Source organism: Streptomyces sp. Ac-502 (genome assembly GCF_045222935.1).
GTDB classification, from domain to species: domain Bacteria; phylum Actinomycetota; class Actinomycetes; order Streptomycetales; family Streptomycetaceae; genus Streptomyces; species Streptomyces monomycini.
Genome location: NZ_JBHFFO010000001.1, coordinates 6820053 through 6877723, shown reverse-complemented (window position 1 = coordinate 6877723; position 57671 = coordinate 6820053). Strand labels below are relative to the sequence as shown.

General features: G+C 73.2%; 39 protein-coding genes, 2 tRNA genes and 7 pseudogenes (2 of these 48 cut by a window edge). 13 read left to right on the top strand and 35 right to left on the bottom strand.

The window, feature by feature from the left end; translation table 11 throughout:
• Nucleotides 1-354, top strand: the 3' portion of a protein-coding gene (locus tag ACEXOX_RS31465) for a Fur family transcriptional regulator (RefSeq protein ID WP_406524414.1). 66 nt of this gene lie to the left of the window's left edge; only the last 354 of its 420 coding nucleotides appear in the window; the start codon falls outside the window, past its left edge; the stop codon is at nt 352-354.
• A 169-nt stretch (nt 355-523) separates the two neighbouring features.
• The gene (locus tag ACEXOX_RS31460) at nt 524-691 is read left to right on the top strand and encodes a hypothetical protein (RefSeq protein ID WP_406524413.1); all 168 of its coding nucleotides are present in this window, start codon (nt 524-526) and stop codon (nt 689-691) included.
• Nucleotides 692-783: 92 nt separating this feature from the next.
• On the opposite strand, the gene ACEXOX_RS31455 is transcribed toward ACEXOX_RS31460, so the two are convergent.
• From ACEXOX_RS31455 to ACEXOX_RS31440, 4 genes are all read right to left on the bottom strand, one after another.
• Nucleotides 784-857, bottom strand: a tRNA-Met gene (locus tag ACEXOX_RS31455).
• A gap of 156 nt (nt 858-1013) precedes the next feature.
• Nucleotides 1014-2876 (bottom strand): sel1 repeat family protein, encoded by a 1863-nt coding sequence (locus ACEXOX_RS31450; protein ID WP_406524412.1) that lies wholly within the window; start codon nt 2874-2876, stop codon nt 1014-1016.
• A gap of 208 nt (nt 2877-3084) precedes the next feature.
• Nucleotides 3085-3158: transfer RNA gene (locus ACEXOX_RS31445), tRNA-Met, on the bottom strand.
• A gap of 76 nt (nt 3159-3234) precedes the next feature.
• Nucleotides 3235-6159 carry a UPF0182 family protein gene (locus ACEXOX_RS31440; protein ID WP_406526528.1) on the bottom strand — a complete coding sequence of 975 codons (2925 nt, stop codon included), beginning with the start codon at nt 6157-6159 and terminating at the stop codon, nt 3235-3237.
• A gap of 129 nt (nt 6160-6288) precedes the next feature.
• On the opposite strand from ACEXOX_RS31440, the gene ACEXOX_RS31435 reads away from it, so the two are divergent.
• Nucleotides 6289-6849, top strand: coding sequence for a PPA1309 family protein (locus tag ACEXOX_RS31435; RefSeq protein WP_406526527.1), 561 nt, complete (start codon nt 6289-6291; stop codon nt 6847-6849).
• A 163-nt stretch (nt 6850-7012) separates the two neighbouring features.
• On the opposite strand, the gene ACEXOX_RS31430 is transcribed toward ACEXOX_RS31435, so the two are convergent.
• The 4 genes from ACEXOX_RS31430 to ACEXOX_RS31415 all read right to left on the bottom strand — a co-directional run bounded on the left by ACEXOX_RS31430 (nt 7013) and on the right by ACEXOX_RS31415 (nt 10568).
• Nucleotides 7013-8104: a PDZ domain-containing protein gene (locus tag ACEXOX_RS31430; RefSeq protein ID WP_406524411.1), complete on the bottom strand. Its 1092-nt coding sequence runs from the start codon at nt 8102-8104 to the stop codon at nt 7013-7015.
• Between the two features lie 209 nt (nt 8105-8313).
• A complete protein-coding gene (locus ACEXOX_RS31425) occupies nt 8314-8499 on the bottom strand; it encodes a hypothetical protein (RefSeq protein ID WP_030022103.1) in 186 nt (61 codons plus the stop codon).
• Between the two features lie 160 nt (nt 8500-8659).
• Entirely contained in the window at nt 8660-9121 is a 462-nt protein-coding gene (locus ACEXOX_RS31420) for a molybdenum cofactor biosynthesis protein MoaE (protein WP_030022102.1), read from the bottom strand.
• 295 nt (nt 9122-9416) lie between these two features.
• Nucleotides 9417-10568: an SDR family oxidoreductase gene (locus ACEXOX_RS31415; protein ID WP_406524410.1), complete on the bottom strand. Its 1152-nt coding sequence runs from the start codon at nt 10566-10568 to the stop codon at nt 9417-9419.
• Nucleotides 10569-10761: 193 nt separating this feature from the next.
• Here ACEXOX_RS31415 and ACEXOX_RS31410 point away from each other — a divergent pair, with 193 nt between their 5' ends.
• Together ACEXOX_RS31410 and ACEXOX_RS31405 are read left to right on the top strand one after the other, a co-directional pair.
• A complete protein-coding gene (locus ACEXOX_RS31410; RefSeq protein ID WP_406524409.1) occupies nt 10762-12234 on the top strand; it encodes a zinc-dependent metalloprotease in 1473 nt (490 codons plus the stop codon).
• Nucleotides 12231-12758 (top strand): NUDIX hydrolase, encoded by a 528-nt coding sequence (locus tag ACEXOX_RS31405; RefSeq protein WP_406524408.1) that lies wholly within the window; start codon nt 12231-12233, stop codon nt 12756-12758. The genes ACEXOX_RS31410 and ACEXOX_RS31405 overlap by 4 nt, the downstream gene beginning before the upstream one ends.
• 57 nt (nt 12759-12815) lie before the next feature.
• Here ACEXOX_RS31405 and ACEXOX_RS31400 read toward each other — a convergent pair whose 3' ends face one another.
• From ACEXOX_RS31400 to ACEXOX_RS31385, 4 genes are all read right to left on the bottom strand, one after another.
• Entirely contained in the window at nt 12816-13574 is a 759-nt protein-coding gene (locus ACEXOX_RS31400) for an AIM24 family protein (protein ID WP_406524407.1), read from the bottom strand.
• Nucleotides 13575-13594: 20 nt separating this feature from the next.
• Entirely contained in the window at nt 13595-14278 is a 684-nt protein-coding gene (locus ACEXOX_RS31395) for an AIM24 family protein (RefSeq protein ID WP_406524406.1), read from the bottom strand.
• 11 nt (nt 14279-14289) lie between these two features.
• Entirely contained in the window at nt 14290-16014 is a 1725-nt protein-coding gene (locus ACEXOX_RS31390; RefSeq protein ID WP_406524405.1) for a TerD family protein, read from the bottom strand.
• Between the two features lie 114 nt (nt 16015-16128).
• The gene (locus ACEXOX_RS31385; protein WP_406524404.1) at nt 16129-16728 is read right to left on the bottom strand and encodes a M48 family metallopeptidase; all 600 of its coding nucleotides are present in this window, start codon (nt 16726-16728) and stop codon (nt 16129-16131) included.
• A 189-nt stretch (nt 16729-16917) separates the two neighbouring features.
• Here ACEXOX_RS31385 and ACEXOX_RS31380 point away from each other — a divergent pair, with 189 nt between their 5' ends.
• Nucleotides 16918-18063, top strand: a complete 1146-nt coding sequence (locus tag ACEXOX_RS31380) for a TOMM precursor leader peptide-binding protein (protein WP_406526526.1) — start codon at nt 16918-16920, stop codon at nt 18061-18063.
• 34 nt (nt 18064-18097) lie between these two features.
• Nucleotides 18098-19512, top strand: a pseudogene (locus ACEXOX_RS31375) (ABC1 kinase family protein).
• Nucleotides 19513-19615: 103 nt separating this feature from the next.
• Here ACEXOX_RS31375 and ACEXOX_RS31370 read toward each other — a convergent pair.
• The 5 genes and pseudogenes from ACEXOX_RS31370 to ACEXOX_RS31350 form a co-directional block, all read right to left on the bottom strand.
• A complete protein-coding gene (locus tag ACEXOX_RS31370) occupies nt 19616-19816 on the bottom strand; it encodes a hypothetical protein (RefSeq protein ID WP_406524403.1) in 201 nt (66 codons plus the stop codon).
• Between the two features lie 162 nt (nt 19817-19978).
• Nucleotides 19979-20308 carry a hypothetical protein gene (locus ACEXOX_RS31365; protein WP_406524402.1) on the bottom strand — a complete coding sequence of 110 codons (330 nt, stop codon included), beginning with the start codon at nt 20306-20308 and terminating at the stop codon, nt 19979-19981.
• Nucleotides 20305-20658 (bottom strand): WhiB family transcriptional regulator, encoded by a 354-nt coding sequence (locus tag ACEXOX_RS31360; protein ID WP_030022089.1) that lies wholly within the window; start codon nt 20656-20658, stop codon nt 20305-20307. Before ACEXOX_RS31360 ends, ACEXOX_RS31365 begins: the two co-directional genes overlap by 4 nt.
• A 120-nt stretch (nt 20659-20778) precedes the next feature.
• Nucleotides 20779-21111, bottom strand: coding sequence for a hypothetical protein (locus ACEXOX_RS31355; protein ID WP_406524401.1), 333 nt, complete (start codon nt 21109-21111; stop codon nt 20779-20781).
• 142 nt (nt 21112-21253) lie between these two features.
• Nucleotides 21254-23528, bottom strand: a pseudogene (locus ACEXOX_RS31350) (ATP-dependent DNA helicase UvrD2).
• A gap of 196 nt (nt 23529-23724) precedes the next feature.
• Here ACEXOX_RS31350 and ACEXOX_RS31345 point away from each other — a divergent pair.
• On the top strand, nt 23725-23967 hold the full coding sequence (locus ACEXOX_RS31345; protein ID WP_406524400.1) for a mycoredoxin: 243 nt from the start codon (nt 23725-23727) through the stop codon (nt 23965-23967).
• Between the two features lie 189 nt (nt 23968-24156).
• Here the strand turns inward: ACEXOX_RS31345 and ACEXOX_RS31340 are convergent, their stop codons facing one another.
• Nucleotides 24157-24966 carry a helix-turn-helix domain-containing protein gene (locus tag ACEXOX_RS31340; protein WP_406524399.1) on the bottom strand — a complete coding sequence of 270 codons (810 nt, stop codon included), beginning with the start codon at nt 24964-24966 and terminating at the stop codon, nt 24157-24159.
• 130 nt (nt 24967-25096) lie between these two features.
• Between ACEXOX_RS31340 and ACEXOX_RS31335 the strand changes: the two genes are divergently transcribed.
• Nucleotides 25097-25270, top strand: coding sequence for a hypothetical protein (locus ACEXOX_RS31335; RefSeq protein ID WP_406524398.1), 174 nt, complete (start codon nt 25097-25099; stop codon nt 25268-25270).
• Between the two features lie 144 nt (nt 25271-25414).
• Here the strand turns inward: ACEXOX_RS31335 and nudC are convergent, their stop codons facing one another.
• The 5 genes and pseudogenes from nudC to ACEXOX_RS31310 all read right to left on the bottom strand — a co-directional run bounded on the left by nudC (nt 25415) and on the right by ACEXOX_RS31310 (nt 36452).
• Nucleotides 25415-26350, bottom strand: a complete 936-nt coding sequence (gene nudC, locus ACEXOX_RS31330) for an NAD(+) diphosphatase (protein WP_030022083.1) — start codon at nt 26348-26350, stop codon at nt 25415-25417.
• A gap of 225 nt (nt 26351-26575) precedes the next feature.
• The gene (locus ACEXOX_RS31325) at nt 26576-27976 is read right to left on the bottom strand and encodes a dipeptidase (protein WP_406524397.1); all 1401 of its coding nucleotides are present in this window, start codon (nt 27974-27976) and stop codon (nt 26576-26578) included.
• A gap of 104 nt (nt 27977-28080) precedes the next feature.
• Nucleotides 28081-31954, bottom strand: a pseudogene (locus ACEXOX_RS31320) (ATP-dependent DNA helicase).
• Between the two features lie 77 nt (nt 31955-32031).
• Nucleotides 32032-35345 (bottom strand): annotated as a pseudogene (locus tag ACEXOX_RS31315) (ATP-dependent helicase).
• Between the two features lie 669 nt (nt 35346-36014).
• On the bottom strand, nt 36015-36452 hold the full coding sequence (locus ACEXOX_RS31310; protein WP_406524396.1) for an MGMT family protein: 438 nt from the start codon (nt 36450-36452) through the stop codon (nt 36015-36017).
• A gap of 760 nt (nt 36453-37212) precedes the next feature.
• Here ACEXOX_RS31310 and ACEXOX_RS31305 point away from each other — a divergent pair.
• The gene (locus ACEXOX_RS31305) at nt 37213-39747 is read left to right on the top strand and encodes a YbhN family protein (protein WP_406526525.1); all 2535 of its coding nucleotides are present in this window, start codon (nt 37213-37215) and stop codon (nt 39745-39747) included.
• Nucleotides 39748-39853: 106 nt separating this feature from the next.
• On the opposite strand, the gene moeZ is transcribed toward ACEXOX_RS31305, so the two are convergent.
• From moeZ to ACEXOX_RS31245, 12 genes and pseudogenes are all read right to left on the bottom strand, one after another.
• The gene (moeZ, locus tag ACEXOX_RS31300; RefSeq protein ID WP_030022076.1) at nt 39854-41032 is read right to left on the bottom strand and encodes an adenylyltransferase/sulfurtransferase MoeZ; all 1179 of its coding nucleotides are present in this window, start codon (nt 41030-41032) and stop codon (nt 39854-39856) included.
• A 98-nt stretch (nt 41033-41130) separates the two neighbouring features.
• A complete protein-coding gene (locus ACEXOX_RS31295) occupies nt 41131-41937 on the bottom strand; it encodes a spherulation-specific family 4 protein (protein ID WP_406524395.1) in 807 nt (268 codons plus the stop codon).
• Nucleotides 41925-42902 (bottom strand): NAD-dependent epimerase/dehydratase family protein, encoded by a 978-nt coding sequence (locus tag ACEXOX_RS31290; protein ID WP_406524394.1) that lies wholly within the window; start codon nt 42900-42902, stop codon nt 41925-41927. The genes ACEXOX_RS31295 and ACEXOX_RS31290 overlap by 13 nt, the downstream gene beginning before the upstream one ends.
• Before the next feature lie 371 nt (nt 42903-43273).
• Nucleotides 43274-44443 carry a hypothetical protein gene (locus ACEXOX_RS31285; protein ID WP_406524393.1) on the bottom strand — a complete coding sequence of 390 codons (1170 nt, stop codon included), beginning with the start codon at nt 44441-44443 and terminating at the stop codon, nt 43274-43276.
• Nucleotides 44444-44660: 217 nt separating this feature from the next.
• Nucleotides 44661-46720, bottom strand: a pseudogene (locus ACEXOX_RS31280) (glycosyltransferase).
• 185 nt (nt 46721-46905) lie between these two features.
• Nucleotides 46906-48614: pseudogene (locus ACEXOX_RS31275) on the bottom strand (dipeptide ABC transporter ATP-binding protein).
• Nucleotides 48615-48718: 104 nt separating this feature from the next.
• Nucleotides 48719-49708, bottom strand: coding sequence for an ABC transporter permease (locus ACEXOX_RS31270; protein ID WP_406524392.1), 990 nt, complete (start codon nt 49706-49708; stop codon nt 48719-48721).
• Nucleotides 49705-50726, bottom strand: a pseudogene (locus tag ACEXOX_RS31265) (ABC transporter permease). Before ACEXOX_RS31265 ends, ACEXOX_RS31270 begins: the two are co-directional and overlap by 4 nt.
• Before the next feature lie 11 nt (nt 50727-50737).
• Complete coding sequence (locus tag ACEXOX_RS31260; RefSeq protein WP_406524391.1) at nt 50738-52474, bottom strand: ABC transporter substrate-binding protein; 1737 nt, start codon at nt 52472-52474, stop codon at nt 50738-50740.
• A 211-nt stretch (nt 52475-52685) separates the two neighbouring features.
• Complete coding sequence (locus ACEXOX_RS31255; RefSeq protein WP_341865892.1) at nt 52686-52781, bottom strand: Ms4533A family Cys-rich leader peptide; 96 nt, start codon at nt 52779-52781, stop codon at nt 52686-52688.
• A gap of 198 nt (nt 52782-52979) precedes the next feature.
• The gene (locus tag ACEXOX_RS31250; protein ID WP_406526524.1) at nt 52980-54374 is read right to left on the bottom strand and encodes a DUF3152 domain-containing protein; all 1395 of its coding nucleotides are present in this window, start codon (nt 54372-54374) and stop codon (nt 52980-52982) included.
• Between the two features lie 538 nt (nt 54375-54912).
• On the bottom strand, nt 54913-55986 hold the full coding sequence (locus ACEXOX_RS31245) for an alpha/beta fold hydrolase (RefSeq protein ID WP_406524390.1): 1074 nt from the start codon (nt 55984-55986) through the stop codon (nt 54913-54915).
• Nucleotides 55987-56160: 174 nt separating this feature from the next.
• Between ACEXOX_RS31245 and ACEXOX_RS31240 the strand changes: the two genes are divergently transcribed.
• The 3 genes from ACEXOX_RS31240 to ACEXOX_RS31230 all read left to right on the top strand — a co-directional run.
• The gene (locus ACEXOX_RS31240) at nt 56161-56379 is read left to right on the top strand and encodes a hypothetical protein (protein WP_406524389.1); all 219 of its coding nucleotides are present in this window, start codon (nt 56161-56163) and stop codon (nt 56377-56379) included.
• A gap of 148 nt (nt 56380-56527) precedes the next feature.
• Entirely contained in the window at nt 56528-57169 is a 642-nt protein-coding gene (locus ACEXOX_RS31235; RefSeq protein WP_030024619.1) for a TetR/AcrR family transcriptional regulator, read from the top strand.
• A 379-nt stretch (nt 57170-57548) separates the two neighbouring features.
• Nucleotides 57549-57671: the 5' portion of a DUF3107 domain-containing protein gene (locus tag ACEXOX_RS31230; RefSeq protein WP_030024620.1), read on the top strand. Its footprint extends 105 nt past the window's final position; the window shows 123 of its 228 coding nt (coding positions 1-123); the start codon lies at nt 57549-57551; the stop codon falls past the right edge of the window.

Genomic DNA, 57671 nt, shown 5'->3' with positions numbered 1-57671 from the left:
GCCGAGGTCCTCGACGGGGACCACGTCCACTACACCGCTGACGAAGTGCACGCCCGGGCGACCGAGCGCCTGCCGGAGATCTCGCGCGCGACCGTGTACAACACGCTCGGCGAGCTGGTCTCGCTCGGCGAGGTGCTGGAGGTCAGCACGGACGGCCGCGCCAAGCGGTACGACCCCAACGCCCACCACGACCACCAGCACCTGGTGTGCTCGCGGTGCGGGACGATAAGGGACGTACACCTGGACAGTGACCCGCTCGCCGCCCTGCCGGTGCCGGAACGGTTCGGCTTCCAGGTCTCCGAGGTCTCGGTGACGTACCGGGGCATCTGCCCGAACTGCCACTCCCACAACTGACCCGGGCGACGGCCGCGCCACCGACGCCGGCCCGCCCACGGAGAGAGCCCGCGCCGGCCGGTGCGGGCTCTTCGGCTTATCCACCCCGCCCACGATGCCTGCGGTACATCCCGGTAAAGGCGTTTTCGCCCGATCCGCCGGGGCACCCAGGGCCCAGGAGGTGGTCACTGTGCCCGAGCCCGGCAGCAAGGACTACGACAAGCGCCGCGCCCGGCTCCGCAAGGACGCCGAGAACAGCGGTATCAACGATCAGCAGGCCAACGAGGAGGGCCGGCGCAGCCGGGGCCCGCGCACCGAGCGCGGCCGGGGCCCGAAGGGCGAACGCAGCGGCGGATGACGCGCCGACGCCTCGTGCGCCCGTACGGCAAAGCCCCGCGCGCCCATACGACGAAGGCCCGGATTCCTGAGAATCCGGGCCTTCGTCTTCAGTAGCGGGGACAGGATTTGAACCTGCGACCTCTGGGTTATGAGCCCAGCGAGCTACCGAGCTGCTCCACCCCGCGCCGTTGTGTGTCTACTGTAACCGCACCGCGACGACCAGCGCAAATCACGTTCCGTCGAGCTGGGGCCAGCGGCATCCGGGGCACCGGGGCGCGGGTGGACAACGCCGTACGGAGCAGCCCGGCCCCGTACGGCGCGCCCGCCATCCAGCACGCGTCCTACGCGCTCAGCTCTTCCTGGAGCGCCTCGCGCAGCCGCGCCGCGCGCTCCGCGACCTCCGGCGGCCCCAGTTCCACGGCCCGCCGGCACCACTGGTGCCCTTCGGCGAGGGCGCCGCGCCGGGCGGCGAGCAGGGCCAGCCGCAGGGCGGCGCGCCCGTGCCCGTCCTCGGCGGCGCGGGTCCACCACAGGGCGGCCTCGGGCAGGCTGCCCTCCCGGGCCAGCAGCAGGCCGAGGTTGAAGGCGCCGTTGCGGCTGCCCGCCTCGGCCGCGGCGCGGTACCAGCGCGCGGCCTCGACCACATCGCCCCGCGCCGCCGCGAACATGCCAACCCGGACCTGGGCGCGCCGGTGCCCCTGCCGTGCGGCGTGCTCGTACCACCGGGTGCACTCGTCGTCCTGCCGCCGCTCGACCGCGCCACCGTCGCGGCGGTCCAGCAGGTCGGCGAGGCGGAACGCCGCCTCGGCACTGCCGCCGTCCGCCGCGCAGCGCAGGTGCCGCTCGGCGGCCTCCGTGTCACCGTCGCGCAGGTGGACGATGGCGACCTGGAGGGCCGCCTCGGTGTGCCCGGCCGCGGCGGCGCGCTCGTACCACTCGTGCGCCATCCGCTCAGCGCCGCGTTCCGCGTACAGGATGCCGAGGTTGAAGGCGGCGTCCACGCTGCCCGCCTCGGCGGCCTTGGAGAACCACGGCTCGGCGCCTGCCGAGTCGCCGCGCTGGAGCAGCATGATGGCGAGCGCGTTGGCGGCCTCGCGGTGTCCGGCGTAGGCGGCGCGGCGGTACCACTGCTCGCCGCGGCCCTCCCGGCCCTGTTCGGCGCAGAGCAGGCCGATGTTGTACGCGCCGTTCACATCGCCCGCGTCCAGTGCGGCGCGGTACCAGCGTTCGGCGGTCTGCGTCTCGCCGCGGTCGGCGTGCAGCGCGCCCAGCGCGTTGGCGGCGTTGCCGTCACCGTCCTGGGCGGCGCGGCGCCACCACTCGGCGGCGCTCTCCTCGTCGCCCGCGTCGCGCAGCAGGAAGCCGAGGGCGCAGGCGGCCCGCGCCTCGCCGCCCTTGGCCGCGGTCAGGTACCAGCGGCCCGCTTCCTGGGTCTCCCCGCGCTCCTCCAGGAGCGTGCCCAGGTGCAGTGCGGCGCGACGGTGCCCGCGCGCGGCGGCCTGGCGGTACCACTGCTCGGCCTCGGCGTCCGGGGTGCCGTCGCCGCCCAGGGCGTTGGCGCGGTCGTCCAGCAGGCGGGCGAGGCGGTACGCGGCTTCGCGGTGCCCGCGCTCGGCGGCGGCGCGGAACCAGCGCTCGGCGCCCACGTCGCCGCGGTGCTCCAGGAGGTCGGCGAGGGCGTACGCGCCGAGGCAGTGTCCCGACTCGGCGGACTGGCGCAGCCAGTACTCGGCCGCGGGCTCGTCGCCGCGCTCCCGGTAGAAGCGGCCGAGGGCGTGGGCGGCCGCGGCGGATCCGGCGACGGCGGCGATACGCCACCAGCCCGCCGCCTCGTCCGCGTACCCGCGCTGGTGCAGCAGGACGCCCAGGTTGTTGGCGGCCGCGCGGTCGCCCGCCGCGGTGGCGGAGCGCAGGTACGGTTCGGCGCCGTCCAGGTCGCCGCGGCGCAGCAGCATCGCGCCCAGCACGCTCATGGCGGCGGTGTCGCCGGCTTCGGCGGCCCGGCGGTGGTGGGCTTCGGTCACGGCTTCGGACGCCTCCGCGGCGGCGTCGGCCTCGATCACGTCCAGCGGCATGTCGGCATCACGCTGGTCCGGAAGCACGGTGTCCCGTCCGCCCGGTGTCCCGGATTCGCGCCCGTCGTCGGGCGCGTGCACAAACCGGCCTGTCTCCAACAACCTTGCCTTGTCCCCCATGAGGGCCATCGTCGCACCACCCGCAACCCGCGTACACCTGGTATACCGCAGCCAGTGAGGTCACTACAGCGTTTTGTCGACTTCCCGATACAGAGACATGCCAAACTCCGTTCTCCTCCACTGTCGTTCACATCTGGGAAAGGCGCGCCCGTCCGGGCGTGTCGCGCCACACATGACGAAGGCCCGGATCCCAAGGATCCGGGCCTTCGTTCTTCAGTAGCGGGGACAGGATTTGAACCTGCGACCTCTGGGTTATGAGCCCAGCGAGCTACCGAGCTGCTCCACCCCGCGCCGTTGTGTATCCAAGGTACCACGGCGCGGAGGGGTGCCCGGCCCGCCGGTCGCTCCCGGGGGCCGGGCCGCGGAATCAGTCTCCGCCGGTGCCGCCGTTCTTGCCGGCGTCACCCTTCTGTGCGGACTTCTTCTCCGCCTCGGCCGCCCGGTCCAGGGCCGCCTTCAGCTTCTTCTGCGCCTCGCCGTAACCGGCCCAGTCGCCTTCCTTGCGGGCCTTCTCGCCCCCCTCGTACGCCTTCACGGCGTCGTCGAGGGCCTGTTGCACCGTCTGGTCGGCGGGCGGCTGCTTGCCCGTGTCACCGCCGTCGGACGGCGGCTGCTCCGTCCCGGAGCCCGGCGGCTTCTTGCCGAACACGACATCGAGCGCCTCGGCCAGGTTGTTGCCCAGCACGGGGTCGTTCTCGCCGTAGCTGACCAGCACCTTCTTCAGCAGCGGGTAGTTGGTGCCCGCGCCGCGCAGGTAGACCGGCTCCACGTACAGCAGGCCGCCGTTCATCGGGACCGTCAGCAGGTTGCCGTACTCGATCTCGGAGTCGCCGAGTTTCTTCAGGATGTTCAGCTCGTTGGCGATCTTCGGATCGGAGTTGAACTTCGACTGGACCTGCTGGGGCCCCGGCACCGGTGTCTGGGACGGCAGTTTCAGCACTCTGATCTTGCCGTAGTCACCACTGGTGGCATTGGCGTCGACCGCCATGAACGCCCCCAGGTTGTCCCGCTTGTTGGGGGTGAACGTCGTGGTGAGCGCGAAGGTCTGGGCCTTCTGGTCCGGCATCTTCAGGCTCTGGTAGTACGGCGGCACCGAGTTGCCCGACTTGTTCGTCGGGTCGTTCGGGACCTGCCAGCGCTCGCTGCCCGTGTAGAAGGTGTTCGGGTCGGTGACGTGGTACGTCGTCAGCAGCTGGCGCTGCACCTTGAAGAGGTCCTGCGGGTAGCGCATGTGTTCCATCAGGGACTTGCTGATGGAACTCTTCTTCTCGACCGTCCCGGGGAACGACTTCATCCAGGTCTTGAGGACCGGGTCCTTGGTGTCCCACTCGTAGAGCTTGACCGAACCGTCGTAGGCGTCGACCGTGGCCTTGACCGAGTTGCGGATGTAGTTGACCTGGTTCTGCTGGGCGACGACCGCCCGCTGACCGTCGGTGAGCGAGTCGGCGGTGGTGTCACCGAGCGTGGTGCGCGAGGCGTACGGATAGCCGTTGCTCGTCGTGTAGGCGTCGACGATCCACTTGATCCGGCCGTCGATGACCGCCGGGTAGGCGTCGCCGTCGATGGTCAGCCAGGGGGCGACCGCCTCCACGCGCTCCTTGGGCGTGCGGTTGTACAGGATCCGCGAGTCCTTGCCGATGGCGCCCGAGTAGAGGATCTGCGGCTCGCCGAACGCGACCGCGTAGGCGGCGCGGTTGACCGGGTTGGCGAGGTTGACCCCGCTCTTGCCGGTGTAGCTGTAACTCTTCTCGCCGCTCTTGTCGGAGGAGTAGTCCAGCTCCTTCTGCGGCCCGCCCACGATCGAGTACTGGGTGGTCTTCTCGCCGTAGTACACCCGCTGCTCGTACGGGCCGAACTGACCCTTCGAGGGCAGCTCGCTCTCGGTGTAAGCCGGCTCGCCGCCCTCGGCGAACGTGGTGCCCTTGGCCGCCACGGCGCCGAACCCGTGGGTGTACTTGAAGTGGTCGTTGATCCAGTTGCGCTCGGAGACGCCGTTGAGGTTCAGCTCACGCAGGCCGATGACGGTGTCCTGGTCCTTGCCGTCCTTGTCCTTGTACCGGTCCACGTCGAGCGTCGACGGGAACTGGTAGTAGCTGCGGACCTGCTGGCGCTGCTGGAAGGACGGGGAGACCACGTTCGGGTCGAGCAGCCGCACGCTCGCCGTGGTGTCGGCGGCGTCGCGCAGCTTCTCCCGTTCCGTGTCGTTCTTCGGCTTGTAGTTGCCGTCGTACCCCTGCACGTCGACACTCTTGATGTCGTACGCGTCGCGGGTCGCCTCGATGTTCTGCTTGATGTACGGCGCTTCCTTGGCCTGCTCGTTCGGCTGGACCTGGAACTTCTGCACGATGGCCGGATACAGGCCGCCGATGAGGACCGCGGAGAGCACCATCAGGCCGAAGCCGATGACCGGCAGCTGCCAGGTACGGCGCCACAGCGTCGCGAAGAAGAGCACCGCGCAGATCGCCGCGATGAAGAACAGGATCGTCTTGGCGGGCAGGTAGGCGTTGGCGTCCACATAGCGCAGACCGGTCCAGCCGTCGGCGGACTTCAGCCCGCTGGACTTCACCGCCAGGCCGTACCGGTCGAGCCAGTACGCGATGGCCTTGAGCGACACGAAGACGCCCAGCACCACGGAGAGGTGGCCGGTGGCGGCGGCCGTCGCGCGCGAGCCGGGGCTCGTGACGCGCAGCCCGCCGTACAGGTAGTGGGTGAGCGCCGCGGCGATCAGGCACAGCACCGCGCACGCGAAGCCGAAGCTGAGCAGGAAGCGGTACCAGGGCAGGTCGAAGGCGTAGAACGCGACGTCCTTGCCGAACTGCGGGTCCTTCTGGCCGAACGGCACACCGTTCACCCACTGGAGCCACGTACGCCACTGGCCGGAGGCCGAGGCACCGGCGATCAGGCCCACCACCGCGGTGACCGCGAGCAGCGCCCACTTCTTGTACGGGGCGAGGCCCATCCGGTAGCGGTCCAGGCTCTGCTGCTCCATGGACATCGCGCTCAGCGGCGGCCGCAGCCGGTGCGCCAGCCAGATGTTGATGCCGACCGCGGCGGCCATCAGGGCGCCGAAGGCGAGAAAAAGTCCGATCTTCGTCAACAGGGTGGTGGTGAAGACCGAGGAATAGTGGACCGACCGGAACCAGAGCCAGTCGGTCCAGAACCCGGAGAACATGACGAAGAGCATGGCCAGCACGGCCAGCACGCCCAGTGTCATGAGCAGGGTCCGGATCCGCCGGGACGGTCGGCCGACTCTGATCCGTGGCCCTGTCGGGCCTCCGCCACGGTCCGGCATCTGGAAAGCCAAGGTGCGCACCTCGAAGTTCGCTGTCGTGTTGAGCAGGCCCGGCGATAGTAGGACCCACTGTTGCAACTTACTAAGGCTTTACCCGGTTCCCGTTTTCCGGGGTCAGCAGGGCACGATATTGAGCATGAACAACCTTCCCGTCGACGGCACCCCCTCGCCGCCAGCCCGCTGACCCGTGCCGTACTCGAAATCGACGAGTACGCCGCCGGACTCGGCTGGGACCAGCCCGCCCGCCTCTTCGCCCTCGTGGACACCGCCCAGCTGCGTGAGCAGGAACCCTCGCTCGCCGAGCAGCTCGGTATCGACGACTCCACCACCGCCTCGCTGACCCCGGTCGAGCAGGACGAGATCCCGGCCGGCGCCCCGCTGGACGAGTTCCTGGCCACCATCGGCTGGCCGGACGCGGTGGCCGGCTGCGCGATGACCGTCGAGCGGCTGATGCTGCCGCCGTCCGCGGAGGACTCCGTTCCGAAGGGCATGGACGACGCGCAGATCGCCGAGTGGGTCGCCGGTCACCCGGACCGCCAGGAGGTGCGGATGACGGTGGCGGTGCTGCGGGACGGCACGCGCGAGTCGGCGCTGCGGCTGCGGGAGAAGGACTCCACGTCCGAGGTGCTGACCGGCTCGCAGCTCGTGCCGGGGCTGGCGGACGCGCTGTCCGCCACCTTCGAGAGCTGACGCCGCGGCCCGTCCGGGGCCGGGGCGGGTGCCCCGGTCCGGCCGCCGTGGCGCGGGGCCGGCGGGCCTCCTACGGGTCCTCCACGGCCCCCGCGGGCCCACGGGCGCGGCAGCGGCTGCCGGGCCCGACGCCGGAACGGCTGCCCGGCCCGGAGCGGGCCGCCTACTTGTTCGCGGGGCAGCTCGGCAGGTCGGCCGTGTCCCCCTTGCGGATCTTCTCCAGGGACTTCAGCGCGTCCTGGATGGTGTCCACCTTGACCAGGCGCAGGCCGTCCGGGTGGTCGTCGACGACGGACGCGCAGTTGTCCTTGGGGGTGAGGAAGTACTCGGCGCCCTTGTTGCGCGCGCCGACCACCTTCATCGCGATACCGCCGATCGGGCCGACCTTGCCGTCGGCGTCGATCGTGCCCGTACCGGCGACGAACTTTCCGCCGGTCATGTCCTCGGGCGTGAGCTTGTCGATGATCCCGAGGGCGAACATCAGCCCGGCGCTGGGGCCGCTGACGTCGGCCAGCTTGATGTCGACGTTGAACGGGAACGTGTAGTCGATGCCGGCCTGGATGCCCACGACCGGCCGGCCGCCCTCCGCCTTCGCGGTCGTGACGGCGACGTCCTTGGTGGGTCCTTCGGGGCGCTTGCCCTTCTTCTGGGCCGCGGCCGCCTCCTTGGCGGGAATGACCGTGAAGACGGCCTGTTCGCCCGGCTTGTGCCGGGTGACCAGCTTCGCCACGTCCGTGTTGGCCTTGACCGCCGTACCGTCCACGGCCTTGATCACGTCACCGGCGTGCAGCTTGCCGTCCGCGGGGGCGTCCTTGACGACGGATGCCACGACCGTCTGGGAGCCCACCGGGATGTTCAGCTGCTTGAACGCGGCGACCTTGGCGCTCTCCAGGGACTGGGTGAACTCCTCGGCGTTCTGCTGGTCGGACTGCTCCGCCGTCTGGCCCTCCGGGTAGAGCGTCTTGTGCGGCACCACGAGGCTGTCGTGCTTGAGCCAGCCGACGACCGCGGCGAAGAGGTTCATGCGGTACTCGGCGCCGGTGACCCGGACGGTGACCATGTTCAGATGGCCGGAGGTCGGATACGTCTTGTGGCCGGATATCTGCAGCACCGGCTCACCCTCGTGCTCGCCCAGGGTGTTGGTCGTGGGCCCCGGATACATCTCGGAATACGGAACGGGAATCACCATCCCGGCGCAGATCAGCGCAATCAGCATCACGAGAGAGGCGAGCAGCGTCGCGGTGCGGCGTGGCATGGAACGACAGTACGGGACGCCTCCGGCACCCGGCCTCGGGGGCCGTCCGTCCGGGGGCGGACGGGACGGGGTGCGGAGCGGGTCACGGGACGCGGTGCCCCGGAACCGCCGCGGACGCGGGGCGAGGGCGGCGGGGAACCGGAACCATGGCGGCCGCTTGCGTCCGCGTACGACGGCCACGGCCCCGGTCATGGCCCCGGCTCAGCCCGTCAGGCTCGCGCCGCGTCCGAACCGGAATGCGCCTTCTCCGGTTTCTCCATCGCCTCCCGGAACCGCGCATAGCCCGCCAGTTCCGCGACGTCCCCGGTCCTGCGGTTGCGTGATGCCCAACTGCTCCACACGACGGCGGCGATGACGGCGAGAACCGGAATCAGCAACCAGAGGAGCGCTCCCATAGCGGCCTCCCGACCCCTTGTAACAACCGCAACGACGAATAAGCAGATTAACCATCTGCCAGGTCAACGCTCACGCCAGGGGGCGGGTTACGCAACTGGAGCGCGCGTAAAGGCTTTACCGACGCCGCCCGGAACCGCCGCCACCGCCGGAAACCGGCCGTCAGCAGGCGCCGACCCACTCCTGGGTACCGTCCGAAAAACGCTGGTTCTTCCAGATCGGCACCTCGTGCTTGAGGTCGTCGATCAGCCGCCGGCAGGCCGCGAACGCCTCCGCGCGGTGCGGGCAGGAGACCGCCACCACGACCGCCAGGTCGCCGACGGCCAGCTCGCCCACGCGGTGCACCGCGGCCATCGCGCGTACGGGGAAGTCGGCGGCCACCTTCTCGGCGACGCGGCGCAGTTCGGCCTCGGCGCTCGGGTGCGCCGAGTAACCGAGGGCGTCGACGTCGGCGCCGCCGTCGTGGGAACGGACCGTACCGACGAACAGGGCCGTGCCGCCGGCGGCGGGATCGCCGACGGCCGCGAAGACCTCGTCCAAGGACAGCGGGGTGTCACGGACCGCGAGGAGGCGGATCGCGTCGGCCGCGCCCTGCTCGCCCGGGTGGTCATACGTGCCTGGCATGGCTCCATCGTGCCGTACGGGGCGGCGGCACGGGGCATGGGCTTTCCGCCGGTCCTGTGACGGGGCGTGTTGGAGGCTCCTACAGGCGCGGGGCGGGCGGGGCGGCGCGGGGCCTCGGCACGGCCGTACGGGGGCCGCTGCGTGGCCGTACAGGCGCTGCTCCGGGGCCGTACGGGCCGTCGTGGCCCGTACGGAGTCGGCGCGGCGGAACGGGCCCGACGCGGCCGTACGGAGCCGCCGTCCCCGTACGAGCCCTCCCCCACGGCGGGGACGCAGCGCACCCGCCCCCGGATCCTCAGATGCGCCGGCGCGCCTTACGGGCGCGGCGGACCAGGGCGGCGGTGCCCAGGAGGGCGACCGTCGCGCCGGCCGCTCCGGCCGCGGTGGCGTCCTTGCGGCCCAGGCGGCGGCCGGCGACCGTGTGCCGGCCCGCCACCTCCTCCAGCAGCTCGGTCAGCACCTCCTCGTTCGTCCACCGGGGGCGCCAGCCCGCCTCGTGCAGCCGGCTGCCGCTGACCACCCACGGATGCATCGTGTAGGCCAGGTCTCCGGCGGGCGAGGGCGTGAGGCCGATGCGGTGCAGCCGGGCGGCGGCGCCGAGCGCCACCGAGGACGGCAGCTCCATGCGCCGGATGCCGGACAGCTCCTCGACCTCCTCCTGCTCCAGCCACCCGTCGCAGCCCACCGCCAGCTCGCCCTCGACCTTCTCCAGCGCGGCGTACTCCAGGGCGCTGACCAGATCCTCCACGTGGCAGAACTGCCAGGCGGGGCGGGAACCGGCGACGACCAGCAGCCGCGGCGACTCGAAGTAGCGGGTCAGGGCGGTGTCCGTGCCGCCCACCAGGACGGTGGGGCGCAGGACGGTGACGTTCAGGCCGGGGTGCGCGCGGGGCGCGCGGTGCGCCAGGCGCTCGATCTCCAGGAGGTCGCCGACCCCGGTGGCGTCGGCGGTGGCCCGCAGCTCGGCGTCCTCGGCCAGCGGCACGTCGTTGTCCGGGAGCGCGCCGTAGACCATGGCGGAGGTGCAGAGCACGACCCGGTGCACGCCGGCGGCCGCCGCGGCCGTGAGGACCGTCTGCGTACCGCGCACGTTGTACGCCGTACGGGCGGCCGCGTCGGTCTCCAGGTCGAGGTCGACGGCGAGGTGCACGACGACGTCGGCGCCGCGCAGCTTGTCGGCGATGGCCGGGTCCCGGACGTCCAGGACGTGCCAGTGCGCCTCGGCGTTCTCGCCGCGTCGCTCGTCGATGGCCACGACCCGCTTGACCTCGTCGGACTCGGTCAGCGCCTGGGTCAGCAGGGCACCCACGCCGGAAGCGGCGCCGGTGACCGCGACGACGGGGCGGCGCAGCGGCCGGGCGGGCCCGCCGTCCGCCTGTTTTCCTGCGTGCTCGGTCTCGGCAGCGGTGTTTCGCGCTGCGCGAACGGTCGGATCTGGGGAACTCACCGGGCGTCTCCAGCGGTTGTCTTCAGTGCGTAGGCGTGTTGACGCCGTACGTACCAGGTGGCGTCCATCCTGCCGCAGGCACCGGGACGGCGAAGCACCGAGCCCCGAAGCGGGGCGGGTGTCTAGGCTGGAAGAGAATGTCGGGCAGCCGCCGCCGGCCCCTGGCCGGCGGCCCTACGAGCCGAGGAAACCCGTGAGTGACACCCCATTTGGATTCGGCCTTCCGCCGGAGGAGCCGGAGGACGGCGACAACGGCGAGAAGAAGGGCGGCCAGGGAGGTAGCCAGGGCCCCGCGAACCCGTTCGGATTCGGCGGCGGGAGCGGCGGCGCGGACAACCCGTTCGCGGCGCTCTTCGGCGGCATGGGCGGTCCTGGTGGCGAGATGAACCCTGGCGATCTTGGCGCCGCCTTCCAGAAGCTGGGCCAGATGCTCTCGTACGAGGGCGGCCCGGTGAACTGGGACATGGCCAAGGACATCGCGCGGCAGACCGTCGCGCAGGGCGCCGAGGACGGCACCAAGGACGCCAGCGTCTCCCCCGGAGAGCGGGCGGCCCTCGAAGAGGCCGTGCGCCTCGCCGACCTGTGGCTGGACGGCGTGACGTCGCTGCCCTCGGGCGCGAGCACGGTGCTGTCGTGGAGCCGCGCCGAGTGGGTCGAGGAGACCCTGCCGGTGTGGAAGGACCTGGTGGACCCGGTCGCGGAGCGCGTCGGCGCGGCCATGGGCGACGTCCTGCCCGAGGAGATGCAGGCCATGGCGGGCCCGCTGCTCGGCATGATGCGCTCCATGGGCGGCGCCATGTTCGGCACCCAGATCGGGCAGGCGCTGGGCGTCCTGGCCGGTGAGGTCGTCGGCTCCACCGACGTCGGGCTGCCCCTGGGACCGGCCGGCAAGGCCGCGCTGCTGCCCGGGAACATCGCCAACTTCGGCTCCGGCCTCGGCGTGCCCGAGGAGGAGGTGCGGCTCTACCTGGCCCTGCGCGAGGCCGCCCACCAGCGGCTCTTCGCCCATGTGCCGTGGCTGCGCTCGCACCTGTTCGGCGCGGTCGAGGGCTACGCCCGCGGCATCAAGGTCGACACGACCAAGCTGGAGGACGTGGTCGGCCAGCTCGACCCGCAGCACCCCGAGGAGCTGCAGAACGCCCTTCAGCAGGGCATGTTCCAGCCCGAGGACACCCCGGAGCAGAAGGCGGCGCTGGCCCGGCTGGAGACGGCGCTGGCTCTCGTCGAGGGCTGGGTGGACGCGGTGGTGCACGCCGCCGCCTCCCCGCACCTGCCGTCGGCCGACGCGCTGCGCGAGACGCTGCGACGGCGCCGGGCGACCGGCGGCCCGGCCGAGCAGACCTTCGCCACCCTCATCGGTCTGGAGCTGCGTCCGCGGCGCCTGCGGGACGCCTCGCGGCTGTGGGCCCTGCTGACGGACGCCCGTGGCCTGGACGGCCGGGACGCGCTCTGGGAGCACCCGGACATGCTGCCGACCGCCGCCGACCTGGACGACCCGGACGGCTTCGTCCACCACGAGCAGCTGGACTTCTCCGAACTGGACAAGATGCTCGGCGAGGCGGCGGGCGGCGCCGGGAAGCCGGACCTGACCAAGGAGACGGACGAAGGCACCGGTCAGGACGGTTCGGCCGAGGGCGGCAAGCCCGGGGGCGACGGCGAGAAGTGAGCCTTCACGACGACGCGGCGCGGGTCCTCAAGGAGTGGCCCGCGCCGTCCCCTGAGCAGGAGCGGCTGCGGCTCTCCTACCTGGACCACCTGGCGACCCACCCCGACGGCATGGGCAAGCCCTGCAAGGACGGGCACATCACGGCCAGTGCCCTGGTCATCGACCCGGCGCGCGGGCGGGTGCTGCTGACGCTGCACCGCAAGCTCAAGATGTGGCTCCAGATGGGCGGGCACTGCGAGCCCGAGGACGCCACGCTCGCGGACGCGGCGTTGCGCGAGGCCCGCGAGGAGTCCGGGATCGCGTCCGGGCTGACGCTGCTGGGCGGGCCGGTGCGCCTGGACCGGCATCTGACGCCGTGCGCGTGGCATCTGGACGTGCAGTACGCGGCGCTGGCGCCCGAGGGGGCCGAGGCGGTGATCAGCGACGAGTCGCTGGACCTCCGCTGGTTCCCGTACGACGAGGTGGCGACCGTGGCGGACACCTCGGTCGTCCGCCTCGTGGAGCGCACCCGCGCGCTTCTGTAGGACACGCGGCGGCCGCCCGCGCTCTCTCACGGAGAGGGCGCGGGCGCCCGGCGTGTCTCAGTTGGTGAAGATGTTCCCCTGGTTCTGGCCGTGGGCGCCCTGCTGCCCCATGCCGAACTGGGCGGCCAGGCCGGACCCGATGGCCGCGTTCTGCGGCGGCAGCAGCTCGCTCGGCTGGACGAGCGCGTAGCCCTGCCCCAGGAAGCTCAGCTCCCAGCCCTCGCCTGTGTTCCCGCGGCGGCGCCACACGCCCGAGGAATGCGTCTGTGCCTGCATCTGCACCCGCAGCGAGGCGGACCAGGCGACCACCGCGTCCGCGTCGGCGTTGACGTACTTGTCCGGGGTGACCTGCATCATCAGCGGCTGGCCCGAGGTCATCAGCACGACCTTGCCGCGGCCGGAGATGTTGAGCTGGTACTTGCCGGTGCCGGAGATCCCGTACTGGCTGTCCACCGAGATCACCTCCCAGTGGAGGCCGGAGTCCAGCGCCAGCACATAGCTGCTGTCCACGGTCAGGCCGTCGTGGTCGACGTCCATGACGTGCACATACTGCGCGAGATTGGCCAGGTAGACGGTGCCCTGCCCGGAGACGCGCATCAGGTCCAGGCCCTCACCGGAGGCGGCGCGGGCGCGCTGCTGACCCGGGGTCTGGTAGTTCCCGTCGAACTCCAGCAGCCCTTGGTAGGCGACCATGCTGCCCTTACGGGCGAGCAGGTCCTCGTGGCCTTGCAGGGCGACCCGCAGCAGCTGCGGGTTCTGCAGGGTGTACCGGTCCTGGGTCTGCGCCTCGGTGTAGGCGAAAAGCGGACTCTGCATGATGGCTCGACCTCCTCCCCTCAGCCCCGGGCCCGGAGCCGGTCGGTGCTGTCCTCACTGGGCTGTACGACGACGAAGCCCTGCCCGGAGAAGCCGAGCTGGTACGCCTCGCCGCTGCCGCGCCCGATCATCGAGGACGCCTTGAAGCTGCGCTTGCCCTTCATCTTCAGGTTCGCCGACCAGGCCACGAGCGCGTCCGGGTCGACGTACGTCTCGTCCTCGCCGCGGCCGCAGTCCACCACGATCGGGGTGCCGCGGGAGGTCAGCGCGACCCAGCCGGTGCCCGAGATGCCGACGTTGAAGAGCCCCTGACCGGCGAACTTCGCCATGCCCTTGACGCGCTGCACGCCCCACTGGAGGTGGGCGTCGAAGGCCAGGAGGTTGGTGCCGTTGACGGAGATCGAGTCGCCGTCGAGGTTGACGCAGACGACGTCGGCGCCGTAGTCGGCGAGGTAGAGCAGGCCGTCGCCGGTGCACTTCATCAGGGGCGCGCCCTCGCCGGTCAGCCACTGGGAGGCCATCTGGCGGACCGCGGGCGGGTTGGGCTCGTACTGGACGAAGCCCTCGTAGGCGACCATCGAGCCGGTGCGGGCGAAGACGTCCTGGCCGCTCTGCATGGCGATCTTCACCATGGCGCTGCCGTGGTTCTCCATACGGGCGACGGGTGCGGTCGTGGCGTGGCCCGGTGCTTGCTGTTCGTACATGGCGGGCTCCCTCAGACCTCGTAGGGCTGGACGACGATGAAGTTCCCGGGCGCGCCGCGGAACTGGAGGTTCACGGTCTCGCCGGAGTGCCCCGGGTAGGCGCTGCGGCGCAGGCTGACCTGGCTGGAAATGATCACCTGCGAGGCGGCCGACCAGGCGACGACGGCGTTGGCGTCCGCGAAGGTCGTGGGGGTGACCGGGAGGACGACGGGGGTGCCCTGGGTCTTCACGACGACCGTGCCGCTGCCCTGGAACTGCATGGTGAACAGCGCGCCGCCCGGGATGCCGTGCCCCTCGATGCGGCGGGTCTCGTACTGGAGCGACTCGTCGAAGGCGAGCACGCTCTCGGCCGACACGCAGATCGCGTCACCCTGGAGCTCGATGGGGTGCACATGGGCGCTGTTGTCCGCGAAGAACACCTGGCCCTGGCCGGTACAGCGCATCAGCTGCATCTCCTGGCCGGTGGCGTTGCCCACGATGCGGCCCCGGATACCGGCGCCCTTGTAGCTGAAGTCGACCTTGCCCTGGTAGAGGACCATGCTGCCCTGCCGGGCGAGCACCGGCTGTCCGTCGATGCCGAGATCGGCGCGGATCAGCTTCTCGTTCTGCGGGGTCCACCGCTGCCCTGTGGGCGCTTCGCGGTACTTCTCCAGGACGACGCTGAGGCCGGGGCCGCCACTCTGGACCTGCGGCTGCCCGTACGGGGCGGGCTGACCCTGCGGCGCTCCGTACGGGGCCGGGGCTTGCTGTCCGGGGAACTGGCCGCCCGGCTGCCCGTACGGGGCCTGGGGCGGGGCTTGCGGCGGCGTTTGGGGTGCCGCCTGGGGCGGCTGGCCCGGTTGGCCGTACGGCGGCGCCTGCTGGTGCGGGGGCTGGCCGTACGGGGGTTGCTGTCCGGGGAACTGACCGGGCGGCGCGCCGGGCGGCGCCAACGGGGCCGCGATCGTCGGAGCGGTGTGAACCTGCGGGGGCGGCTGCTGGGGCGGCGGGGCCTGCGGCGGCTGCGCCTGGGCCGGGACCTGCGGCGGCGCGGGCTGACCTTGTGCTGCCGGGGCGGGCTGTCCTTCGGCTGGCGGAGCGGCGAAGTTCGGGGCGGGCTCGGAGGCGCTGGGGGGCGCGAAGCCCGGCGCGGGCTCGGAGGCGCTGGGCGGCGCGAAGCCCGGCACGCCGCCCTGCGGCGCCGGCTCGGGTTCGGGCGCGGGCTCCTCCTCCGCGACCTCGCCGCCGAAGTTCTTCAGCAGCGCTTCCAGACCGCCGTCGAAGCCCTGCCCGACCGCGGCGAAGCGCCACACGTCCTTCAGGTAGAAGTCGCCGAGCATCACTGCACGCTCGGTGCTGAACTCGGCACCGTCGAACGGGTAGCGAGCGACCTCCTCGCCGCCCGCGACGATGCGCAGGTAGCCGGGGCCGATCTGGGACATCTGGCCCGCGCCGTCGAGCGTGGCGGTGAAGGACAGCTTCCGGATGTGCTGCGGTATCCGGTCGAGCGTGACCCGGAAGGACTCGGTGTCGCCCGCCTGGGCGCCCAGCAGCTGGACCGACCCCTCGGGGGAGGCGGGCTGGTTGAAGAAGACGAAATACCGGTCGTCGGAGAGCCGCTCGTCCGCGTCGAGACCGAAGCAGCTGATGTCGAAGGACAGCCCGGAACCCGCGATCCGCACCCCTACGTACAGATCCGTCCCGGCCGTCAGGTCACTGATCCTGGCCTTGTGGCCCCGCTGGAATTCCCTGGCCATACGTAACGACCGTCCCCCGCTCCCGCTCCGCGCTCTGATGACGTCGCGCCAGGCTAACCGCTGCCGCCGACAGCGGGCGATGCCGGGCGCGGAGCGAACCGGGCGGAACCGGCCCTATTCCGTACGGGCCGCGGGCAGATGCGGCAGCCGCTCCGCCGCGACGACCCCTTCGAGATAGCCGCGCGCACGCTCCGTACGCGGGTATGACTCCAGAAGCTGCCAGAAACGCTGCCCATGACCGGGGACGAGAAGATGCGCCAGCTCGTGCAGGAGGACGTAGTCGACGACGTACTCCGGCATCCCCTGGAGCCGGTGCGAGAGGCGGATGCTGCCCTCGGCGGGGGTGCAGGAGCCCCAGCGGGTGTTCTGGTTGGTCACCCAGCGCACCGTGGCGGGCCGGGCACGGCCGTCCAGGTACTGCTCCGACAGGCGCTCCGCGCGCTCGGCCAGCTCACTGTCGCCGAGTGTGCGCCGGCTCTCCTGCGCGGCGAGCTTGTCCAGCATCACGGTGACCCAGCGCCGTTCCTCGGCCTCGGACATCCGGGCCGGGATCAAGACGACGGTGCGGTCCCCCTCCCGGTAGGCGGAGACCGTACGGCGTCGCCGCGAGCTTCTGCGCACCTCGACCGGGCTCGTCGCGGGGCTCCCGGTCGCGGGGCGCGTGGCGGTCCTGCGGGGAGGGTCTGCGGCTCGGCGCAAAGGGTCGGCGGGCACGCCCCGACGTTACCCGCTGCCCGTGCGGGAAGTCTTGCCCCCGGCCTACGCCATGTTCCCGGACCGCTCAAGGACGGGTACGGCTTGTATGACTATTGCCCGGGGGCTGTGGACAACTTCCGACGGCCGTCGCCCGGCCGCGGGATGCTGAAGACCGCTGGACGAGATGCGATCGACGGGGGCGGCTTCATGTATCCGATGCTCAAGCCCGCGCTGCGGCGTGGATGGCGAAACCGGGAGACGGTGCGGTTCGGGGTGGCCCCGGCGTACGCGGTGGAACTGGGCCCGGTGGACACGGCCACCGGGAGTTTTCTGGCCTTGATCGACGGCACGCGGAGTCCGGAGCAGCTCGCCGACGCCGCCGAGTCGCTGGGGCTGCCGGCCGGGCACGCGCGGCGGATGGTGGACCGGCTGGGGCGGGCCGGCCTGCTGGACGCGCCGTCGGCGGGCGGTCCGGCGGCCGACGCGGTGCGCGCCGACTCCGCGGCCTTCGGCCGGCTCCGGGCGGATCTCGCGTCGCTGTCCGTGCGCCATCCCGAGGCGGCGGGCGGACTGGAGCGGATGGGGGCGCGCCGGGCCATACGGGCGCGGGTGCGCGGCGCCGGCCGGGTGGGCGCTTCGGTGGCGGCCCTGCTGTCGGCGGCGGGCATCGGGCGGGTGGAGGTGCAGGACGGCGGGAAGGTCGAGCCCTGGGACGTCGTGCCGGGCGGGGTGCGGGCGGAGCAGATCGGTGCGCGCCGGGACACCGCCGCCCGCAGCCTGGTCCACCGCGCCTCGCCCTGGTCGCGGCGGCTGCGGTCCGGGGGCGAGCCGTCCGACGCCGGTGAGCCGGGCCTCGGGCTCGTCGTGATCGCCCCGCGCGACGGCCTCGCCGCCTACGCGCCCGACCCGGTCCTGTACGAGCCCTTCGTGACCGCGGGAATCCCGCACCTGTTCGCCGGGGTGGTCGAAGGGACCGGGGTGGTGGGTCCGCTGGTCCTGCCGGGTGACTCCTCCTGCGCCGGCTGCCTCCAGCTGCGGCGTACGGACGCGGAGCCCGCCTGGCCGCGGCTGCTGGCCCAGTGGCGCTCGGGGCGCGGCGCACCGGCCGTTCCGGCGTGCGACGCGGCGCTGGCGACGACGGTGGCGGGGCTGGCCGCCGTACAGGCGCTGGCGTTCCTGGACGGTCAGTTGCCACCCTGCACAGGGGCCCGGATCGAGGTCGCGCTGCCCTGTGCGGACTGGCGGACGACCAAGGTCGCGCCGCATCCGGAGTGCGGCTGCGGCGCGGCGGGACCGGCCGGCGCCACGGGTGCCTCGGATCCGCGTCGGCAACACGTAACAATGGCGGAGTAACCCCGGTTGGGGACAGTGTGAGTTGGAGGGGCGCATGTCAGATCTTCCCCGCAAGGCGGTCACCCGTACCGCCAAGCTGGCCGCGCTGCCACTGGGATTCGCCGGCCGCGCCACCTGGGGGCTGGGCAAGCGGATCGGCGGCAGGTCGGCGGACCTCGTCGGCCGCGAGCTCCAACAGCGGACCGCCGAGCAACTCTTCCGGGTGCTCGGCGAGCTGAAGGGCGGCGCCATGAAGTTCGGGCAGGCGCTGTCGGTCTTCGAGGCGGCGCTGCCGGAGGAGATCGCCGGTCCGTACCGCGCCGCGCTCACCAAACTTCAGGAAGCCGCACCGCCGATGCCGACCGATTCGGTGCACGCGATCCTGGCGGAGCGGCTGGGCGCGGACTGGCGCGAGCTGTTCACGGAGTTCGAGGACAAACCGTCGGCGGCCGCGTCGATCGGCCAGGTGCACCGCGCGGTCTGGCACGACGGCCGTGAGGTGGCGGTCAAGGTCCAGTACCCGGGAGCGGGCGCGGCCCTGCTGTCCGACCTGTCCCAGCTGGGCCGGTTCGCCCGGCTGCTCGGGCCGCTGATCCCCGGCATGGACATCAAGCCGCTGATCTCCGAGCTGCGCGACCGGGTCTCCGAGGAGCTGGACTACGCCCTGGAGGCGCAGGCCCAGCAGGCACACGCCGAGGAGTTCGCCGACGACCCCGACGTACGGGTGCCCGCGGTGGTCCATCAGGGCGATCAGGTGCTGGTGACCGAGTGGATGGAGGGCGTCCCTCTCTCGGAGGTCATCGCGAACGGCACCCAGGAGGAGCGCGACCGGGCCGGACAGCTCCTCGCCCGCTTCCTCTTCTCCGGCACCGCGCGCACCGGCCTGCTGCACGCCGACCCGCACCCGGGCAATTTCCGGCTGCTGACCGGCGACGCCCCCGACGGCCCGGCGGAGAAGTGGCGGCTGGGCGTCCTGGACTTCGGCACGGTCGACCGGCTGCCGGACGGCCTGCCGTCCACGATCGGCGCCTCACTGCGCATGACGCTCGACGGCGAGGCCGAGGCGGTCTACGAGCTGCTGTGCGAGGAGGGCTTCGTGAAGGACTCCATCGAGCTGGACCCCGACGCAGTGCTGGGCTATCTGCTTCCGATCATCGAACCGGCCCAAGTGGACGACTTCACCTTCACCCGCTCCTGGATGCGTACCCAGGCCGCGCGCATCGCCGATCCCCGCTCCCCCGCCTACCAGCTGGGCCGCCAGCTGAACCTGCCCCCTCCTACCTGCTCATCCACCGCGTGACGCTGAGCACGATCGGTGTCCTGTGCCAGCTGGGAGCCACCGTCCGCCTGCGCGACGAACTGGAGTCCTGGCTCCCGGGCTTCACCACCGACGACGCCTCCACCACCGGCGTCCCCGCCCCGTCCGTGCCCGGACAGAGCACCCCCGCGGAGGAGGAGACACCGGCCTGAGGCAGGCGGCAGGCGGCAGGCGGCAGGCGGCAGGCGGCAGGCGGCAGGCGGCAGGCGGCAGGCGGCAGGCGGAGCATGGCAGGTGGTAGCCGTCGGCCGCCGTTCACCGTGTCGGTACCGGGTCCAGGTGGGATTCGATGACGCGGAGGCTGGCCCGGGTGCAGGTGTCGCAGAGGTGCTCGCGGGTGCCGTGGGAGATGGTGCAGGTCCAGGTGGCCGGGGTGCCCTCGGCCGTGACGCCGCACTGCGCGCACTCCGCGTCGTCGGTGGTCAACTCCGCCTGTTCATACGTCTTCTGGTTCATCAGCCGACAATATCCCCGCCACCGCCGGGAAAGGGGCACAACGCCTCAGGGGCCGCCCAGTTGGACAGCCCCTGAGATGTGTGGTGTTGCGGTGACCGCCTGATGCGGTGGTGACGCCGCCGGGCGGCCCGGCACCGTACAGGATGCCGGGCAGCCGACGGGTCACTGCATGACGGCCATGGCCAGAGCGCGCCGGGCGCGCAGCGACGCCCGCTCGGCGCGGCGCTGCATGCGCCGGGCCGTGGCGAGGCGCTGGGCCCTGCGTTCGGACTCGGCCTCTTGCAGGCGCTGTTGCATATGTGCGCGCGCCAGGGCTTCTTGGATGAGTTGCATTTCACGGGTCCTGTTCTGGCGCGACTCGATCACGCCGGAGTTCGCTGGTGCGGTGGTGTCGGTGAGGGAGGGGCTCATCGGGTCCTGCTTCTGGGGGTCCCGCTGGGCGGGACGGTCGATCGTTCCTGTGCCGCTGGTGTAGGTGCCGCCGAGATTCATGCCGCGACCGGGTTCTTGCGCGGACGGCCACGCGGACGCTTGCGGGGCACCACGACGCCCTGGACGAACAGTTCGCCGCCCCAGACGCCCCACGGCTCACGACGGTCCTTGGCGCCGGCGAGACACGCCTCGCGCACCGGACAGGTCTGGCACAGGGACTTGGCGTACTCCACGTCGGCCGGGGTCTCGGCGAAGAAGACCTCGGGGTCGTAGGTACGGCATGGCACGGCGGCGCCGAGTCGGTCGATCTCGTCGTCGAGCTCGGTGAGGGGCAGCAAGGGGGTCTCCTGGGGGTCGGGCGGGGGGATCAGGTCGGTGGCGACGGACGGGGTGTGCGACTGGAGTTGCACGGTGGTGTGTTCCTCGTCTGTTCGGCCCGGCTGGTGGCTGGGCTCATGGGCAAAGCAAAAGGGCCGCGGATCCCGGTGTGGGTTCCGCGGCCCTGGAAGGTGCCGACCTGATCATGCGAATCAGGCTGGATCTCTCCAGGGTTCGTGCCCGCGGTGGGCCCACGTGTCCTGCTGCGTCTCGTACTGCATCCGGGATTCGGCACCGTTGGCCGCCGCGCCGGCAAAGGCATGCGCATTCGCTGCCTGTGCCGCTGCCGCTACTGCGGGTGCCTGGGTCGGTCGCTCGTCGCACTCACCCTTGGGCAGGAACACCAGGGAAGCGGCACGGGAGACCTCAAGACCGGACAGTCGGCCGGAGCCGGACAGACCGGTGCCCGGGAGCGAGGCGCCGAGCATGCGGGTGGCGACGACCGAACGATCGGTCATTTTCTGGGTCTCGATGAAGCTGATCACTGGTCTCGCCTCCTCTCGGCGTCTCGGCGGACCGGAAAATCCGGTCCGGGCTTGTTCAGTACAACACGAATCCGGCGGATCCCGGAAGGCCCGTCGTCTTCGTGCCTGTGAAGGCTATGGGGATGCGCTCCGCGCGCGCAAACTATTTTTCTGACGACTTTCCGGAGGTTCTTGCACCACCCTCCGGAAGATCGTCCGGCGACGGCCCGTCCGCTGCCGGAACGAGCTCCTCACCTGCGCACAGCGCGAGGACGTCGGCGCCGAATCTGCCCAGCTTGCGTCCCCCCACACCAGGGATGCCCGCCAGCTCCCCCTCGGTTCCCGGAACGGCCTCGGCGATCGCCATCAGCGTCTTGTCCGTGAAGACGCAGTACGCCGGCTGGCCCAGCTGCCGTGCCCGTTCGGCCCGCCAGTCGCGCAGCCGCCCGTACAACGCCTCGTCGAGCTCGCAGGGGCAGTCGTCGCAGCGCATGAGCTTCATTTCACCCGCATCGGTGAGCGTCTTGCCGCAGACCCGGCAGCGGGCGGGTGACCGGGTCCGGCGCTTGGCCGCACCCCTGGCCGCGGCGCCGCCGCGCTCGACGCCGCCCGCGGCGGCAGCCGCCGCCCGGCGCCCCGCGCCCCCGAACCGGGCCGCAGGCCGTCCAGGAAACGGCTGGGGCGCCGGACCGCACGGCCGCCCGGAGCGCGCGACAGGGACCACGAGAGCCCCAGATGCAGGCGGGCCCGGGTCACGCCCACGTACAGCAGGCGGCGCTCCTCCTCGACCTGCTCGTCGGTCTTGGCGTAGGTGATCGGCATCATGCCCTCGGTGAGGCCGACCAGGAAGACGGCGTCCCACTCCAGGCCCTTGGCGGCGTGGAAAGAGGCGAGCGTCACACCTTCGACGGTCGGGGCGTGCTGGGCGTTGGCCCGCTCGTCCAGCTCGGCGACCAGATCGGCGAGGGTGGCCGCCGGCCGGGCCTTGGCGAAGTCCTCGGCGAGGCGGACCAGAGCGGCCAGCGACTCCCAGCGGTCCCGCACGGCGCCGGACCCGGCCGGGGCCACACTCGTCCACCCCATGTCGCTCAGGACGGCCCGCACCTCGGACGGGAGGTCCACGGCGTCGTCCAGGAGGGCGTCGTTGGCGCCGAAGCGGGCGGCGCCGCGCAGCTTGACGCCCGCCTCGCGTACCTCGGGCCGCTCGAAGAACCGCTCGGCACCCCGGAGCTGGTACGGCACGCCGTGGTCGGCGAGGGCCTGCTCGTAGACCTCGGACTGCGCGTTGATGCGGAACAGGACCGCTATCTCGCTGGCCGGCACGCCGGAGGCGATCAGATCGCGGATACGGCGGGCGGTGCCCTCCGCCTCCGCGGGCTCGTCCGCGTACTCCGCGTACGCCGGCTCGGGGCCGGCGTCCCGCTGCGAGATCAGCTCCAGCCGGTGCTCGGCGGCACGGCCGCGTGCCTGGGAGAGCAACCCGTTGGCAAGGTGCACGACCTGAGGGGTGGAGCGGTAGTCCCGTACCAGCTTCACGACCGTGGCGTTCGGATGGCGGGTGCGGAAGTTCAGCAGGTGGTCGGGGGTGGCGCCGGTGAAGCTGTAGATCGTCTGGCTGGCGTCGCCGACGACGCAGAGGTTGTCGCGGTCGCCGAGCCACAGGTCGAGCAGCCGCTGCTGGAGCGGGCTGACGTCCTGGTACTCGTCCACGACGAAGTGCTGGTACTGGGCGCGGACCTGCTCGGCGATGTCGTGCCGGTCCTGCAGGACGCCGACCGTCAGCAGCAGCACGTCCTCGAAGTCGATGGTCCCCCGGTCGCGCTTGAGCTGCTCGTACGTGCCGTAGATCTGCCCGATCTCGGCCGGGTCGCGGGGGCCTCGCGTCCGGCCTTGTGCACGGCGGCCGGGTAGTCGGCGGGCACGGTCTGGGTGACCTTGGACCACTCGATCTCGCCCGTGACGTCACGCAGCTCGTTGCGGTCCAGGCGGATACGGCAGCGGGCGGCGGCCTCCGCGACGACCTGGACCTTGCGCTCCAGCAGCCTCGGCACCTCGCCGCCGACCGCCTTGGGCCAGAAGTACTGGAGCTGGCGCAGCGCGGCCGAGTGGAACGTCCGGGCCTGTACCCCGCCCGCCCCCAGCTGCCGCAGCCGCCCGCGCATCTCCCCCGCCGCGCGGGCGGTGAAGGTGACGGCGAGCACCGTGGAGGGCTGCAGGATGCCCGCACGCACGCCGTACGCGATGCGGTGGGTGATCGCGCGGGTCTTGCCCGTCCCGGCGCCCGCCAGGACGCACACGGGCCCGTGCAGGGCCGTGGCGACCTCGCGCTGCTCGGGGTCCAAGCCGTCGAGCACCGCGTCGGCACCCTCGGGCGTGGCCGGGAACTGGGTCGCGGCCGCAACCTGCGGGAAGAGAGTGGAGTCCGATGCTGCTGTCACCCGACCATGCTGCCAGGTCGACCGGGGCAGCCGGGAAAGTTGTCCACAGCCGTCACTCCGCGGTCGTACGAATACGCGGGCCTACAGAAGTGGCACCGTACGCGTACGGGAGCGGCCCGGCACGGGCGGGAATGGTCCGGCCCGGGCAGACGTTCTCCCATCGATACACGCCGAGCTTGAAGGAGCGCGAGGACCCATGGCGGGCACTGTGACGATGTACAGCACCACGTGGTGCGGCTACTGCCGTCGGCTGAAGGGCCAGATGGACCGCGAGGGAATCGCGTACACCGAGATCAACATCGAGCAGGACCCCGAGTCCGCGGCCTTCGTCGAAAAGGCCAACGACGGCAATCAGACCGTCCCCACGGTCCTCTTCCCCGACGGCTCCACCCTGACCAACCCGTCCCTGGCCCAGGTCAAGCAGGCGCTCGGGGTCTGAGCGGCGGGGTACACGGGCGAAACCCCGAGCGTTACGGGCGAGCCCCTGGCCGTAACGGTCGCAAGCCCGACCCTTTCGAGTGAGCCCCCGGCCGTTGTGCGGCCGGGGGCTCGTCGTGCCGGTCGTCACGGCCCGGGCACCCCTGCTCCGGCAGACGCAGCTGAGCGCCCCGCCCACCTCACAGCCTGGTCACCCCGGACGGCGGCTGTACCGCTCCACCGTCTCCTTCGCCGTGGACGCGTCTTTGAAGATCAGTTCCCACGGTCCGGTGTTCACGTCGAAGTCCTTGCCGAACCCGACCCATTTCCCGGCCAGGCGCCGTCCAGTCGGCTCGGCGAGCAGTTGGACGGCTCCGTGATAGCGGGCGCCCGCGTAGTAGCCGTCCGTCGCGGTCTGTTCCACCCAGGTGCCGGTGACCACGTTCCCGTCCACGGTGAGGTCGAGGGAGAGCGGTGAGTCGGGGTGGGATGACGCTCCGGGCAACGACCGGCCGGTGAGCCGGTTGCCGTTCTGCACCAGTACGACGAAGTGGGCCCCGGTGAGCGTCTGTCCCCTGCCGGACGAGTAGAACTCGTATCGGCTCAGCCACACACCCGTGTAGTGCGGGCGTCCGGTCGCCTGGGCGGCCGTCTCGGTGGCGCCGGAGGCGGACTCGCTTCCGTCGACCCCAGCGCCCCCGGGAGCCCCCGGCGCACCACCGGCCACGTCATGCCCTCCGGCACCGTCGTCGCGTGCCTGAACCATGACCGGCAGGGCGAACCCGAGTGACTCGATGGGCAGCCCGGTGACCTTCTCCAGGGCGCGTACGTACACGGGCCTGGGCACGCGGGTCGTGCCGCCCTCCCAGCGCTGCACGAGCCGCTTGTTGGCGTCGTTGGGTTCGCCCGCCTCGTCGCCCGCCTTCCGGAGCGCGCGGGCCATGTCGTCCTGGCTCATCCGGAGGGACAGGCGCACGGCCCGGAAGGCCGCGTTCGCTGAGAGATCCGGCGCGATCGTCATGGATTCAAGCTAGACCCAACCCCCGCACAATGACACCGCTTTGACGTCTTGCATATGACGCCTGACGGACTCCGAACGGGCGCCTCACCGCCGTCGCGATGACGTGCGGCCGCCCCGGAGCATGGACCCCATGAGCGAGAACCCGACGGACAGGTGCGAGGCATGCGAAGTGTGCGAGCTGTTGAAGGCGCTCGAAGCCGCGGGCCGGGGGAGCCGGGACCAGTCGATGGAGGTGGACGCCCGGGTGCGGTACCGGCGGCACATGGGGGAGACGCATCGGCGGGAGATTCCGCTGCCGACGTGAGCGGTGCGGGGACGGTTCCGCCGTGTCCGTTTCCGTGCGGGCTCTGTGTGGCCAAGGGCAGGCAGCGGTGAGGCGTCCGGCCGGCGGGAGGGAGACGGCCGGGGCCTGGTGCGGCCCCGGCCGGTGGGGTTACGGCCGGTGGGGTTACGGCTTGGGCAAGGGCTTGCCGTACCAGGCTTCGATGAGGCGGGCGGCGATGGAGATGCCGTACGGGGGCAGGACCTCGCCGGACTCGAAGGCGGCCTTCAGGTCTTCGCGGGAGAACCAGCGGGCCTCCTCGATCTCCTCGCCGTCGACCTGGATCTCGGAGGACGTGGCGCGGGCCATGAAGCCCAGCATCAGGCTGGAGGGGAACGGCCAGGGCTGGCTGGCGACGTATTCGACGTCGCCGACGACGACGCCCGCCTCCTCGAAGACCTCGCGGGCCACCGACTGCTCGATGGACTCGCCGGGCTCGACGAAGCCGGCCAGGGTGGAGAAGCGGCCCTCCGGCCAGTGCACCTGGCGGCCGAGGAGCGCGCGGTCCTCCTCGTCCGTGACCAGCATGATCACGGCGGGGTCGGTACGCGGGTAGTGCTCGGCGCCGCAGGCGGGGCAGCGGCGGATGTGGCCGGCCGCCGCGATGACGGTGCGTTCGCCGCAGCGGGAGCAGAAGCGGTGCAGGCGCTGCCAGTTCTCCAGGGCGACGGCGTGCACGAGCAGCCCGGCGTCGCGCGGGGACAGCAGCAGGCCCGCCTCGCGCAGGCCGGCGGGGCGCGCGGACTGGTCCATGCGCCCGGGCAGCGAGTCCTTCTGGAGCGCGAAGTAGCGCACGCCGTCCTCGTCGGTGCCGAGGAAGTAGCGGTGCGTCTCGGTGAGCGGCGCCTCGAAGGACGGCGTCATGACCAGTTCGGTGCGGCCGTCGGGGGTGTCGTCGACCAGTGCCTGGCCTCCGGAGACCACGAAGACGCGCGTCGTCGGGTGGCTCCAGGCCGCCGCGAGCCACGCCTCGTCGAGGCGGTGGTGGGCGGCTCTGTCGATGCCGCTCGGCGCGCTGAACGTGATCGGCCGGTCGGCGCTGTGGTCGGTCCAGGTGGTCACTGCGGTTTCCAACTCCCCTAGGGCGTGGGTGGTTGCCGCCCGTGGGCGCGGCCGCCGGGCGGGCGGCGGACCGGGCGGCGAGGGTGGTACGAGTGGCACGGCTCGTGCGCGGACCGGGCGGCGACGTCCGGGCGGCCAGCGTCCGGGCGCGGGCCGGCGACCCGGCCGCGGCACGGCTCGCCGGCCGGGTCACGGGCACGGACGCCGTCGGGGCATGGTCACGGATCAAGCGACGCGCCAGTTCTCCGCCAGGTCGCCCCACAGGTGCGCGGCGGTCTCGACGCCCTTCATCAGCAGGTCCAGCTCGACCTTCTCGTTCGGGGCGTGCCAGCCGTCCGAGGGGATGGATATGCCGAGGAAGAGGACCGGTACGCCGAGGACGTCCTGGAGGTCGGCGGCCGGGCCCGAGCCGCCCTCGCGGGTGAACCGGATCTTCTGGCCGAAGGCGCGGCCCATGGCCCGTACGACGGATTGCAGGGCGGGGTGGTCGAGCGGGGTCAGGCAGGGGCGGGTGGCGCCCCAGAAGGTGATCTCGTGGCGGATGCCGTCGGGCAGGCGGGCGGCGACCCAGTCCCGTACGGCCTGCTGGACCGCGGCCGCGTCCTGGCCCGCCACCAGGCGGAACGAGAGCTTCAGCTGCGCGGCGGACGGCACGATGGTCTTGCCGCCGGGGCCCTGGTAGCCGCCGCCGATGCCGTTGACCTCGGCGGTGGGGCGGGCCCAGATGCGCTCCAGGGTGCTGTGGCCGGTCTCGCCGAGCGCGGCGTGGGAGTGGGCCGTACGCAGCCACTCGGGCTCGTCGAAGGGCAGCTCGGCGAAGAGTTCGCGCTCGCGGTCGGTCAGCTCGACGATGCCGTCGTAGAAGCCGGGGACCGCGACCCGGCGGTCCTCGTCGTGGAGGGCGGCGGCCAGGCGGGCGGCCTCGGTCGCGGGGTTGGGCACCGCGCCGCCGAAGGAGCCGGAGTGGATGTCCTGGTCGGGGCCGTACAGGTCGATCTGGCAGTCGGTGAGGCCGCGCATGCCCGTGCAGACGGTCGGGGTGTCCTTGGACCACATGCCGGTGTCGGAGACGATCACCGTGTCGCAGGCCAGCCGGTCCGCGTGCTTGGCGATCAGCGCCGGGAAGTTCGGGGAGCCGGACTCCTCCTCGCCCTCGATGAGGAGCTTGAGGTTGACGGCCGGGGCGGTGCGGCCGGTCGCGGCGAGGTGGGCGCGGACGCCGAGGGTGTGGAAGAACACCTGGCCCTTGTCGTCGGCGGCGCCGCGTGCGTACAGCTTGCCGTCGACGGTCTGCGGCTCGAAGGGGTCGGTGTGCCAGCCGTCCTCACGGGCGGCGGGCTGCACGTCGTGATGGCCGTAGACGAGGACGGTGGGGGCCGACGGGTCCCCGGAGAGCCACTCGGCGAAGACGGCGGGAGCACCGTCCGTCTCCCAGACCTCGGCGGTGGGGAAGCCGGTCGCGGAGAGCCGGCCGGCCAGCCATTCGGCGCTGCGGCGCACGTCGGCGGCGCGCTCCGGGTCGGCGGACACCGAGGGGATGCGCAGCCAGGCGGCCAGGTCGTCGAGGAACTCTTCGCGGTGGACGTTGATGTAGGCGCGGACGGCGCTGTCCGAGGTGGTGCTCATGTGTCCGAGCCTATCCGGCGCGCGGGCCCGGTCCGCCGCCGGTCTCGTGGATCTTGTCAGGTCCGGCGCCGAGTCCCGCGTCACGTCCGCGCGGGGCACGTCTGTCATCGTCCGCCGTCTCCCCCGTCGTCTCCGGCACCGGCGGCCGGGTCGTGCTCGCCGAGCAGGATGCGCTCCAGTGCGGCCCGGTCGGGCAGGCGCGGGGGCCGGACCGTCTCGCCACTGCGTACGTACAGGAACGCGGCGTCGACCGCGGACAGCGGCAGGCCGTGCTGCTCGGCCCAGGCCACCCGGTAGAGGGCCAGCTGGAGCGGGTCGGCGGTCTGCGCGTGGTGGGTCTTCCAGTCGATGATCTCGTAGGTGTCCCCCTGGGGGCCGCGGCTGCGGTAGACGGCGTCGATACGGCCGCGGATCACCCGGCCCGCGAGGGTGACCTGCACCGGGACCTCGATGCGGTACGGGGTACGGCGGGCGTACGGGGTGCGGGCGAAGGCGTCCTTGAGTGCCTCCAGGTCGTCCTCGTCCCTGATCGGGTCGGCTTCTCCGGCCGCTTCCTGGGCGCGGGCTTCATGGCCGTACGCGCCGCCCGGCAGTTCGTCGGGGCCGAGCAGGGGCAGCGTCAGTTCCTCGAAGCGCGACTCCACCCAGGCGTGGAAGCGCGTACCGCGGCGGGCGGCGGGCCGGGGTGGGTGCGGCATGGGGCGCGCCAGCTCCCGGGTGAAGCCGTCCGGGTCGGACGCGAGCCACAGCAGCTGCGAGGCGCTGAGCGAGGAGGGCAGGGGCACGTCGCGCACGGTCGCGCGGGAGCGCCGCAGCTCGTCGGCGAGCGCGTCGAGGTCGCGGTCCCAGGAGGCGACGGTCCGGCGCTCCTCGGGGAGGAGGGGGTGGGGCCGGGCTCCGGGGCGGCTTCGGGGACGCGCGCCTGGGCCGGTACGTGGGCGAGCCCGGCAGCGGCGGGTACGGCATCGCCCACGGCTCGGCCCGGCCGCTCGGCGTCCTCCGGGTGCGCGGGCCGCTCGGCGCTCCAGGCGTCCCAGTCGGCGAGGTCGTGTTCGGGGCCGGGGCCGGGGCCGGGGCCGGGGGAGGAGTCCGGGTCGGGGTCGGGGCCCGAGTAGCGGGCGGGGTCGAAGCCTGGCCCTTGGGCGTCGTCGGCGGCGTGCGCGTCTTCGTACGGGACGCCCTCATACGGAACGTCCGCGCAGGGGCCGTCCTCGTACCGGCCGGGTACGGACGCGGCACCCACCGCCGCCGGATGCGGGGCATCGTGGGTGGCCGCGGCCTCCGGACCGTCGGTCGCGGCGGCGTGCGGCAGCGCGGCACCGGCGCTCGGGCCTGCACCTGTGCCGACGCCCGAGCCTGTGCCGACACCCGTACCTGTGCCGACGCCCGTGCCCGCGCCGTCTCCCGCCATCCCGTCCAGATACGCCCGGACCGTCGCGGCGGCCGCGCGCCGGCGTTGCTTCGCCACCGCGTCCAGCGGGAGCGGCCATTCCCGCTCGGTCTCCGCCTCCTTCAGCGACGGGTTCTCCGCACCCTCCTCGGGGGCGTCGGCCCACTCCTCGATCTCGCCGTGGCCGGCCTCGCAGTGGGCGCGCAGGGCTTCCAGGAAGGCGGACGGGCCGCGGGGCCGCTTCTGGTCGGGGCCCCACCAGTGGCCGGAGCCGAGCAGCAGGGAGCGGGGGCGGGTGAAGGTCACGTAGCCGAGGCGCAGCTCCTCGACGGACTGGTGGTCCTTCATCGCCTCCTTGAAGGACTTCAGGCCACGGCTGCTCCAGTCGGTCACGTCCGGCAGGGTCGCGGCGTCGCCGCGCAGGGCGTGCGGCAGGACCTTGGGCTGGGTGAGCCAGGAGTCGCGGGCCTGCTCGCTGGGGAACTGCTTGCCGACCAGGCCGGGGACCGCGACCACGTCCCACTCCAGGCCCTTGGACTTGTGGGCGGTCAGCACCTTGACCGTGTTGTCGCCGCCCGGGAGGGAGCTGTCCAGGCCCTTCTCGTGCTGGACGGCCGTGCGCAGGAAGCCCAGGAAGGCGAGGAGGGTGGCGTCGCCGTCCAGCGCGGCACCGCCCTGCTTGGCGGCGAAGCCGGCGGCGATGTCCAGGAAGGTGCCCAGGGTCTCCCGGCGGCGGGCGGCCAGCGCGCGGGGGGACGCGGACAGCTCGACCTCCAGGCCGGTGACGGTCAGCACTCGGTGCAGTACGTCCATCAGGGGGTCGCCCGCGGAGCGCCGCAGCTCGCGCAGCTCGCGTGCCATGTAGGCGAAGCGGACGCGCGCCTCCGGGGAGAACGGCAGGCCGTCGTCGGGGCGGCCGTCGGACTCCAGAAAGGTGTCGAGCGCGTCGGCGAGCGAGATCGTCTCGGCCGGGTCGACGCCCTCCACGGCCTCGGCCAGCCGCCGTTCGGGGTCCTCGGACTGGCCGTCGCGGTGGACCAGGAGCCGCGCCCGGCGGCCCAGGAGGGCCAGGTCACGGGGGCCGATCTGCCAGCGCGGGCCGATCAGCAGCCGTACCAGGGCGGCGTTGGCCGTGGGGTCCTGGAGGACCTCGCAGACCGCCACCAGGTCGGCGATCTCGGGCAGGTGCAGCAGCCCGGACAGGCCGACGACCTCCACCGGGATCTCCCGTGCGACCAGCTCGCCCTGGATACGGGCGAAGTCGCCGGCGGTCCGGCACAGCACCGCGATCTCGCCGGGCGGGGTGCCCGTGCGCACCAGGTGGGCGATGTTTTCGGCGAGCCAGGTCATCTCCTCGGCGTGGGTGGGCAGCAGCGCGCAGCGCACCATGCCGTCGCGCTCCGCGCCCGGCGCCGGACGCAGTGCCTCGACGCCCGCGTGCATGGCGCGGAGCGGCGCGGCGAGCCCGTTGGCCAGGTCGAGCAGCCGGCCGCCGCTGCGGCGGTTCTGGCTGAGGGCGGAGCGCGCGGCCGGGCCGCCGTCCTCGTAGGGGAAGTGGTCGGGGAAGTCGTCCAGGTTGGCGACGGAGGCGCCGCGCCATCCGTAGATGGCCTGGCAGGGGTCGCCGACGGCGGTCACCGCATGGCCCGTACCGCCGCCGAACAGGCCGGAGAGCATGATCCGCTGCGCCACGGAGGTGTCCTGGTACTCGTCCAGGAGGACGACCTTGAACTCCTCCCGGAGCAGCGCGCCCACCTCGGGGCGGGTGGTCGCGAGGGTCGCCGACAGGGCGATCTGGTCGCCGAAGTCGAGCAGCTCGCGCCGCCGCTTCTCGGCGCGGTAGGTCCTGACCAGCTCCAGCAGCTCCAGGCGGCCGCGGGCTGTCTCGGGCACCTTGCGCAGGTCGGCGTTGGAGAGTTTGACCTGGTCGAGGGCGGCCAGCAGCTCGGTGTCGTACGCCCGCAGGCGGTCCGGCTCCACCAGGTGCTCGGCCAGCTCGCCGTCGAGCGCGAGCAGGTCCTCCACCAGGGCGGGCAGCGACTTCGTCAGGGAGGGATACGGGCCGGGGGCGGTGCGCAGCACCCGGGCGGCGAGCTGGAAGCGGGTGGCGTCGGCGAGCAGGCGGGCGCTGGGCTCCAGGCCGATGCGCAGGCCGTGGTCCTTGAGGAGCTGGCCGGCGAAGGAGTGGTACGTGGAGATCCGGGGCTCGCCGGGGACGCCGTCCGAGGCGGTCGGAGCACCGGACCCCGGGGCGCCGGGCCCCGTCCCCCGGCTCCCGGAAGGCCCGCGCCGAACGGATCGGCCGGTTCCGTCACCCCGGCCGCCGCCAGGGCCTTGCGGACGCGCTCCGCCAGCTCGCCCGCCGCCTTGTTCGTGAACGTCAGCCCGAGCACCTGCTCCGGGGCGACCTGGCCCGTGCCGACCAGCCACACCACGCGCGCGGCCATGACCGTGGTCTTGCCGGAACCGGCGCCGGCCACGACGACCTGCGGGGCGGGCGGTGCGGTGATGCAGGCCGTCTGCTCCGGGGTGAACGGGATGCCGAGGAGCTCCTTGAGCTGCTCGGGGTCGGTGATGCGAGCTGACACATCCGAGACCGTATCCGCCCCCACTGACAATCGCGGCAAACGCCTGCTGAGCGGGGTGCGGGCGGCCGCCGGAACCGTCAGTCCACCACGTGCCGCCCCTCCGGCAGGGCCGAGCAGGCGCTACGGAACGTGCAGTGGGTGCAGTGCTGCCCCGTGGTGGGGGTGAAGCGCTCCTCCAGGACGCGGCCCGCGGCGGTGGCGAGCAGCTCGCCCACCCAGTCCCCGTCCAAGGGCCCTTGTGCCTGGACGGCAGGGAGCGCGTCCCCGCCCTCCTTCTGAGGAGCGCCCAACCGCAGGTGGACGAGTTCCGCGCCGCCCGGCTCGGGCCGCTGCCCGTCGAAGGCGGCGTCCACCGCGCCGGTGCGCACCGCCAGCTGGTACACGGCGAGCTGCGGGTGCCGGGCGACCTCAGGGCCGGTCGGCTTCTGCTTACCGGTCTTGAAGTCGACGACGTACGCCCGGCCCTGCGCGTCGCGTTCGACGCGGTCCATGCTCCCCGGATACGGACGGCGTACTCGCCCGCTTCGAGGGTGACGTCGAAGCCGTGCTCGGTCGCGACGGTCTCGCGGCCGAGCGTGCCGCGCTCCATCACGTGCCAGCGCAGGAAGCGCTCCAGTGCGGCGCGCGCGTTGTCCTTCTCCTGCCGGGACTTCCAGGGCGCGTCGAACGCGAGCGCGTCCCATACGGAGTCCAGGCGCTCCATCAGGACGGACAGGTCGGCAGGGGTACGGCCGGAGGCGACCTCGTCGGCGAGTACGTGGACGACGTTGCCGAAGCCCTGGGCGGCGGTCGCGGGTGTGTCCGCCTTCACCTCGCGTCCCAGGAACCACTGGAGTGCGCAGGTGTTGGCGAGCTGGTCCAGCGCGCTGCCGGAGAGCGTCACGGGACGGTCGCGGTCGCGCAGCGGCACGGCGCTGTGCGTCGGCTCGTACAGGCCCCACCACTGGTCCGGATGGGCGGCCGGCACCAGCGGCTGGCCGTCGTCGTCGCGCAGCGCCGCCAGCTTCGCCAGCCGGCGCGCGGCGGCCTCCCGCAGGGCCTCGGTGGCGTCCGGGTCGACGGTGGTGGCCCGCAGCTCCGCGACGAGCGCGGCGACCGACAGCGGACGGCGGGGGCGCCCGGTGACGTCCCGCGGCTCCACGCCCAGCTCCGTCAGGAAGCGGGACGGCTGGTCGCCGTCGTCGGACGCGGCCTTGACGGCGGTGACCACCAGGCGCTCGCGGGCGCGGGTCGCCGCCACGTAGAACAGCCGGCGTTCCTCGGTGAGCAGCGCGCCCGGCGGCAGCGGCTCGGCCAGTCCGTCGCGGCCGATCCGGTCCGCCTCCAGGAGCGAGCCGCGCCGGCGCAGGTCGGGCCAGAGCCCTTCCTGTACGCCGGCCACGACGACGAGCCGCCACTCCAGCCCCTTGGAACGGTGCGCGGTCATCAGGCGCACCGCGTCGGGACGTACGGTCCGGCGGGTCAGGGTGTCCGCGGCGATGTCCTGGGCGTCCAGCTCCTCCAGGAAGTTCAGGGCGCCCCGGCCGCCGGTACGGGCCTCCGCCCGGGCGGCGGTCTCGAACAGCGCCACCACGGCGTCCAGGTCGCGGTCGGCGTTGCGGGCCGCCGCGCCGCCGCGCCGGGCGGTCCGCTCCAGCCGCTGCGACCAGGTGGGCGTGCCGTCCCACAGGGTCCACAGGGCTTCTTCGGCGGTGCCGCCGCGGGCCAGCAGGTCGCGGGTGGTGCGCAGCAGCTCACCGAGCTGCCGTGCGCCCCGCGCGTACGCCGGATCGTGCGCGATCAGGCGCTCCGGTTCGGCGAGCGCCCGCGCGATCAGTTCGTCGGAGGGCCGCGGTACGTCGTGCCTGGCGGCCCGCTCCTCCTCGCGCAGCGCCCGCCCGAGCCGGCGCAGGTCGGCGGCGTCCATACCGCCGAGGGGGAGGTCAGCAGGTCTATGGCCGTTTCGGCGGAGAGGCCGGGGGTGCCTCGGGGCGCCGGTCCGCCCCTACGGGGGCGTCCTCAGCCTGAACGTCATCGGCCGGGACATCATCGGCGGCCGCATCGCCGGCGGGCGCGGCCGCCACCGCCGAAGCCGCCACCGCTGGACCCACCGCCGCTGGGGCCGCCGCCGCTGGAGCCACCGCCGCTGGGGCCGCCGCCGAAGCCGCCACCCGCAGGGCCGTCAGCAGCGGTGCCACCGCCTGTTCCTGCCGCAGGGGCAGGTCGTCGCCGTCGATCTCCAGGGGCACACCGGCCGTGGTCAGGGCCCGGCGCACGCCGGGGAGGAACGCGCGCCGGCGCGTACGAGGACGGCCATGTCGCGCCACGGCACACCGTCCTCCAGGTGCGCGCGCCGCAGAATGTCCGCGATGTTGTCCAGCTCGGCGCCCGGCGTCGGGTACGTGAAGACCTCGACGCGGCCGCCGTCCCGTACCGCCGCCAGGTCACGGTGTGCCCGTACCGCCCGGGCCGGGAGGCGGGTCAGCGGCATACGGGCGGTGAGCCGCCGGGTGGCCGCCAGCAGGGCCGCGCCCGAGCGGCGGGAGGTGCCGAGCACCTCGACCGGCGCCGGGGTGCCGTCCGTACGCGGGAACATCGCCGGGAAGTCGAGGATGCCGTTGACGTCGGCGCCGCGGAAGGCGTAGATCGACTGATCCGGGTCGCCGAAGGCGACGAGCGTACGGCCGCCCCCGGCCAGCGCGCGCAGCAGCCGCACCTGGGAGGCGTCCGTGTCCTGGTACTCGTCGACGAACACCGCGTCGTAACGCGCCGCCAGCTCCGCCGCGACCTCGTCGCGCTCCGCGAGCAGCACCGCGCGGTGCACCAGTTCCGCGTAGTCCAGCATGCCCTGGGCGTCCAGCACGTCCAGGTACTCGGCGAGGAAGCCGGCCGCCGCGCCCCAGTCGGGCCGCCCCGTACGCCGCGCGAAGGCGGCGAGCGCGTCCGGGCCCAGCCCCAGCTCCCGGCTCCGCGCGAGCACCGCGCGGACCTCGTCCGCGAAGCCGCGCGTCGTCAGACAGGCACGCAGCTCGTCCGGCCAGCGCACCCGGGCCCGCCCGGCGGCCGCCAGCCCGGCCTGCCCTTCCAGGAGCTCGCGCACGACGAGGTCCTGCTCGGGCCCGGACAGCAGCCGCAGCGGGTCGGCGAACAGGTCGGCGTCCTGATGGGCCCGTACGAGCGCGTAGCAGTACGAGTGGAAGGTGGTCGCCTGCGGGGCGGCGGTGCTGCCCAGGCGCGCGGCGATCCGGTCCCGCAGTTCGACGGCGGCCTTGCGGCTGAAGGTCAGCACGAGCAGCCGCTCGGGGTCGGCGCCCTCCAGTACGCGCCGGGCGACCGCCTCCACGAGCGTCGTGGTCTTGCCCGTACCCGGACCGGCGAGGGCCAGCAGCGGACCGCCGCCGTGGTCAACCACAGCGCGCTGACGTGCGTCCAAAGCAGGAGGGTCCGCCGGTCCCGGCCGGGTACGCACCAGTCGGTACGCGCCGGCGGCATCCCGCCGCGCCGGCCGCCGGCGCGGCTGCGCGGACGGCATGGCCGAGGCCGAGGCCGAGAAGGAGGAACTCACGTGGGTCGCCGGTCCTGGGAGGAGGTGCTGGTCGTGGTGCGCACCGCGGTGCGGGGCGTGGCGGTGCGGCCACCGCGCCGGGCGCCGGTGGGCGGGGCGGTGGTACGGACCGTGCCCGACGCTACGCCAGGTGGCGCACGAGCCGCAGTCCGTCCCACGACGGTACGTCGGATGGGTGCGTCCGTGACGGATGCGGCGTACGGGGCAGGTGAGTCGGACGGGCCTGGCGGGCCGGATGGGCCTGGCGGGCCGGGTGGGCCGGACGGAATCGGCCTGCCCAGCAGGACTGGCCTACCGGACGGGACCGGCCTGCCGGGCGGACCGCACGCGCCTCCGCGGCGCCCGGCCAGGACGACCGGATCAGCACGCGCCGGACCCACGGGCCTCGACCCCACGGGCCTCGACCCCACGGACCTCGACCTCGCGGGCCACTGCCCCGTTGGCCCCGACCCCGCATTCCCCGGACGGACGCACTACGGACCCACCCGCTCCACCCCCACCGGTCCCACCACCCCCTCAGTCCTCCACTCCACCCCCGTCCCACCGAGCCCGCCGCATGTCGAGGCGCGGTACATGCCCCTCGGCGGACCTGGACGCCTCCCGCAGCGGAGTGCCTTCCTCCCGGTAGTGCGCCAACGCGCGCAGCTCGCTGCCCGGCAGCAGCTGCCCGTCCGCGCGCACCACGCGCCACCACGGCACGGCGCCCCCGTACAGGGCCATCACGCGCCCCACCTGGCGCGGCCCGCCCACGCGCCGCCCCCCGCCGGCCCCCGCGGGCCTCTCGCCGGAGGCCGGCTCCCCCGGCGGCTCCTCGCCCGCGAGCCACTCGGCGACGTCGCCGTACGTCATCACCCGCCCGGGCGGGATCAGCTCGGCGACACCGAGGACCCGTTCCGCGTACTCGGGGATCCCCCCGGCGTCGTACTCGGGAATGTCTCCCGCTGTCCCACTCATTCGGCCCATCCTGCACCACACCACCGACAGTCCCGCCCCGCCCGCTCGGCGGCCCGCCGACGGCGTGCGCGGGCGGGTGCGGCGGCGTATGTTCCGTTTCCCGGCCCTTCGAAATGCACCCTGATGCCCTCCGCCTCCTCCCGGCCATGCCACCATCTTCCGGGCGGTGACTGGTGATACGAGATCAAAAAGAGACGGCCGAACAGCAGGGTGCGGTGCCTCCACGGGAGGCCGGCACCCCTGAGGCGCTGTCCTCCGCCACCCCGCCCGGGGGGACGGAAAACCACGGGGGAAGCCGTCACAGGCTTCCGAGACCGAAAAGGCGAGCACGATCGAGAAGGCCGGAAGAGCCGACGAGCCCGCGAGTCCGGAGGAACCGGAAGGGCCGGCAGGGCCGCACCGGCCCTGCCGGGCCGACACGGCGACCGCTTCCACCGGAGCGGAGGGCACGGCAGAAGAGGAACGCACCGCCGACGGGACGGCCGGCCCGGACCGGCCGGGCGACACGGGCGAGGCCGCCGGGGCGGGAGCGGCCGCCGGGACCGGCGCCACCGCCGAGCCCGCCGCCCCCGCCACAGTTGGCGAAGTCGACGGAGCCGAGAAAGCCACCAGAAGCAGCAAGGGCGACAAGGGCAGCAGCACCGACCGGCCCGACCGGCCGGCCCCGCCCCACGATCACGTGGGCAGTGAGTTCCACGTCGACCAGGTCTCCGGTGACGAGCCGCTGCTGCCCGCCCGGGTGCACCGCCCGTCCGACCTGATGCGCCTGCTGCTCGGGATCGTCGGCATCGCGCTGGTCCTGCTGCTGGCGACGTTCGCGCACGGCACGACCCAGGGCCTCCAGCGCGACATCGGCGAGGGCGCGGGGCTGGCACCCCGCCTGCTGATCAACTTCGCCGGGCTGGCGTCCAGCGTGGCCGTACTGATCGTCCCGGTGGCCTTCGCCGTCGAACGGCTGATCAAACGGGACGGGCTGCGGATCGCGGACGGCGTGTTGGCCGCGGTCCTCGCGCACGGGGTCTCGCTCGCCACCGACCTGTGGGTCGCCGAGGCCGCCCCGGAGTCCATCCGGATCGCGCTGACCCAGCCCCTGGCCAACGGCGGGCTGACCCCACCGGTGCACAGCTACCTCGCGCCGGTCATCGCGTACATGACCGCGGTGGGGATGTCGCGGCGCCCGCGCTGGCGGGTGGCGATGTGGTGCGTACTGCTGCTCGACGCGTTCGCCGTGCTCGTGGGCCGCTACACGACGCCGTTCGCCATCGTCACCACCATCCTCATCGGCTGGACGGTGGCCTTCGGGACGCTGTACGCGGTCGGCTCGCCCAATGTGCGCCCCACCGGCCAGAACCTGCTCGCCGGCCTGCGCCGGGTCGGCTTCCACCCCGTCCGGGCGGTGCGCGCCGAGGACATCGGCACCGCCGAGCACCCGGAGCACGCCGACCGCGGCCGCCGCTACATCGTCACCCTGGAGGACGGTCCGCCGATCGACGTCACCGTCGTGGACCGCGAACGGCAGGCCCAGGGCTTCTTCTACCGGGTGTGGCGCCGGCTGTCGCTGCGCGGCATCAACCAGCGCCGCAGCCTCCAGTCGCTGCGCCAGGCGCTGGAGCAGGAGGCGCTGCTGGCGTACGCGGCCATCGCGGCCGGCGCCAACGCGCCCAAGCTGATCGCCACCTCCGAGCTGGGCCCGGACGCCGTGATGCTCGTGTACGAGCACATCGACGGCCGGCCGCTGGACTCGCTGCCGGACGAGGAGATCACCGGCGAGCTGATGCGCAACGCCTGGCGGCAGGTGGCGGCGCTGCAGTCGCGGCGCATCGCGCACCGGCGCCTGGTGGGTGACGCCCTCCTGGTGGATCGTTCCGGCAGGATTTTCCTGACCGAACTGCGCGGTGGCGAGATCGCGGCCGGCGACCTGGTGCTGCGGATGGACATCGCGCAGCTGCTGACCACGTTCGCGCTGCGGGTCGGCGCCGAGCGGGCGGTGGCCGCGGCCCTCGACGTGCTGGGCCCCGACGCGGTCGCCGACAGCCTGCCGCTGCTCCAGCCGATCGCGCTCAGCCGCACCACCCGGGCCACCCTGCGCCATCTGGCGCGCGAACGCTCCGCACGCGAGCGGGAGGCCGTCCTGGAGGCGTCGCGCACCGCCAAGGAACGCAAGGCTGCCGAAGCGGCCGGGCGGGGCGGCGCGCACAGACAGGAGCAGCCGACCAACCGCAAGGTGGCGCGCGCCGAGAAGAACGCCGAGCGGCGGGCGGTCGACGAAGCGCTGGAGGAGGCCCGCGAGGAGGACCTGCTCTCGCAGATCCGCCAGCAGGTGCTGCTGATCCGGCCGACCGCGCCGGTCGAGCCGGCCCGCCTGGAACGGATCCGGCCCCGCACCCTCGTCAGCTGGATCGGCGGTGTCATCGCCGCGTACTTCCTGCTGTCGCAGATCACCCACGCCAACTTCGGCCAGGTGGTCGGCGAGGCACAGTGGCTGTGGGTGGCGGCGGCGCTGGCCTTCTCGGCGCTGACCTACCCGGCGGCGGCGATGAGCCTGCTCGGTTTCGTACCGGAGAAGGTGTCCTTCCTGCGGGCGGCTGTCGCGCAGGTGGCGGGCAACTTCGTCAAGCTCGTCGCGCCGGCCGCGGTGGGCGGTGTGGCGCTCAACACCCGCTTCCTGCAGCGCTCCGGCATCCGGCCCGGACTGGCGGTGGCGAGCGTCGGCGCGTCCCAGCTGTTCGGCCTCGGCTGCCACATCGTGCTGCTGCTGACCTTCGGCTATCTGACCGGCACCGAGCGCACGCCGTCGCTGTCCCCGTCCCGCGCGGTCATCGCGGGCCTGCTGACGGCGGCCGTGCTGGTGCTGGTGGTCACCGCCGTGCCGGTGCTGCGTAAGTTCATCGCGACGCGCGTACGGTCGCTGTTCGCGGGCGTGGTGCCGCGCATGCTCGACGTCCTCCAGCGCCCGAAGAAGCTGGCGGTCGGCATCAGCGGCACGCTGCTGCTCACGGCGGCGAACGTGCTGTGCCTGGACGCCTCGATCCGCGCGTTCGGTGGTGGCGGGCAGCTGAGTTACGCGGCCATCGCGGTGGTGTTCCTCGCGGGCAACGCGGTGGGCTCCGCGGCGCCCACCCCCGGCGGTGTGGCGGCCATCGAGACGGCGCTGACCGGCACCCTGTCGCTGGCCGGGCTCACGGCGGACATCGCGTTCCCCGCGGTGCTGCTGTTCCGGCTGATGACGTTCTGGCTGCCGGTGCTGCCGGGCTGGATCTCGTTCACGCATCTGACCCGCAAGGGCGAGATCTGAGCACCGCACACGGCGAAGGCCCGCACCCCGAGGGGTGCGGGCCTTCGCCGTGTGCGGCCGGCGGCCGACCACCGAACGGCCGGTGGACCGGCTTGTCCGGAAACGGTCAGTAGACCGGCTTCTCCGGCTCGACCGTGTTGACCCAGCCGATGACGCCGCCGCCGACGTGCACCGCGTCCGCGAAGCCCGCGGACTTCAGGACGGCGAGGACCTCGGCGGAGCGGACGCCCGTCTTGCAATGCAGGACGATCTTCTTGTCCTGCGGGAGGTCCTGGAGCGCGCTGCCCATCAGGAACTCGTTCTTCGGGATCAGCTTGGCGCCGGGGATCGAGACGATCTCGTACTCGTTCGGCTCCCGGACGTCGATGATCTCGATCTTCTCGTCCGTGTCGATCCACTCCTTGAGCTGCGCCGGAGTGATCGTGGAACCGGCCGCCGCCTCCTGGGCCTCCTCGGACACGACGCCGCAGAAGGCCTCGTAGTCGATGAGTTCGGTGACGGTCGGGTTCTCGCCGCAGATCGCGCAGTCGGGGTCCTTGCGGACCTTGACCTGGCGATACGTCATCTCCAGCGCGTCGTAGATCATCAGGCGGCCGACCAGCGGGTCACCGATGCCGGCCAGCAGCTTGATGGCCTCGTTGACCTGGATGGAGCCGATGGACGCGCACAGCACGCCCAGTACGCCGCCCTCGGCGCAGGAGGGGACCATGCCGGGCGGCGGGGGCTCCGGGTACAGGCAGCGGTAGCAGGGGCCGTGCTCGCTCCAGAAGACCGACGCCTGGCCGTCGAAGCGGTAGATCGAGCCCCAGACGTACGGCTTGTTCAGCAGCACGCAGGCGTCGTTGACCAGGTACCGGGTGGCGAAGTTGTCGGTGCCGTCGACAATCAGGTCGTACTGGGCGAAGAGGTCCATGACATTGCTGGAGTCGAGGCGCTCTTCGTGCAGGTTGACCGTGACATACGGGTTGATGCCCAGCACCGTGTCCTTGGCGGACGCGGCCTTGGAGCGGCCGATGTCCGCCTGGCTGTGGATGATCTGGCGCTGGAGATTGGACTCGTCGACCTCGTCGAACTCCACGATGCCGAGGGTGCCGACGCCCGCCGCGGCGAGGTACATCAGCGCGGGCGAACCCAGTCCGCCGGCGCCGACGGCCAGCACCTTGGCGTTCTTCAGCCGCTTCTGCCCGTCCATCCCGACATCCGGGATGATCAGGTGGCGGGAGTACCTGCGGACCTCGTCGACGGTGAGCTCCGATGCGGGCTCGACCAGGGGTGGCAGCGACACGGGGACTCCGTTGGTCGGTATCTCGATGGGCGACCCCCGCTCCGGGAGAACCCGGAGCAAGGGACGGTGGTCTCCCCGTAACACTGCCACGCCCTTCTTCATTCCGAGACACCTGGTCCGATACGCGAGACGAATGTGTCCCAGTAACCGGGCAGCGACTCCCAGGCACTCCCTCCGTGGTCGGCGCGGTCGGTGAGATAGACGGTCCCGGCGCCCTGCCAGCGGGCGATCCGCAGCGCTTCTTCCAGGTGGGAGGCGGGGACGCCGTGCACGAGGTGGCAGAAGCGGTGCGCCGGGTACTCGGCGGTCCACTCGGCCACTTGGGACCAGCGGTAGTCGGACCAGCGGCCGGTGAAGGTGACGAGCTGGTCGGCGACCTCCGCGTAGCCGGGGTACGGGTGACTGCCGTGCCCGGTGACGAGGTGCGCGCCGTCCTGGAGGGCCCGCAGGGTGGTGGTCAGCCGCCGGGTCTCGGGCAGCAGTGTCCGGTCCGTGGGACAGCGGTCCAGATAGAAACCGTCGACCTTGTACCACTCCAGGAACCGGTGTGCCTCGGAGACCAGTTCACCGAACGGCCGGGCCCCGTGCTCCAGGTCGAGGAGGCCCAGCATCCGGGCCCCCGCGTCACGCAGCTGGGCGGCGGCCGGCAGGCAGTACGGGTCGGGGCGCACGCCCGGGCCGCGCGCGACGTTGAGCACCACCCAGTGCAGCGCCGCCGCGCCGTTCCGTGGCCCCGGCGCCCGGCGCGCGGCTCCGGTGCAGGCCAACCCCCGGGCCAGGCGCAGCAGCTCGGCCCATTCGGCGGGCGCCAGCAGCGGGTGGGCGAACCCCGGGACGCCGACGCCGAGCGGCGCGGCGCCGGTCACGGCGGCGCCGGCGCCCAGGGACGTCGTCAGATACGACATGCGGCCTCCATCCAGATGTCGGCGAGGGATTCCTCCAGCCCGATCCGCGGCCGCCATCCCAGGCGGTCGCGGGCGGTGCGCACGTCCGCCTGCTGCCAGCTCCCGCACCCGTCCGGATAGGGGTACGCGGGGGGTACCGTCCCGTGTTCAGAGGCCGGGCCCGGGATGGCGAGCCGCGCGGCGGCGGGGCCGCCGGCGGAGTAGCCGGGCGGGGTGTCCAGTTCGTGGAGCGAGCCGCCGAACCCGGCGACCCGCGCGAGCAGCGCGGCGGCCTCGCGCAGCCGTACGGCGTGCCCGGTGCCGATGTTGACCACGCCCTGGGCGGCGGAGAGCGAGGCGGCGTGCACCGCCCGCGCCACGTCCCGTACGTCCACGAAGTCGCGCTGCACGCCCAGGCCGCCCAGCTTCAGTTCGGTGTCCCCGGACTGCATCGCGCGCCGCATCGCCTCGGCGAGCCGGCCGAGCGGCGAGCCGGCCGGGGTGCCCGGGCCGACCGGCGAGAAGACCCGCAGCACGACGGCGTCCAGGCCGGAGCCGAGGACGAGTTCGGTGGCGGCCAGCTTGCTGACGCCGTACGGGCCGCCGGGCCGCGGCACGGCGTCCTCGGCGGTCGAGGAGCCGGGCTGCGAGGGCCCGTACTCGGACGCGCAGCCCAGATGCACGAGCCGGGCTCCGCAGCTGCTGCGCCGCAGCGACTCGCAGACGGTGGCGACCGCGACGGTGTTGTGCCGGGTCAGGTCGCGGGCGCCGCCGCGGGTGGTGCCCGCGCAGTTGACCACCACGCCCGGATGGACCGCGTCCAGGAAGCGGGTGAGGGCGCCCGGACTGCCGGAGGCCAGGTCGAAGCGGACGTCCGCGTCGTCGCCGCGCCCGAGGGCGGTCAGCTGGACGGCCGGGTCGGCGAGCAGCCGGTCGGCGACGTAGCGGCCGAGGTACCCGTTGGCACCGATGAGCAGCACCCTCATCGCGCGACCCCCGGTCCCGGTGTGCTTCGGTGGGGTGGACGTTCATGTTGTCGTTCTCCTCATGCGGTGGGTTGAAGACGTGTTTCGGCAGCGGGGACCGCCGCCGCGGGGGCCGGGCGGTGGCGGTGTACGCCGCACGGAGGCCCTGGGTGACGGGCGTCCGGGAGCGGACGGCCGACGCCGTGGGAACGCCGGTACTGCGGAGGCCGGCGCGAGCGCCGGGGGTGATGGCGTACGGGCGGGCGGCGACGGTACGCGCGCCGGGAGTGGTGGTGTGCGTACCGGAAGGACCGGGAGTACCGGCGGAGGCAGAAGGGCCGGCCGGGCCGGACGGTGTGGGGTGCGTATCGCCGGTGGCGACGTGTGCGGGGTCACGGCCGGGCCGCCTCCGTCGGTACGGGGGTGGGCGCCGGGGCGGGAGCCTCTTCGGGCGCCGGCGCGTGCGCCGAGGCGCCGGTGAGGGCGCGGAGCGCGTACCACAGCAGGCCGAGGGCGGGCAGCGCGCAGGCCACGGCAGGTACGGCGGACGGACCGAGGTGGGTGACTGCCACCTCGACCGGCCTGCCCAGCGGCTCCAGGCCCGGCAGCCGGGCGGCCAGGACGCAGGCCAGGGCGGCGGCCTCCAGGGCGACGGCGGCGGCCGGGCCCGCTGCGGCAGCGGCCGGGAAGCCGTGCCGGGCGAGCAGCCGCGCCAGGAAGAGCAGGACGCCCAGGGCCGAGGCGGCGGCCGCCGCCCCCGCGCCACCACCGCCTCCGCTGTCAGCACCGCCGCCGATCGCGTCCGCCGCGGCCGACAGGGCGAGCAGCGCCGCGAGCTGCATCGCGGTGGCGATGAGCAGCAACGGCCGCACTCCGGACGCGAATACGGTCAGGAACCGGCTGTCCGCCAGCCCACGGCGCGCGCGGCCCGCGAACCAGTAAGCGCACCAGGCGGCGGGCACGACGGCGCACGTCAGGGCCAAGGCGGAGGCGATGGCCAACTGAGGGCGCGCGGGCGGGAGATCGGGGCCGCCCGCCAGGACCTGCCGCAGCAGCCAGTCACCGCCCAGCGCATACCCGGCCAGCCAGCAGGTCCACAGCCCGGTGGCGCGGGCGGACGGATACCGCGCACGCAGGGGGCCGTGACGGACGCACAGGCGCAGGGCCAGGAGCACGAGCCCTGCGCCGATCGCCGCAACGGCCGTCTGTACAAGCTGAGGTGGCAGCCCGCCGGCAGTCGTGAACGGTACGGGCGTGGGCGCGCGCCCGGCAGCGGCGACGGCGGCCACCGTCGCGGCACACACGGCGCCGGGCAGTAGGTGCAGCGCCACACGGACAGCCCTCCCCCGCCGTACGGGGCCGGGCGCGGGCAGGGCGGGCGGCGGCGCGTCGGCGCGGGGCACGCGGGCGTACAACTCCTCGGCCAGCGAGAAGACGTCGCGGTGCCGGAAGCGGGCGGCCGTACGGTCGGTGACGCCGTGCGCCTCCAGGCCGGCGGCGATCTCCATCGGGTCGACGGCCCGTTCGCACAGCGTGCGGTGCTGGTGCATCAGTGTCTTCACGGGGTCGGCGGGGCCGCGCCGGGGCGGCGGGGCTGGGGTGTCCCGTACGGGCAGGGGGCGGGGGCCGCGGAGGGGTACGGGGCCGGGGCGGCGGGGAGCGGCGGGGTCGCCCCCACTGCCGTTCGCGCTGCCGTCCCCGCTTCCCTTCCCGCTTCCGGCGTGGCGCCGGTGTCGAGGTCGGGGCCGGGTCCGGGGCCGGTTCCCGTGTCGGTTGTCGTCACGGTCGCGCTCCTCTCTGACGGTCGGCACCGGCTCCCGCCCCGGCGGCGGCCGGTTCGGCGAGCGGTTCGGCGGCGGCCGGTTCGGCGACTGGCGCGACGGCCGGTTCAGCGGCCGGGGCCCCCGGATCCGGTACCGCCCAGCTCGGTGCGCGGCCCGTCGGTGGTGCGGCCTGTGCGGCGCCGCCCGCCACGGCCGCCCAGCGGCCCGGTACATGGGACTCGGCGGGCCGGGCGAAGAGGCGGGGCCCGCTCTCACCGTCCGGCCCCGCGCCGACGGCCGGGCGGCACGGCGTACGGGACATCAGCTCCAGGTAGATGCCACGAAATGCCGCGATGTTCTGCTCCACCGTGAACAGTTCGCGTGCGCGGGCGCGCGCGGCGGCGCCCAGCCGGGCGCGCCGCTCCGGGTCGAGCAGCAGCGCCAGGCACGCGTCGGCCAGCGCGCGCGGGTTGCGCGGCGGCACGACCAGGCCCGTACCGCCGATGACCTCGCAGACCGCTCCGGCGTCGGTGGAGACGGTGGCGCGGCCGCTGAGCATCGCCTCCACGAGGGAGCGCGGGAAGCCCTCCGCCACGCTGGACGAGACCAGCACCGCGCCGGCCGCGTAGGCGTCCTGCGGGCGTGGCAGGCCGGGGCCGCCGATCTCCTCGAAGGAGACCGGGTTGTCACCGGTGCTCCGCGCGTCGGCGGCCTCGTCGGGGAAGAGCTGGGCGGCCAGCACCCGGCACTGCGCCAGGTACGCGGCGTCCTCCGGGCCGGGGCCCGGGGCGCCGACGATGCGCAGGGTCGCGGCGGGTTCGGCCCGGTGCACGCGGGCGAAGGCGTGCAGCAGCGAGACGAGGTCCTTGGCGGGTTCGACGGTGCCGGTCCACACCAGCGTCGCGGAGCGGTCGGCCGCCGTGTCGGGGACGGCGGCGAAGCCGGTCGCGTCCATGCCGGGGTACACCGTGCGCAGGCGTTCCCGGTCCGCACCGCAGCGTTCCTGCCAGCGCCGGGTGTGGGCGTTGCCGGGGGTGACGAGGGCGGCCTCGGCGTACGTCTCGGCGGCCAGCGCGGTCTCGAAGGCGCCCAGCAGGGCGCGTACGGGGGTGCTCGACCGCACTCCGGAGCGCGCGAGGTAGTGCTCGCGCAGGCGCACGCCGTACTCGGTGAGCAGGAGGGGCGTACCGAAGAAGCGTTTGGCCAGCAGGCCGGGGAGGGCGGCCGAGCCGCCGGCCGTGGCATGGCAGAGGTCGACCGCGGCGAGCCCGTCAGCACCGCTGCCGGAGGGGCCCGCGGAGCCGCCGTACCGGCCCGTGTCGTACCGGTCCGCGTCGTACCGGCCTGAGCCGTACCAGTCCAGGGAGAGCGGACGCAGGGCGCGTTCCAGCTCCTCGGCCACGGCCAGCAGGTCGCCCACGCGGGCGCCGTGCGCGGCGCACAGCGCGCCGGGCGCGTGGCAGGCGCTCTCCAGGATGCGGACGGCCTGTTCGGAGCGGAGGAGTTCGGGGAGGCCGCCGTGGTCGCGGGCCAGCTGCGCCAGGCCGTACAGACCAGCGGCGAAACGGTCCGCCAGCCCCCGCGGGCCGCCTGACCCTCACGGTCCGCGGCGCCGTCCGCCGGCGACACCGGGGGAAGGGCCCGGCCGCCGGGCGGTTCCGTCGCGATGAACCCCGCCGCGAGATCACCGAAGCACTCCGCGAACCGCCGCCGCGCGCGCCGTCCGCGCGCCCCGGCGCGCCGCCTGTCGGGCCACCACCGCAGGGCGGCGGGAAGCTCTCCGTGCAGCGGCGCGATCCGCACCACCCGGGCGCGGCCCTGCGCGCCGCCCGCGCGGCCGTCCGCCCCCTGCGCCCCCTGCGCCCCACGCGCCTCCGGACCCGTGCCCGGCTGCCCGGTACCCTCTCCCGCGCCGCCGCCCCGCACGCCGTCCACCGCATCGTCCTCGGGGCCCCGGTCGAGGGTGTAGACCTCGAACTCGTGGCCGGGGAGTCCGTGCACGAGCCGGTCGCGCCACGGACGCGTCTCACCGGACGCATCCGGGCCGCCACCCTCGGTGAGCAGACCAATGCGCACGAGCGCACCCCCGTTCTTCCTGATCGGCGTCGACGGCGGCGGCCCCCGGGGGCCGCCGCTACCTGGCAGGAAGAAGCTACGCAGAGATTCCGGTGACACGGCGGACGGTTGTCCGTCGCGCCACCGGAAGGGGTGAAGAGACGTAACTTTCCACCCCGGTGGGCGTTCTGGCGCGCTACGTGTCGTCAGGCCACCGCGCGTAGCGCCCGCCGCCCGGCCGACACCTCCGGGTCCAGCACGGGCACCGCCGCCAGCAGGCCCTTCGTGTACGGGTGCCGGGGACGTTCGTACACCTCCTCGGTGCTGCCCTCCTCCACGATCCGCCCGCCGCGCATCACCGCGACCCGGTCGCTGACCGCCCGTACGACCGCCAGGTCGTGCGCGATGAAGACCAGCGCGAGGCCCAGCTCCCGCTGGAGTTCGGCCAGGAGGCCGACGACCTGCGCCTGTGTGGTGACGTCCAGCGCCGATACGGGTTCGTCGCAGACCAGCAGCCGGGGGCCGGGGGCGAGCGCCCGCGCGATGCCGACGCGCTGCCGCTGCCCGCCGCTGAACTCGTGCGGATAGCGGTGGTACCACGCCGGGTCCAGGCCGACCCGTTCCAGCAGTTCACACGCCCGGCGCACCACGCGCGCGTCGTCCCGGTCGCCGGCCGCGCGCAGGGGGTCGGCGACCGATTCGCCGATGCTGCGCCGCGGGTTGAGCGAGGAGACCGGGTCCTGGAAGACCATCTGGAGTTCGCTGCGGAAGGGGCGGAGCTGCCGGTCGCCGAGGGTGCCGATGTCGCGCCCCCGGTAGCGCAGCGTCCCCGCGGTCGGGTCCAGCAGGCGTACGAGCATCCGCCCGAGCGTCGTCTTGCCGCTGCCCGACTCCCCCACGAGGCCGACGGTCTCCCCTTCCCGTACGGTCAGCGAGACCTCGTCGACCGCCGTCGTCCGGTGCCGCCGGCCGCCGAATTCCCGCCGCAGTCCGACGGCTTCGAGCAGGACGCCGTCCCCGCTCCCGTCACCGACGCGCCCGGCGCGCGGGGCGTGCCCGTCCGGCTTCGCGTCCACCCGTGGCACCGCCGCCAGCAGCTCCTTCGTGTACGGCGCGCGCGGCGCGAGCAGCACCTCGCCGACCGGGCCGTGCTCCACCGCCCGGCCGCCGCGCATGACGAGCACCTCGTCCACACTGCCCGCGACCACCCCCAGGTCGTGGGTGACCAGCAGCAGCCCCATGCCGGTCTCCGCCCTCAGCCCGTGCAGCAGGTCGAGGATCTGCGCCTGGACGGTGACGTCCAGCGCGGTGGTGGGCTCGTCGGCGATCAGCAGGCGCGGTTCGCAGGCGAGCGCCATCGCGAGCAACGCGCGCTGGCGCATGCCCCCGCTGAACTCGTGGGGCCGCGAGCGGGCGCGCCGGGGGCGTCCGCGATGCCCACGCGCTCCAGCACCTCGACGGCGCGGGCACGGGCTGCGCGCCGTGAGACGTCCGGCCGGTGCACCCGGTACACCTCGGCGATCTGGTCGCCGATCGCGTAGTACGGGTCGAGCGAGGACAGCGGGTCCTGGAACACCATGGCGGCCCGGCCGCCGCGCAGCCGCCGCAGCGCGCGCTCGTCCGCCGCCCGTACGTCCGTACCGGCGACCCGTACCGTGCCGCTCACCTGCGCCCCGGTCCCCCGGTGCAGGTCCAGCAGGGCCGCCGCGACGGTGGACTTGCCGGAACCGGACTCGCCCACGATGCCGAGGGCCCGGCCGGCGGCCAGCGAGAACGAGAGGCGGTCCACGGCCTGCACGACGGCGGGGCCTCCTTCGCCCGTACCTTCCCGATCGGCGCCTCCTCCGCCGGGAAAGGCGACCGACAGGTCGCGGACGTCCACCAGCAGATCCGGCTGCGGCCGGCCCGGCTCCAACCGGCCCGGCTTCAGCAGGTCCGGCTTCAGCAGGTCCGGCTTCAGCAGGTCCGGCTTCAGCAGGTCCGGTGCCGCTCCGGTCGCGCCCGCGGGCTCCTCGGAGGTCATGTCAGGGCCACCCTTCGGTCGGCGAGTGCGTAGAGGACGTCCGCCACGACGTTGGCGACGATGACGGCGGCGCCGGTGCCCAGGACGACACCGACGACCACGGGCAGGTCGACGACGCGCACCGAGTGGACCAGGAGCTGGCCGATGCCGGGCAGCCCGAAGAGTTCCTCGGTGAGCATCGCGCCGCCGAACATCGTTCCCAGGTCGAGCGCGGTGAGCGCGATGACCGGCGGCAGCGCGCCGCGCAGCGCGTGCCGCGTCACGACGGAACGTTCCCGCACGCCGTACGCGCGGAAGGTGCGGATGTGGTCCTCGGCCAGCGTCTCCAGCGTCGAGGACCGGGTCAGCCGGGCGTACTTGGCGGATTCCAGCAGCGCCAGCGCCGTCCAGGGCAGCAGCAGGTTCCAGGCCCACTGCTCCGGGTCCTCGGACAGCGGGACGTAGGAGGGGAACGGCAGCCATTGGAGGTACGCGCAGAACACCATCAGCAGCAGCAGTCCGGTGATGAAGACCGGGGTGGCCGTGCCGGCGAGGGTCAGACCGGTCAGGACGCGTTCCGTCGTGCCGCCGCGGCGCAGCGCGGACAGCAGGCCGGTGCCGACGCCGAGCAGCAGCCAGAGCACCATCGAGCCGAGGGCGAGCGACGCCGTGACCGGCAGCCGGTCGGCGAGCAGCTCCGTGACGGGCGAGCTGTTCTGGTAGGAGAGACCGAGGCAGGGCGCGTCGCAGCGCAGTACGCCGGTGCCGGACGAGAAGTCGCGGCCGGCCACCAGCCCCTGGAGGAAGTGCAGGTACTGCGTCAGGACCGGCGCGTCCAGCTCCAGCCGTTCGCGTACCTGCTGGATCTGTCCCGGGTTGCAGCGCGGCCCGCAGGCCAGTTTGGCGGGGTCACCGGGGGCGACGTAGAAGAGCGCGTAGACAACGACGGTCAGCAGGAAGAGGACCAGCAGCCCACCGCCGAGCCGGCGCAGTGCGTAGCCGGTCATACGACAGCCTCCTTCTCGCGCTTCTCACGCACGTCGTGCTTTTCCTTCTTCTGGGGCTTCTCCTTGCGGCCCGCCCGGGTGCCGACCCTCAGCCGGGACCGCTCACGCGGATCCAGCGCCGTACGGACCGCGTCGCCCAGCACCGTGAACGCGAGCACGGTGACCAGCAGGAAGCCCGCCGGGAGCAGGACGTACACCGGGTCGGCCCGGAACCAGGTCGTCGCGGTCGACAGCATCTGGCCCCAGGACGCGGTGGGCGGCCGGACGCCGATGCCGAGGAAGGACAGCGACGCCTCGACCACGATGTTGCCGGGCACCAGGACCGCCGCGTACGTGATCACCGGTGCGGCGAGCGACGGCAGCAGCTCGCGCCGCGCCACGCGCAGCGGCCCCGCGCCGCCGAGCCGGGCCGCCGCCACATGGTCCAGCTTCTTCAGCGCCAGCGTCCGTGCCCGCACGATCCGCGAGGTGCCGAACCAGCTGAGCAGGCCGATGACCAGCACCAGCAGCAGTGGACGGGGAAGTCGGCGGGCACGATCGCGGTCAGCGAGATCGCGATGACGAGCATCGGCAGCGCGGTCAGCACCTCGGTGAACCGGGAGAGCACCTGGTCGGCGAGCCGGTTGCCCAGCCCGGCCGCGAGACCGACCACCACACCGATGAAGACCTGTACGGCCGTGGCGCCGAGCGCGATGAGCAGGGAGACCCGGGCCCCGTACAGCAGCCGGGCGAACATGTCCCGGCCGGTGCCGGGTTCGACGCCCAGCCAGTGGTCGGCGCTGATCCCGCCGTACGACCCGAGCGGTACGCCGCCGCGCGCGGAGTCGATCAGGTCGTCGTGGTACGTGGTGGGGTCCTGGCCCTCCAGTGCGGCCAGCAGCGGTGCCCCGAGGGCGAGCAGGACGGCCGCGGAGAGCACGGCGGCCGGGCGCTGCCGCAGCCGCCGCCAGACCGTACCTTTCCGCGCAGGCGTCACCTCGTGCGGAGGGAGCACCGCGTCGGCCTGAGACGGCGTCATGCCGGCCGTCGTCACTTGACCGCCACCTGGGAGATGTCCAGCACGCCGTCCCAGTCGCTGATGACGACGTTCTTGACGTCCTTGCCGTACAGCCGCTTGTAGACGGGGTGGAAGAGCGGTACGGACAGGGCCCGCTCGCCGATCTTCTTGTCCAGCGCGCCCCACCGGGCCGCCGCCGCCTTCAGGTCGGTCAGCTTGTTGATCTCGTCGATCTCGTGGTTGACGGCCGGGTCGTCGAGCTGCGCGTGGTTGAAGTTGGAGGCGTCCCGGACGATCTGCCGACCGTCGAAGACCGGCGCGAGGAACGGGCCGCCGGACGGCCAGTCCGCTCCCCAGGCGCCGATGAACAGGCCGGGGGCGTCGTCGACGCTGTGCACCTTCTCCTTGTAGTCGTTGTCCTCCAGGCCCTGGAGCTTGACGGTGATTCCGGCCTTCTTCAGGGCTTCCTGCACGGCGGTGGCGATGTCCGGGCTGGTCTCGAAGTCCTTGGCGGTGGAATGCGTGAGGGTGATGCTCAGTCCGTTCTCGTGACCGGCTTCCTTCAGCAGTTCCTTCGCCTTGGCCGGATTTCCGGTGCGGCCCGCCGGGAAGTGGTCGTACGGGGTGTGACCGAAGGACTCGCCGTTCGGGAGGAACGTGGTGGCCGGTTCGGCGAGCGCGGAGCCGCCCGCGGCGTTCACGACGCTCTGCCGGTTGACGGCGTAGGCGATGGCCTGGCGCACCTTCGGGTCGTCGAAAGGCTTCACCTTCGGGTTGAAGGCGAGGTAGTTGGTGTAACCGAAGTGGCCGGTGCCGACTCTTTTGCCGAGCTCCGCGTCGCCGCTGATCCGCGCGAGTTCGGCCGGGCCGAGATTGGTGTCGGTGGTCACCGCGGCGGCGTCCGGACCTGCGCCGGTGGCCAGCCGCTGGTTGATGACGGCGGAATCCAGGCCGGATTTCACCTCGATGGTGTCGGGATAGGCGTGCCGTTCGGAGTCGGTCTTCTCGGACCAGTACGGATTGCGTTCCAGGACGAGGTGTTCGCCGTCCCCGGTGTTCTTGGCGACCTTGTACGGACCCGAGGAGACCGGGTGTTCCTCGTACTTGGTGCCGGTGTCCTTGGCTTTCGGCACCGGCGCGAACTGTGTCTGCGTGGCGAGCAGCGGGAATTCGCCCTCGGGCTTCTTCAGATGGAAGACGAGGGTCTTCTCGTCCGGGGTCTCGATGGACTTCAGCCCGTCCTTGCCCTTGTCCTTGTACGGCCCCTGGTAGCTTTCGCCGCCGACCAGCCAGTCCCGCAGATACGGCGCGCCGCCGGAGAGTTCGGCGGCGAAGGAACGCTCGATTCCGTACTTTACGTCGGCGCTGGTGATCGGCGAGCCGTCCTCGAACTTCAGCCCGTCCTTGAGCGTGTACGTCCACACCGTGGCGTTCTCGCTGGGCCGCCCGGTGTCGGTGGCGAGGTCCGGTACGGCCTTCGCGCCGGCCGCGCCGTTCTCCCGGTTGCGGGTGGTCAGCGTACGGAAGACCAGGGTCGGTACCTTGCCGCCGCCGGAGGTGTAGAGGCGCGCCGGGTCGAAGTTGGTCTGGGGCGCGGAGTTCAGGACGGTGAGCGTGCCGCCCTTGGCGGGCGCGGCGCCCGCGCCGTCTCCCGTCGCGGCATCCTTGGGGCCGCAGGCGGTGGCCCCGGCGGCCAGCGCGACGGCCACCGCGACGGTGACCGCGCGTCTGGCGGGGACGGAGTGACGGGGGCGGGACGGCTCGGCCATGTCGGTGGGTGCCTTTCGCAGCAGGACGTACCCGCGGAAGGCGGCGGCAGCAGGAGCGCGGTGAGGCGCGGGGCCGCCCCTGCGGACACGTTCGAGTGAGATACGTGGTTTCGCGGGGGACGCCCCGGCCCGGGGTCACAGGTCGCCGCGTCTCACGGCCCCGGCGTCGGCGGGCCGTCGCGGCGCGCTTCCGCGCGGCCGGGGACGGGCCTCAGCGACAGTGGATGTCGGCCACGGACTGCACGGACACGCCGATCAGCGCCAGCTCGAAAGCGGCGTGTCCGAAGGCGGTGGCAGGACGCGGCATGGCAGGAAGACTTCCCGAATGTACGTCCGGTGGCAAAGGCGTCCCGCCATGAGAGACGGGGCCTTCCGTATGCCGGACTTACGGGGCCGAGGAGCCGTGCCTGGCCGGGCCTGCGGACCGGCACGGCGGACCAGGCCCGGTACACCGGCGCGGCCCGCCCCAGTCGCCCGGCTCAGTACCCTCCGAAGCCCCCGCGGCTCACTGCCCCGCGGGGAACGGCCAGGCGTTCGGGCGGCAGGTCGCGCCGTCCGTCGTCAGGAATTTGGTCTGCTGCATCATCACCGGCGCCAGGGCGCCCTGCCGCGAGCAGCTCTCGTGGTTGCGTCCGAGCCGGTGGCCCACCTCGTGGTTGATGAGCATCTGCCGGTACGCGTGCATCTGGTCCGGCCCGTAGGTCTCGGCGCCCTGCGCCCACCGGTACGCGTTGATCATGACTCGCTCGGTCGCCGCCGAGTCGCACGACACGTTGTCCTCGGTCGTGTCGAGCCCGGACTTGGCACACCACTTGGCAGTGGTCCCGGGGCTCGCCAGCGTGATGACGTAGTCGGCCTTGCCGGAGCCCACCCGCTCGAAGGCGCGCCGGCCCCCGTGGGCCCAGCTGCGCTCGTCGTTGAGGGTCTTGTGCACCGCGTCGGCGAACAGTTCGCCGTCCAGGCCCATGCCCTCCTCCACGTCGACGCGGTAGCGCGACACCGGGCCGTGGCCGGGCGCCTTGGCGTTCCCGCCGACCGGCTTGAACCGCCCGGAGGCCGCCAGCTTCGCATCCAGCGGGTAGGCCTTCGCCATCTTCTCGTCGTACGTGACGGGAGCCGCCTGCTGCGTCGGGCGCGCGTTCGAGCGCGAGGCGGCGTCGGAGCCGGCGCCCCGTTCCTTCCCGCTCAGCGCCTGTGCCTTGCCGTCGTCCTGCTGCTGTTCCGTGACCTGTCCGGCCACCACGACCGCGAGCACGGTCGTCACGGCCGCCGCGGCCACACCGGTGAAGGTGCGGCCCTTGGCGATCTTCTTGCGGGAGGTGAACCGGGGCCCCTGAACGCCGAGTTCACTGGCGTCCGGAGTGACGTCCGGCGCGTCGGCCGGGGTGTCGCCCTCCCGCGGGAAGACCACCGACCTGCCGGTGTCGCGCCCCGGCCCGGGCTGCCCGGACCGTCCGCCCGCCGGGGTTCCGGCCGCGAACACCTCGTCCGTGTCCTCGGGACCACCGGGGCGGTTCCCTCCGGGGCGGGGCTGCGCCGCGAAGGCGTCGATGTACTCCTGGCGGGGCGCCGGTACCCGGTTCTGCGGGACGAACGGTGAGCCGACCGATCCCGTACCGGTGGAAGTCGGGCCGAGGGCGGCGCCGGACTCGACACCGGGCGCGCTGCCGCTGTCCGCTCGTACGGCTCCGCCCTGGGCGGCGTCGGTGTCGGCGGCGTCGGTACCAATGGTGGGGGCGGGGGCATCCGGGGTGGGGCCGGGGGCGCCCGGGACGGAGGCAGGGGCTCCCGGGGCGGGGGCGGGCCTGCTCGCGCCTTCGCCGCCGTCCTCGAACGGGGCGAACCCGTGCGCCGGAGCGGCCGACGCGGACTGCGGGCGCCCCTCGCGCGGTCGCGGCACGCGCGGTGTGCCGAGCGCGGGTGTGCCGTTGGCGGGCGTGCCGTTCGGGGGCGTGCCAGGGGACACGTCGCGCGCGGGCGTGCCATGCGCGGGCGCACTGGCGGACGCGTCGTGCGCGGGCGCGTTCTGCGACGCGGAGCGCGCGGTCGGATGATGGTGCGGCTCGGGGCGCGTGGACGGATTCTGGGGCGCGCGTTGCGCCGGGGGCTGCCACGGTGCGCCCTGCGCCGGTCCGTGCTCGGGCGTACGGTGCCCGGCCGCGTAACGAACCGCGCCCTGCGCGGGCTCGGCACCCGGCGTGCGCCGCTGCTCGGCGCCGTCCGTCCGGCCGGCCTCTCCGCTGCCTCCGCCGTCCGGTCCCGGCTCCGCGCGGCGGCGCCGACGGCCCGTACCCGGCCCGGGGGCGGGGGCGGGTCCGGCGCCACCTGCCGCGCCGAGCCCGTCCGCCTCGCCCACCTCGCCTATTCCGGAGGTGTCACCGGCGGTTGCGGCCGGGCTCCGGCGGCTGTGACGTCCCACTCGGCCTGTCAGCTCCTACTCACGTCCAGGACGCGCCACCGGCGGCGGACTCTCCCGCACCGGCGCTCCCGCCCGCACCGGCCGCGTCCCGCGCGGCCGCGTCGTCGTCCAACAGCTCGCGGAAGGCCCGCGCCACCGTTTCCGGGTACTCCATCATCGCCACGTGCCCCGCCTCCGGCAGCGTCAGCAGCCGGGAGGCACGGAAAGCGGCGGCCGCCCGGCGCGCCATACGGAAGGAGACCAGGCGGTCGCGCCCACCGTAGACGAGAAGCGTGGGCGCGAGCACCCGCTGCGCCTGCCGCCACAGATTGTGCTGCCCGCCGAGCGTGTACGCATTGACGATGCCCCGTGCCGAGCGCGTCATCACCTCCCAGAAGTAAGGGAGTTCGAGGCGCCGTGCGTATTCCTCCGCGGCGGCGGTGAAGCCGTCCGGCGTCACGAGGGCGGGATCGCCGTAACACAGCGCCATCACCTCACGGGTGCGCCGCTCCGGCGTCCAGTCCCGCGTCAGCCTGCTGAACAGCCGGGTCACGCCGGGCACGGCGAGCAGCCCGGTCGGCACCGCGGACAGCTGCGGGCGCAGCTCCGGCAGTGCGGGCGAGATCAGCGTCAGCGTCCGCACCAGGTCCGGACGCACCGCCGCCACCCGCGTCACGGCCGCGCCGCCCATGGAGTTCCCGAACAGGTGCACCGGCCCACGGCCGCTCGCGTCCAGATGGCGGATGATCGCCCGCGCCTGCGCGGAGACCGAGTAGTCACCGTCGTCCGGCGGCGGGGAGTCACCGAATCCGGGGAGGTCCAGCGCTTCGCCGTCCACCTGACCGGCGAGCAGCGGCATCAGTGCCGACCAGTTCTGGGAGGACCCGCCGAGCCCGTGGACGTACAGCGCGGGCGGCAGCCCGGCCCGCGAGCCCGGCACACCCCGCACGCTCATGGTCAGGCCCGGCAGACTCACGGAACGCACCGTCTCGCCCGGACCGACGCGCGAGGAGCGGCCCGCCGGGGGCACCGGGAGGACGGCGCGGGTGTCCGGCGCCGCGTCCGGCGACCCGTCTGGCAACCCGGTCGACTCCGTCGAATCCGTCGAAGACATGGAGTCGATGTTACGAGACGATCACGCCGCCGATCGTGTGTTCGCGCTCACACACCGCATCGCATTTCGGAACCCGCTCTCTTAGGCTCGGGCAGGAAGGGCACCCGTGTGAGGAGCGCTCGCGTACGGACGCTCGCCCTGGCCTCCGGAGGACGTGAGAGAAAGGGAGCCACCATGCCCGTCGACCCGACCGACCCGGACACCTTCGAGAACGAGACGGACGCCTCGGAGATCGACGTCGAAGCGCCCGAGGCCGACGCCGCGGAGCAGCACGCGGACCTCGCGCCGCACCACGACCAGCCGCTGACCGGCATCGATCCGTCCGTCGCGAACGAGGCGGACGTCGCCGAACAGGCCCGCGTCGTGGATCTCGACGAAGACGATTACCGATGACCTGGGGCCATATGTCGGCTTCCCACAGTCTTCGGCGGCAGATTTTCTCGCCCGTGACCACGCACAGCCGGGTTACCCAAAAGTACGATGGCGGACGCGGCGCACCGCTGTGCGTGCGCCGCGCACGGAACGACACCTGGGAGGCAGCGTGAGCGCCATCGAGCAGACCGAGGCGGCACGCCCGCGGGGCACGCGCCTGCCACGCCGAGCCCGGCGCAACCAGCTCCTGGGCGCGGCCCAGGAGGTCTTCGTGGCGCAGGGTTACCACGCGGCTGCGATGGACGACATCGCCGAGCGCGCCGGCGTCAGCAAGCCCGTGCTCTACCAGCACTTCCCGGGCAAGCTCGACCTCTACCTGGCCCTGCTGGACCAGCACTGCGAGGCGCTGCTGCAGTCGGTGCGCACCGCGCTCGCCTCGACGACCGACAACAAGCAGCGCGTCGCCGCGACGATGGACGCCTACTTCGCGTACGTCGAGGACCCGGGCGGCGCCTTCCGGCTGGTCTTCGAGTCGGACCTGACCAACGAGCCCGCCGTGCGCGAGCGGGTGGACAAGGTCTCCCTGGAGTGCGCCGAGGCGATCAGCGAGGTCATCGCGGAGGACACCGGCCTGTCCAAGGACGAGTCGATGCTGCTGGCCGTCGGGCTGGGCGGCGTCTCGCAGGTCGTGGCGCGCTACTGGCTCTCCTCCGAGAGCACCGTGCCGCGCGAGACGGCCGTACAGCACCTGACCTCACTGGCCTGGAAGGGCATCGCGGGCTTCCCGCTGCACGGCTCCGAGGGGCAGTGATCCGTACCGCCGGGTACTGAACCGGGCCGTCGGGCGGCGCGCCGGGCCGTCGAACAGCGAGCCGTACCGCCACCGGACCGCGGGCCGTGTGCGCTGCCGCACTGTGAGCCGCACCGGACCGCGGGCCGTGCCCGCTGCCGCACTGTGAGCCGTACCACCAGGCAGTGGGCCGTCCGCGGGTCCCGACGGTGGCGTGTCCGGCCTGCCACGCCCCGCACTCCCGCACACCCACGCCCCTCCTCTGTTCGCTGCGGGCGTGCTCCGGGGCGCCCTGTCCGTCCGCTCACCGGGCTAATGTGTGCTGCGTACGGCGCGGATTGCCGCGCACCTGCCCCGTGGCCTCGCCAGGGGGCACCGAGACCGTCGGAGGGACAAAGCCGTGGAGGTCAAGATCGGCGTGCAGCACGCGCCCCGCGAGATCGTTCTGGAGAGCGGGCAGACCGCAGAGGACGTCGAGCGAGCGGTGGCGGACGCACTGGGCGGCAAGTCGCAGCTGCTGAGC

Coding starts and splice junctions, on each gene's coding strand:
- ACEXOX_RS31450 (WP_406524412.1), bottom strand. CDS start 2,876: ATGGCCCTCATGGGGGACAAGGCAAGGTTGTTGGAGACAGGCCGGTTT.
- ACEXOX_RS31440 (WP_406526528.1), bottom strand. CDS start 6,159: ATGCCGGACCGTGGCGGAGGCCCGACAGGGCCACGGATCAGAGTCGGC.
- ACEXOX_RS31430 (WP_406524411.1), bottom strand. CDS start 8,104: ATGCCACGCCGCACCGCGACGCTGCTCGCCTCTCTCGTGATGCTGATT.
- ACEXOX_RS31425 (WP_030022103.1), bottom strand. CDS start 8,499: ATGGGAGCGCTCCTCTGGTTGCTGATTCCGGTTCTCGCCGTCATCGCC.
- ACEXOX_RS31420 (WP_030022102.1), bottom strand. CDS start 9,121: ATGCCAGGCACGTATGACCACCCGGGCGAGCAGGGCGCGGCCGACGCG.
- ACEXOX_RS31400 (WP_406524407.1), bottom strand. CDS start 13,574: ATGCAGAGTCCGCTTTTCGCCTACACCGAGGCGCAGACCCAGGACCGG.
- ACEXOX_RS31395 (WP_406524406.1), bottom strand. CDS start 14,278: ATGTACGAACAGCAAGCACCGGGCCACGCCACGACCGCACCCGTCGCC.
- ACEXOX_RS31390 (WP_406524405.1), bottom strand. CDS start 16,014: ATGGCCAGGGAATTCCAGCGGGGCCACAAGGCCAGGATCAGTGACCTG.
- ACEXOX_RS31380 (WP_406526526.1), top strand. CDS start 16,918: ATGTATCCGATGCTCAAGCCCGCGCTGCGGCGTGGATGGCGAAACCGG.
- ACEXOX_RS31370 (WP_406524403.1), bottom strand. CDS start 19,816: ATGAACCAGAAGACGTATGAACAGGCGGAGTTGACCACCGACGACGCG.
- ACEXOX_RS31365 (WP_406524402.1), bottom strand. CDS start 20,308: ATGAATCTCGGCGGCACCTACACCAGCGGCACAGGAACGATCGACCGT.
- ACEXOX_RS31345 (WP_406524400.1), top strand. CDS start 23,725: ATGGCGGGCACTGTGACGATGTACAGCACCACGTGGTGCGGCTACTGC.
- ACEXOX_RS31340 (WP_406524399.1), bottom strand. CDS start 24,966: ATGACGATCGCGCCGGATCTCTCAGCGAACGCGGCCTTCCGGGCCGTG.
- ACEXOX_RS31335 (WP_406524398.1), top strand. CDS start 25,097: ATGAGCGAGAACCCGACGGACAGGTGCGAGGCATGCGAAGTGTGCGAG.
- ACEXOX_RS31325 (WP_406524397.1), bottom strand. CDS start 27,976: ATGAGCACCACCTCGGACAGCGCCGTCCGCGCCTACATCAACGTCCAC.
- ACEXOX_RS31310 (WP_406524396.1), bottom strand. CDS start 36,452: ATGAGTGGGACAGCGGGAGACATTCCCGAGTACGACGCCGGGGGGATC.
- ACEXOX_RS31305 (WP_406526525.1), top strand. CDS start 37,213: ATGCGCCTGCTGCTCGGGATCGTCGGCATCGCGCTGGTCCTGCTGCTG.
- ACEXOX_RS31295 (WP_406524395.1), bottom strand. CDS start 41,937: ATGTCGTATCTGACGACGTCCCTGGGCGCCGGCGCCGCCGTGACCGGC.
- ACEXOX_RS31290 (WP_406524394.1), bottom strand. CDS start 42,902: ATGAGGGTGCTGCTCATCGGTGCCAACGGGTACCTCGGCCGCTACGTC.
- ACEXOX_RS31270 (WP_406524392.1), bottom strand. CDS start 49,708: ATGACCGGCTACGCACTGCGCCGGCTCGGCGGTGGGCTGCTGGTCCTC.
- ACEXOX_RS31260 (WP_406524391.1), bottom strand. CDS start 52,474: ATGGCCGAGCCGTCCCGCCCCCGTCACTCCGTCCCCGCCAGACGCGCG.
- ACEXOX_RS31255 (WP_341865892.1), bottom strand. CDS start 52,781: ATGCCGCGTCCTGCCACCGCCTTCGGACACGCCGCTTTCGAGCTGGCG.
- ACEXOX_RS31245 (WP_406524390.1), bottom strand. CDS start 55,986: ATGTCTTCGACGGATTCGACGGAGTCGACCGGGTTGCCAGACGGGTCG.
- ACEXOX_RS31240 (WP_406524389.1), top strand. CDS start 56,161: ATGCCCGTCGACCCGACCGACCCGGACACCTTCGAGAACGAGACGGAC.